Here is a 57,671-nt window from a genome sequence, read left to right on the forward strand (position 1 = left end):
CGCAGCTTATCACGTCTTTCATCGGCTCTTAGTGCCAAGGCATCCACCATATGCTCTTTTCTGCATGACCAACTGACTCGCGGAAACGGAATCGTCCCGCTCATCCTCACCGGCATAGCGTTGCCGGCGTTGGCTATAGGTCAATTATTTTTCTTCGTTTTCTTCGAAGTATTACCTCGGATGTCTTGAATTAGATATTAATATCTTCATCATTTCATTTATTTCTTGTATGCGGTTTTCAAGGTACATGCTGATGTTTTCCGGCATTATGTCAGAAAACATCCAATGGAGAATACGAGATTCGAACTCGTGACCTCCTGCTTGCAAGGCAGGCGCTCTCCCAACTGAGCTAATCCCCCGTTAGGGTTTTTAATAAATTTACTGGGCTTAAGTGACCTTACCTCTATAGGTGAAGGTTTACTTACTGGGCTTAAGTGGGCCTTACCTCTTTTACCGTAAGGCTTACTTACTGGGCTTAAGTGGACTCGAACCACCGACCTCACGCTTATCAGGCGTGCGCTCTAACCGGCTGAGCTATAAGCCCTTCCTTCTGATCCCCGTTCAATACGGGTATGTTCACCTCACCTTCGTTCGGTGAACGTCTTAAAAATCTAACCTCGATCATCCTTCGGATGCTCTCACTAAGATTTTTATAGTCTGGCAGCCACCTGCTCTCCCACACCGTCTCCAATGCAGTACCATCGGCCGCTTAGGGCTTAACCATCGTGTTCGGGATGGGTACGGGTGTTTCCCCTAAGCGCATCGCCACCAGACATTGCCAACGATCCTTTTGACAGAACCATCAACTTACTCTCTCCATCCTTGATAACTAAACAATAGACAACATTCCCTTACTTCTTTTCCTTTAGAAAGGAGGTGATCCAGCCGCACCTTCCGATACGGCTACCTTGTTACGACTTCACCCCAGTTATCGGTCCCACCTTCGACGGCTCCCTCCGATTGGTTGGGTCACCGGCTTCGGGCGTTACTGACTCCCATGGTGTGACGGGCGGTGTGTACAAGACCCGGGAACGTATTCACCGCGACATTCTGATTCGCGATTACTAGCGATTCCAGCTTCATGTAGTCGAGTTGCAGACTACAATCCGAACTGAGACGTTATTTTTGGGATTTGCTCACATTCACATGCTTGCTTCCCTTTGTTTACGCCATTGTAGCACGTGTGTAGCCCTGGTCATAAGGGGCATGATGATTTGACGTCATCCCCACCTTCCTCCAGGTTGTCCCTGGCAGTCTCTCTAGAGTGCCCACCTCAAATGCTGGCTACTAAAGATAAGGGTTGCGCTCGTTGCGGGACTTAACCCAACATCTCACGACACGAGCTGACGACAACCATGCACCACCTGTCTCCAGTGCTCCGAAGAGAAGGGACGGTTAAGTCCCGGTCACCGGGATGTCAAGATCAGGTAAGGTTCTTCGCGTTGCTTCGAATTAAACCACATGCTCCACCGCTTGTGCGGGTCCCCGTCAATTCCTTTGAGTTTCATTCTTGCGAACGTACTCCCCAGGTGGACTACTTATTGCGTTGGCTGCGGCACCGAATGGCTTTGCCACCCGACACCTAGTAGTCATCGTTTACGGCGTGGACTACCAGGGTATCTAATCCTGTTTGCTCCCCACGCTTTCGAGCCTCAACGTCAGTCATCGTCCAGCAGGCCGCCTTCGCCACTGGTGTTCCTCCTAATATCTACGCATTTCACCGCTACACTAGGAATTCCGCCTGCCTCTCCGACACTCCAGCCACACAGTTCCAAATGCAGTCCCGGGGTTGAGCCCCGGGCTTTCACATCTGGCTTGCACAGCCGTCTACGCTCCCTTTACACCCAGTAAATCCGGATAACGCTTGCCCCCTACGTATTACCGCGGCTGCTGGCACGTAGTTAGCCGGGGCTTCTTAGTCAGGTACCGTCATTTTCTTCCCTGCTGATAGAGCTTTACATACCGAAATACTTCATCGCTCACGCGGCGTCGCTGCATCAGGGTTTCCCCCATTGTGCAATATTCCCCACTGCTGCCTCCCGTAGGAGTCTGGGCCGTGTCTCAGTCCCAATGTGGCCGGTCACCCTCTCAGGTCGGCTACTGATCGTCGGCTTGGTGGGCCGTTACCCCGCCAACTACCTAATCAGACGCGGGCCCATCTTACACCACCGGAGTTTTTACCGCTGTACCATGCGGTACTGCGGTCTTATGCGGTATTAGCAGTCATTTCTAACTGTTATCCCCCTGTGTAAGGCAGGTTGCCCACGCGTTACTCACCCGTCCGCCGCTCAGTCACAAAAATCTTCATCCGAAGAATCGAATTAAAGTGCTTCGCTCGACTTGCATGTGTTAGGCACGCCGCCAGCGTTCATCCTGAGCCAGGATCAAACTCTCGTCTAAAAAGCTTAGGTTTGGTTTTATACAAACCTTAGCGTTTAGGCGCTTCGCAATACTTAGCGAGGTTTTTCACAAGCTTAGTATTGCCGAAGCATCCTTTAAGTCCAATCCGGGTCAAGAAAAATGCTCGCTTTTCTTTTCCCGTTTACTTTACTGTTTTAAGGTTGACATCTTTCGATGTCTCGTTCTGAATTTCTGAATTTTTCTCTTATAAGAAATTTTCAGGGATGTTGTCTATTGTTTAATTATCAAGGTTCGCTGCTGTTGTCTTGCTTGCGACAGCTATGATAGATTACCATATCTTTCTCAGTTTGTCAACAACTTTTTTTATTTTTTTAAAATTTCTTTTTCGCTGTCATTTTTCAAATTGCTTTCATCTGACAGCTAAATTAGATTACCATATTTGGCGAATCCTGTCAACAATTTTTTTAAATTTTTTAAAAAAACTGTTCAAAACATTGTTTCGAACAGTTTCACGGAGAAAGAGGGATTTGAACCCTCGCGCCGGTCACCCGACCTACACCCTTAGCAGGGGCGCCTCTTCAGCCTCTTGAGTATTTCTCCAAGCGATAATCATTATACTAAACCTTACTACCGTTGTCAATCATTTTTTTTATTTTAACTATTCTTTCGTATCGTCTTCTGTATCCTCTCCTTAACCAGAGCAGCGATCTCTTTCGTCTTCATATCCTTATAATCATCATAATACAGGGGCGCAAGGAAATGTACCTGCACCTTTACCGGGCTGATCGTATTCGTGTCGAAGGGCTTGAATGCATCTATCAATGCAACCGGAACGATCGGACATTTGGCCTTGGTCGCCGCCTTGAAGCTTCCGCCCTTGAACTCCTGGACCTGATTGCCATTCTTAGAACGAGTCCCTTCGGCAAATATAATATAATTCCTTCCGTTCATAACTTCCTTCGACACGTCTGTGATCACCTTCATAGCCTGCCTTACATCTTCCCTGTCCAATGTGTAGGCTTTCATACAAGCGAATACTTGCTTTAGAAACTGTATATGGGCCACTTCTTTTTTCGCCACCACAGAAAAGGGCCTGGGGCACGCTTCCAGGATTGCAAGTACATCAAACAACCCCTGATGGTTGGGGAAGAACATGAAACCATTCTCGGCGGGGATATTCTCCTGCCCGTGAACATCGATAGTCACGTTACCCCCTTTATTTGCACGGCGCACGATGAACTCCAGCATCTTAAAGTGCTCTTCTTCCGTATATTTCTCTACATGTGACGCATGATAGCATAATTTTATCCACATAAACGGCACGAGAATAATATTACGCAGTACCATATACAATATTCTTTTCATGAGTACGGCTCCTTATCAGTTATAGTATAAATCTCTGCCTGTTTATTTTATCACACACCGCATGTTTTACAAACTATATTTTACAAATTTTTATCTACCGTGAATCTACCCCCGCATCGTTCTTATGCTCTTCGATATACCGATCTGCCGCTGCCTTGGCACGGATTCTGGAATAATTGGCTTTTCTGAAATAAATCCCCTCATTTTCTTCTGAAATATTGAGAAAATAATTGTACATGCTCTGACTCATATATTCACTGTCCGCATATCCCCACTCTTCATCACTCAGGTCAATCTTCGCGATCTCCGGCGCTGCATCGATGGAATTCGTCTCATACATCAGATAATAGAGGTCCGTATCCGAAGTCCCCTTCCAGTGTGCAAGATCATACTTTGCCGCGATCACATCCGGCCTGGAAAATGAGAACAAGATATACATCACACTAACTACTGCAACGATATAATGGAACAGAGGGAACCTGCCCTTATAGATACTTACCACCACTCCTGCCATAATGAGCGCCAGTACGACCAGGAACCACAGTACCAGTATCCTCAGGAATGTAAGATAATATTCGCCGACATACATCATCATCCGGTATGCCGATGAGATAATCATAACAAAAGTACACCCCGATACGATAGTAAGAATCACCTTAAGGATCACATTTTCCCGGAAAAGATACATACACAGCAGCACCATGATGAAATTGATCACACTGACAAATAATAGTTCCCAGAAACCTCCCCTGGCATATTCCGCATAGGTGACATATTCCGGAAGCCCTGCTTTCATGCCAATGAACAGATACAGGATCTGTATGGCGCAATAGATAAGATAGATGAAACTTACAATACTTGTAAATGTAATTCCGATCACTGGATCAAAATATCTCACCCGGCGTCCATAAGCTGCAGCAGGATTCATCCCGTCTGCCGGCATTATAATCCCAGATTCCGCGTACTGCCGGGATGTCTCGATCAGGTTATATCTGCATAGGGCCACAAAGAAAGCATAGGGCAGTGTGAATCCTATAACGAATGTCAGACTGATTCCGAATAATGTTGCAAAATTAATGTAATCCAGTGTCTTACCGAATAATTTAGAGAACATAATATCCGACCTTAACAGAAGAGGCAGCGTTATACACAATATCCCCAGCGCTACCATGAATCCGATCACTATGGCGATCATGGTATTATTCCTCCTGATATTCTTATTCTTGCTGAAAAACCATCCCCCATGCCAATAAGGATATGGAACAGACTGAACCGTCGTTCCCATCAGGATAAGGATTCTCTTCAGATACGCCGGAAAATTCCAATTATAATCATTATAAAACTGATGAAGCATGAATACCATAAACAGAAGGAGAATACCGACGATATTAAAAAAGTGCATAAAAACTGAAGTTGTAAACGCAGAAGACAATCCCAGCAGCCCCATGCCAGCCAGGTAAGGGAGCGAGTGCTTCATAAGCCTATAATTAATCTTCTTCATAAACAATACGGCAAAAACAATAGTCACTCCTACACATATGGGAAATGTGATCCCGGATATATTCTTGTATAAGCAGAACGTAAAAATGATTCCATATATCAGGCTTAAGCCGCCAAAATACTTGTAATTCTCACGAAGCTTCATGATTAAAATATTTTCTTTCATAGACTGCACCTCCATAAAATCCATTCGTCTATTCTATTAACTAATCTTCCGGCAGATACTCTATAATATCTCCGGGCTGGCATCTTAACTCCCTGCAGATTGCCTCCAGTGTTGAAAACCTCACTGCCTTAGCCTTATTATTCTTCAATATAGACAGATTGGCCGGAGTGATATCAATCTTCCCTGCAAGCTCTGTAAGCCCAATCTTGCGCTGTGCCATCATCACGTCTATATTTATCCTGATTCCCACAGCATCACCCCCTTATATTGTCAGATCATTCTCTTCTTTATAATTCACCGCTTTGGCAAATACATGTGCAAGTACCTCACAAAAAAGAGATGCAATGAAGAATACAAGAACAATGATTCCCGTTGCAGGCGTCGGCATAACACATACCTTGATCACGAACATCACTACGATACAAAGACTTAATACCGCCATCGTGTTCAGGCTCCTGACATTCTCATATACAAAGCATGATTCCTGGATAACAGTCCGCATCATCTTACGGAGCTGCCTGATGATCAATATCCCAAATACCCCGGAAGCTCCGAATACCGCAAGCATAAACAGAAAATACTCGTTGATCACGCTTGAATAATATTTCCCAAGAAATTTTAAACTTAACGGAAGCGTTACAAATACCACCATCCCGCCATAGAACATAATATCCAGCACGATCTTCGTGAACCTGATAAGACGTTCGTCCATAAATATTCACACCCTTCATTCTCTGATGTGCCGATTATATCATAAATAATATTGTTTTTCAATGTTTTTTTATTGTTTTTCGATATATTATTATTGATATTCAAAAAAAGGCTGATGCAAAATGCATCAGCCTCTCTTAAGGTTCTAAACTTCTTCAGATTCTTCCTCCGTATCCAGCTCCGTCTCTTCATCGCCCTTTCTCACCTTCGCGATGCTTGCAACGATATCGCCTTCCTTAAGATCAATCAGCTTCACACCAGAAGTAACGCGGCCAAGCACAGAGATTCCGGAACATCTCATACGGATCACGATGCCTTCCGTATTGATGATCATAACCTCGTCGTCGTCATTGACAGCCTTAACACCGACTACATTGCCGGTCTTCTCGGTGATCTTATAACACTTGATCCCCTTGCCGCCTCGGTTCTGGCTAGTGAATTCTCCTATAGAGGTACGTTTCCCCATACCCCTCTCTGATACGATCAGAAGCTCAGCCCCTTGCGAATCCAACTGCATACCGATCACTTCATCCCGATCGGACAGATTCATTCCCCGGACTCCCATAGAAGTTCTGCCCGTCGGACGCACATCCTTTTCATCGAACCGGATGCACTGGCCATACTTGGTGATCAGGAATACGTCCTGGTCATTGTTGGTATATTTTACCTCGATCAGCTCGTCTTCTTCTCTGAGAGTGATCGCCGCAAGACCTGTCTTGCGCACGAATGCATATTCCTTGATCGGAGTCTTCTTGACTAATCCTCTCTTCGTCGCCATCAGCAGATATTCCCCGTCTCTGTAATCATCGATCGGGATCACCGCGCTGATCTTCTCACCGGGCATGAGCTGGAGCAGATTGACAATGGCTGTACCTCTGGATGTCCGGCTCGCCTCCGGTATCTCATACCCCTTCATCCGGTATACGCGTCCAGTGTTAGTGAAAAACATGATATAGTGATGAGTATGTGTCATGAATAATTCTTCTACATAATCTTCTTCCAAAGTCTGCATGCCCTTGATTCCCTTGCCGCCGCGGTTCTGAGACTTGAAGGTATCATTGGACATCCTCTTGATGTACCCTAATTTTGTCATGGTGATCACTACGTCTTCCTTCGGAATCAGGTCTTCCATGGATATGTCAAATTCATCGAACCCGATCGAGGTTCTTCTCTCGTCGCCGTATTTGTCGCGGATCACGAGTATCTCTTCCTTGATCACGCCAAGAAGCAGCTTCCTGTCCGCAAGAATCGCCTTCAACCTGTCGATCTGTTCCATCAGCTCGTTGTATTCTTTCTCAAGCTTCTCTCTCTCCAGACCGGTCAGAGCACGCAGACGCATGTCCACGATCGCCTGAGCCTGGACGTCAGACAGACCGAATCTCTCCATCAACTCCGTCTTAGCTGCCTGCACCGTCTGAGATCCGCGGATGATACGGATCACTTCATCGATATTGTCGAGGGCGATCAGCAATCCCTCTAAGATATGTGCTCTCTCCTGCGCCTTATTCAATTCATACTGCGTCCGGCGCGTAACTACCTCTTCCTGATGCTTCAGATAATGGTTCAGCATCTCCAGCAGATTCATGACCTTCGGCTGGTTATTGACAAGAGCGAGCATGATCACGCCGAAGGTATCCTGGAGCTGTGTATGTTTATACAACTGGTTCAGGATCACGTTTGCGTTCACATCTCTCCTCAGTTCGATGACAACACGCATCCCCTCGCGGCTGGACTGGTCGCTTAATTCTGTGATCCCTTCGATCTTCTTATCCCTTACAAGCTCGGCGATCTTCTCGATCAGCCTTGCCTTGTTCACCATATACGGAAGCTCCGTTACGACGATCCGGCTCTTACCATTGGGCATCGCCTCTATATCCGTAACCGCACGCACACGGATCTTACCGCGTCCGGTACGGTATGCTTCTTCAATCCCTCTCGTACCAAGGATCATACCGCCCGTAGGGAAATCCGGTCCCTTGATGACCTGCAGGATCTCTTCGATCGTAGTAACGCCCTTCTCCTCAATCTGGTCGTCGATGATCCTGACAACGGCATTGATCACCTCTTTCAGATTATGAGGCGGAATATTCGTCGCCATGCCGACAGCGATTCCCGACGTACCGTTCACCAGAAGATTCGGGAATCTTGCCGGCAATACCGTGGGTTCCTTCTCCGTCTCGTCAAAGTTCGGCACGAAATCAACCGTATTCTTATTGATATCCGCCGTCAGTTCCATGGATATCTTACTTAAGCGCGCCTCAGTGTAACGCATTGCGGCCGCTCCGTCCCCGTCTACAGAACCAAAATTCCCGTGCCCGTCTACAAGTGGATACCTGGTAGACCATTCCTGGGCCATATTGACCAGGGCACCATAGATGGAACTGTCTCCGTGGGGATGGTATTTACCCATGGTATCGCCGACGATACGGGCACACTTCCTGTGCGGCTTGTCCGGACCGTTATTCAGTTCTATCATGGAGTAAAGAATCCTACGCTGTACAGGCTTCAGGCCGTCTCTTACATCTGGCAGCGCCCGGGAAGCGATCACACTCATGGCGTAATCAATATAGGAGTTCTCCATCGTCTTCTTCAAATCAACCTCATGGACTTTGTCAAATATATTGTCTTCCATAAAATACTCCCTCTTTCTATACGTCCAGATTCTTTACATATTTCGCATTTTCTTCTATAAATTCACGCCTTGGCTCCACCTTATCCCCCATCAGGGTGGTAAATGTAAGGTCAAGCTCAGACGTAGTCTCCTCATCCATCGTCACACGAAGCAGGATCCTGTGTTCCGGATCCATGGTCGTCTCCCAGAGCTGGTCCGCATCCATCTCTCCCAGACCCTTGTAACGCTGGATCTTATTGCTGCCGTCGCGTCCGACATCCTGCAGAATGAGGTCTAACTCTTCGTCACTGTACGCGTACCATACCTTCTTGTTCTTCTCAAGCTTATAGAGAGGCGGCTGCGCCAGATACACATAGCCTTCCTTGATGAGGTCCGGCATAAACCGATAGAGGAAGGTCAGCAGCAGAGTACTGATATGGGCTCCGTCTACATCGGCATCCGTCATGATAATAATCTTGTGATAACGAAGTTTGGATATATCGAAATCATCATGGATCCCTGTGCCGAACGCTGTGATCATCGCCTTGATCTCCGCATTTCCATAGATCTTATCGAGCCTCGCCTTCTCCACGTTCAATATCTTGCCGCGCAGAGGCAAAATCGCCTGAGTAGAACGGTCTCTCGCAGTCTTCGCAGAACCGCCGGCGGAATCTCCCTCAACGATATAGATCTCGCAATTACTCGGATCCTTATCCGAACAATCCGCTAATTTGCCCGGAAGTGACATTCCGTCAAGCGCTGATTTCCTTCTGGTCAGATCCCTTGCTTTCCTCGCCGCTTCCCTCGCTCTCTGAGCCATCACCGACTTCTCAATCGTCATCTTCGCAACAGCCGGATTCTGCTCCAGATAAATCTCGAGCTGCCTGCTTACCACGCTGTCCACAGCTCCGCGCGCCTCGCTGTTGCCAAGCTTCTGTTTGGTCTGCCCCTCAAACTGAGGATCCTCGATCTTCACACTGATGATAGCGGTAAGCCCTTCCCTGATATCCTCGCCGGACAGATTCGGCTCACTGTCTTTTAACAGCTTATTCTTCCTCGCATAGTCGTTGAACGTCTTCGTCAGCGCATTCCTGAAACCCACCACATGAGTTCCGCCTTCCGGCGTAGTGATATTATTGACAAATCCATAAGTATTGTCACTGTAGGAATCATTGTGCTGCATCGCAACCTCCACGGCTACGTTATTCACAATCCCCTCACAGTAGATGATATCCTCATATAACGCTGTCTTGCTGCGGTTCAGATACTTGACGAATTCCTTGATTCCTCCCTCGTAATGAAAACTTTTCTCAACCGGTCCTTCCTCCGGCCTCTCATCCCGAAGCACGATCTTAAGCCCTTTGGTAAGAAACGCCATCTCACGGAAACGATGCTTCAACACGTCATAATCGAACACAGTATCCTCAAATATGGTATCATCTGGCAGAAATACCACCTTCGTTCCAGTCCTGTCAGCATCACAATCCCCAATGACATGCAGCTTTTCCACTACTTTTCCCCGCTCATAACGCTGCTTATAGATATGTCCTTCCTGAGAAATCTCCACCTCAAGCCAGTTCGACAGAGCATTGACAACCGAAGCGCCTACCCCGTGAAGACCTCCGGATACCTTATATCCCCCGCCTCCGAACTTGCCGCCGGCATGAAGTATGGTAAATACGACCTCCACCGCCGGGAGTCCTGCCTTGTGATTGATCCCCACAGGAATCCCCCGGCCGTTATCCACAACCGTTACAGAATTATCCTTATTGACCGTTACAAATATGGTATCGCAAAAACCAGCCAGGGCTTCATCTACAGAGTTATCCACAATCTCGTACACAAGATGATGAAGTCCGCGTGATGAGGTACTTCCAATATACATCCCCGGACGTTTTCTGACAGCCTCAAGCCCTTCTAATATCTGAATCTCGTCTGCACCATATTCATGCTGTACCTTTTCCGTACTCATTCTTATCCTCCTAGTTTTCATCCGTTACCTGCCCGCCATGGACATGGAATACTTTGTTGATATAGAAACGATGATTTACAAAATCTTCTACACCTGTACAGGTGATAAGTGTCTGTATATCATTTATACTGTCTAATAGATAGTTTTGCCTATGTTTATCGAGTTCAGACAACACATCATCAAGTAATAAAACAGGCGTATCCTTTGCCGCCTGTTTTACTAACTCAATCTCAGACAACTTCAAAGAAAGCGCGGCAGTCCTCTGCTGTCCCTGTGACCCGTAACGCCTGATATCCAGACCTCCCACCATAAAACAGATATCGTCTCTGTGCGGACCGGCCGACGTACTTTTAATGCGTATATCCCTTTCTCTGTTCTTCTGTAATGCCTGCTCCAATGTAAGATTGCCGTTGCTGGGTTCATAGATAACCTGTATCTCTTCTCTGTTTCCGGTTAACTTTTTGTGTATAGAAGAAATAATTTCGTTTACCCTATCAAGAAATTCCTTTCTTCTCTCTATGATCTTATCCCCATACTGGATCAACTGCATATCCCACACTTCCAATGTATCCTTGAGTTCCCCTCCTATCCCCATACTCTTAAGGAGATGGTTCCTCTGATTCACGATCCTGTTGTAATTCGTCAGATTACTCAGATACACTCTATCCAACTGCGACAGTTCCATATCAATGAACCTTCTTCTCTCTGACGGTCCATTCTTGATGATATTAAGATCTTCAGGTGAGAAAAATACAAAATTCACAATTCCAAATAATTCGCTCGCCTTGCGGATCGGCATCTTATTAATCGCAATTCCTTTGGGACTGTTCTTCTTGAGATGCATATCAAGCTGGTAATCTATACCATTCTTTTCCACAATCGCTTCGATATGCGATTCATCCTGTCCAAACCGTATCAACTCTCTGTCTTTGGCGCCTCTGTGGGATTTGGTAGTTCCGGATATATATACCGCCTCCAGAATATTCGTCTTGCCCTGCGCATTATCCCCATAAAATATATTGGCTGCGCCGTCGAAATCTAGTTTTAAAAGATCATAATTCCTGTAATTCTTAAGCTTTAGAGATCTTATCTTCAATTGACTATTTTCACTTCTTCCCCGTTGAAATTGATGATATCTCCCGCGTATAACTTGCGTCCTCGCCTGGTATCCGCTTCTCCGTTCACACAGACCATCCCCTCTGTGATCACTTCCTTCGCTTCCGCCCCGGACTCAACAAGACCGGACGCTTTCAAGGCTTGCCCCAGCTTAATATATTCATCCCTTAATCTAATAACATCCAATCTGATCTACCTCTCTGAACTATTATATCTAAACTACAGCGTTAAAATTAACCGGAAGAATCAGATAGATATAGCTCTCCTCATCATCCTTAATAAAACAAGGCGCCTTCGCATTCATCAGATACAGCACAACTTCTTCGTTGTCGATCACCCGGAGCGCATCGATCAGGAACTTCGGATTGAAGCCTATCAGCAGATCCTTGCCTTCTTTGTTGATATAGATCTCTTCATCCATGGAACCGATCTGTGACTTAATCTTAAGCTCCATCACTTCTTCGCCGATATTGATGATGATCGGCTTCTTGTCCCCCTCTTTTACCAGAAGAGTCGCACGGTCAATGGAATTGAGCAGCTCTTTCTTATTGATCCTGACCTTCGTCTCATAATCGTTGGAAAGCATCTGGTCGACCTTAAAATACTCTCCTTCAATCAGCCTTGACACTACCACTGTATTGTCGAATTCGAATACAATGTGATTACTGGTATAAGAGATATTCACCATACTCTCGGCCTCGCCCGATAATATCTTGCTGACTTCTATGAGAGTCTTGCCCGGTACGATCAGCTTCTTGTCGCCGACCTCGTCCTTAAGTTCCATCTTACGGATAGAGATCCGGTGTCCGTCCAGAGAGATTACTCTCAGGACATTATTCCTGATCTCGAATAATTCTCCCGTCATCAGCTTATTACTCTCAGTATCCGCAATTGAGAATATGGTCTGTCTGATCATTTCTTTCAAAGTAAACTGTGATATTTCTATAGATTCATCCTTCTCAATGATCGGAAGATAGGAGAATTCCTCTCCCGGCTTGCCTGCCAGGTCGAATTTGGCTTTCTCACAAGTGATCGTCGTCTGCAGATTCTCCTTCGTCTCGATGATCACCTCATTGTCCGGAAGCTTCCGGACAATCTCTGAGAATATCCTGGCATCGATCGCGATCATCCCTCTGTCAATGATCTCTCCTTCAACGTCTGTCTGTATGCCCAGTTCCATGTCATTAGCCGTCAATCTGATGATGTCATTCGTAGCATCAACAAGTATACATTCTAAGATTGGCATCGTTGTCTTAGAGGGAACAGCCTTGTATACAGTACTAACTCCCTTCGCAAGATTGGATTTGTTGCAGATTATCTTCATATGTGAAAAACTCCTTTCAGCGGGCAGCGGATAGATAAATATATCAAATAGTTCCGCCTTCTTCTTATTAGGGGCTGTGGAAAAGTGGAAAACCACCTCCACACCAGTAAACATCAGTGTTTTCAGAATTAAAAACTATGTGGATTGGAACAAGATAAGCTGTGGAAGCTGTGGTGAAAACTTTTCTTTGAAAACTTTTTTATTTCTTAAAAAAGGCTATTCTGAAGGTTATACACAAGTTATCTATAAGTTGTCCACAATGTTATTCACATTAAGCAGGATTGATCTTCTTCATAATAATGCTGATAGTATTATGAAGTGTCTCATCCTTGGCTATCTCTTTCTCGATCTTTTCTACTCCATACTTGATGGTGGAGTGGTCCTTACCGCCGAGTATGATGCCGATTGCCTGCAGCGGGGTCTCGGTAAGAGTCCTCATCAGATACATGGCGATCTGCCGCGGAACAGAGATGCTGGCGCTTCTCTTGTTGCCCTTAAGGTCGGCGATCGTAATATTGAAATGATCAGATACAATATCAAGGATCAGTTCGGGGGTTACTTCTCTGTTATTGTAAGAAGATATGATATCCTTCAATGCCTCGGCGGCAAGCGAGATATCAATCGTCTCGGTATTATTATCCAGCTTGTACAGCGCGATTAATTTGTTGAGAGAACCTTCCAGTTCACGGATGTTGGACTTGATGTTCTCTGCGATATATTTTAACACATCGGTAGGAATGTTGTATTTCTCCAGATGGTCCAATTCGATCTTCTTGCGGAGGATCGCCATACGCGTCTCGTAATCCGGCGCGGAGATATCCGCGATCAGTCCCCACTCGAATCTGGTCCGAAGTCTTGCCTCCAGTGTCTCGATGTCTTTGGGAGGCTTATCGCTGGAGATGATGATCTGCTTGCCGGACGTATGAAGATGGTTGAACGTATGGAAGAATTCCTCCTGCGTACTCTCCTTACCAATGATAAACTGGATATCATCGATAAGAAGCACGTCATTGTTACGGTATTTGTCACGGAACTCAGCCATAGCAGATTCGTTCTTGGCAGTCTTGCCGTTCTTCAGCGCTTCGATCAGTTCATTGGTGAATGTCTCGCTCGTAACATAAAGCACTTTCTTCTTAGAGTTCTTATTCAGTATAAAATGTGCGATAGAATGCATCAGATGCGTCTTCCCCAGTCCGACGTCTCCGTACAGGAATAAGGGATTGTACACTTCTCCCGGAGATTCGGCCACGGCAAGGGAGGCGGCATGGGCGAAATTATTATTGCCTCCGACTACGAAGGTGTCGAAGGTGTACTTCGGATTCAGACCTGCCTTCTCGCTGGCAGTCTTGCTCCGCTTCTTATGAGTTGCCTCAATAGACATGTTCCGGATCTCGCTGATCCTGGAATCGTCCTCAGAGATAAATACCACTTCGTAGTCTGTGCCTGTAATCTCGGAAATGCAGACCTTCAGAGGAAGAAGATATTTCTTCTCAATATATTCTACGCTTGCATTCATATTCACCAGTATAAATACTGTATTGTCTATTACCTCATATACTTTTAACGGTTGGATCCAGGTGGTAAATGAGACGTTGGATAATTCATGTTCTACTCTCAGATGCTCTATAATCTCCGTCCATTTTTCATTCACAATATCCATACTACGCAGACTCCTACTCTCTAAAATATATACTTCTCATCTGTCAGAGGGGTAAAAAAAGACAGCATGACCCCATATCCCCAGTTTCGTTCTTATTATTTTACATCAAAATATAAAATTAAGCAATCTCTAAATCAGTGTGGAAAACTCATTTCACAGTGGAAAAATGCATTTTTTCAATAAAAAGTAAGGCTAAATTTTTTATTTCCACAGCTTTTCCACATAAAATAAAGATATTATCCACAATTTGTGGATAAATAAATTCAAAAATGTGTAGGAATTGCTTGACTCAGAGCTATTTTTTCTATATAATCAAGGCTGATGTCTTAGGAAAATTTGTGGGAGTATTCCCTTATATATAAGGAGGTGGATATCGATGAAGATGACGTTCCAGCCAAAGAAGAGACAGAGATCTAAGGTTCATGGATTCAGATCCAGAATGAGCACCAAAGGTGGAAGAAAAGTACTTGCAAGCAGAAGAGCGAAAGGAAGAAAAGTATTATCAGCGTAGGCCGCATATATGTGGCCTTTTCTTCTATAAAAAATAGTTGAACAGGTGAATCAGACAATGAAATATTCCGAGTCATTGAAGAAAAACAGGGATTTTCAGCATATATATAGAAATGGGACATCCTATGCGAATAAATATCTGGTCATGTATGTACTTAAGAACCAGACCTTGAAAAACCGATTAGGAATATCTGTAAGTAAAAAAGTAGGCAACAGTATAGTCAGACACAGATTGACAAGATTGATCAGAGAAGGCTATAGACTGCAAGAAGATAGATTCCGATGTGGATTGGATATAGTAGTGATAGCAAGAACAGGCGCAAAAGACAAGAGTTACCGTGATATTGAAAGCGCAATGCTCCATCTGGGTCATCTTCATGATATTATAGATTAGGGGTAACGTAGTATGAAGAGAATTCTGTTAGGCTGTATCAGATTCTACCAGAAATATCTGTCCTCTCTGAAGGGATATTCGTCATGTATCTATTATCCTACATGTTCTCAGTATGCGGTGGAAGCAATCGAAAAGTATGGGGCTTTGAAAGGCGGTGCTTTGGCGGCATGGAGGATACTGCGTTGTAATCCATTTGCCAAAGGAGGTTATGACCCCGTTCCGTAGCATAAGAGATAATGGAGGAGATGAATATGGTATTTAGTTTACTATCAGCGGCAAACTGGCCGATCGTAGGTCAGCTCTGCTGGTTATTAGGTAAGGTCATGAACTTTATCTATACAATATTAGACAGTGCGCTGCCGAGCGACAACGGCCTGGTGGGCTTATCGATCATCTTGTATACGATATTCGTGTACACGCTGATGATACCGCTCACCATCAAGCAGCAGAGATCGCAGAAGATGACTTCTGTAATGAATCCGGAGCTTCAGGCGATCCAGAAGAAGTACCGCAATAAGAAGGACCAGGCGTCCATGATGAAGCAGCAGGAAGAGATGCAACAGGTGTATGACAAGTACGGTACTTCCATGATGGGAGGATGTCTTCCCCTTCTGGTGCAGATGCCGCTTCTGTTGGCTCTCTATCCTGTTATCTATAACATCCAGGGTTACGTTCCAGCAATCAAGGATGCACCGGCAACTGTCAACCGGTTCCTTACTATCCCGGATCTGACGATCGCTCCGATCACCATGATTAAGAACAGCGGAGATTATGGAATTGCACCTGCCCTTGTTATTATAACGGCAATTCTGCTTCCGGTGTTATCAGGAGCTACACAGTATTTGAGTGTCAAGATCTCGCAGGCTATCTCAGGCCAGGAGCTTGACAAGGATAACCCGATGGCAAGTACAATGAATACAATGAATGTAACGATGCCGTTATTCTCCGTATTCATGGTATTTTCGCTTCCTACCGGTATCGGTCTGTACTGGGTATTAAGTGCGGTTGTAAGGATCATACAGCAGGTGATCATCAACAAGCATTTGGCTAAGATATCTGTGGAGGAGCTGATTGAACGCAATAAGGAGAAGGCGGAGAAGAAGAGACAGAAACGCGGGGAGAAGGCAGAGAGAATCAATGCGATGGCACAGGCTAACACACGCAGCATCAAGGATTCTGCGAACCGCAGCGTATCAGGAATGAGTGAAAAAGATAAAGAGAAGAAAGTAGAACAGGCGAGAACAAGTGCTGAGAATGCTAAGCCAGGAAGTTTAGCGGCAAAGGCAAACATGGTTAAAAAATACAATGAAAGTAATTAGGGGGCGTTAATCATGGAATATATTACTGTATCGGCAAAGACATTGGACGACGCGATCACGGAAGCATTGATTCAGTTAGGAGTGACCAGCGATCAGTTAGATTATCAGGTAATTGAGAAGGGAAGCGCCGGATTCTTAGGAATCGGGATGAAGCAGGCTGTGATCAAAGCGCGGAGAAAAGGGGAGATCAAGGAAGAAGAGCCTGAGATAGAGCTTCCGAAGGTGGATGTTTCTCTGGTGAAGGAGCCATTGAAGAAGGAACCCAGGAAAGATACAGTGAAGCATGAGAAGGAAAATGTTAAGAGAGAGCCAGAGAAGAAGGAGCAGGTGAAAAAGGAATCTGCCAAGAAAGAATCCCCAAAGAAGGAATCCAAGAAGAAGCCGTCTCAGAAGGAGAAGAAAGAGACTGTAAAGGAACAGCCGGAAGCGAATGCTCCGGCCAAGAAGGAAGCGGAGCTTGCGAAGGTAGAGAGTCAGACGATAGAAGCATGTGAGAAATTCATCAGCGATGTACTGAAGGCAATGGGTATGGATGATGTCAAGGTGACATCTTTGATCGATGAAGAAGGCGCCCTCTCTATTGATATGGAAGGCAGTAATATGGGCATCATGATCGGAAAGCGCGGACAGACCCTGGATTCTCTGCAATATCTGACAAACAGAGTAGCCAATAAGATGCAGGACGGATATGTACGAGTGAAGCTTGATACGGAGGATTACCGCAGAAGAAGGAAAGAGACGCTTGAGAATCTTGCTAAGAATATCGCAAGTAAGGTAAAGAGAAGCAGGAGGACCGTGTCGCTTGAGCCGATGAATCCATATGAGAGAAGGATCATTCATTCGGCGCTGCAGGCTGATCCTGCGGTTTCCACACATAGCGAAGGTGAAGAACCTTATAGGAGAGTAGTCGTTACTCTGGTACGTAATAGGTGAGATGACAGGAGATAGGGGTGTATGAGGCCCCTATTTTTCTATATTGATATCTTTTTTTGGCAACATCGGCAAAAGGGAGGCGGAAAATGTGCAGAATTATGAAGCTACGATCGCTGCGGTCTCTACTGCTGTAAGCAATGCAGGTATCGGAATCGTGAGGATGAGCGGACCGGAAGCATTTGCAATTGCAGACAGAGTATATAAGGGGAAGAAGGAAAAGAGGCTTAGCGGTCAGAAGTCTCATACAATTCATTATGGATATATTATGGATGGAGAATTTATGATCGATGAGGTCCTTGTGATGCTTATGCGGGGACCTCATAGCTATACGGGTGAGGATACGGTAGAGATCAACTGTCACGGAGGAGTATATGTTGTAAAGCGGATATTAGAACTATTGATCTCCAGGGGCGCAAGACCTGCGGAACCCGGAGAATTCACGAAGAGAGCTTTTCTGAACGGGAGGATAGATCTGTCACAGGCAGAGGCGGTAGGGGATCTGATAGTCTCGCAGAATCAGTATGCACTTCGGAATTCTGTCAGTCAGTTAAGAGGAAATATCAGGGATAAGATCACCGGGATCAGAGAACAGATTATCTATCATACTGCATTTATAGAGACTGCCCTTGATGATCCTGAGCATATCAGTGTGGACGGATATGGGGATAAGTTAAGGGAAATTGTGGAAAATCTGCGGAAAGAGATTCAGAAGCTTATAGATACCTATGACAGCGGAAGAATTATGAAAGAAGGAATACAGACTGTTATCCTGGGCAGGCCAAATGCCGGTAAATCATCTCTTATGAATGTACTTCTGGGGGAAGACAGGGCAATCGTAACGGATATTGCGGGGACGACCCGTGATATTCTGGAAGAACATATCAATCTTGAAGGGATATCCTTAAATATCGTAGATACTGCGGGAATCAGACAGACTCAGGATGTTGTAGAGCAGATTGGTGTAGAGCGTGCCAGGAGTTATGCGGATCAGGCAGATCTGATCATATATGTCATAGATGCCTCTATGCCGCTGGATGAGAGCGATCATGAGATCTTGCGGCTGATAGAAGGAAAGACTTCTATCATTCTGCTGAACAAATCTGACTTGGATATGGTGGTGACAGAGGCAGATGTTGAAAGAACATATTTTGCAAGCAATCCTTCAATTGAAAATGTAAAAGAAATAAAAAAGTTTACAATCCCTGTTATTTCGATTTCTGTAACGGAGAAAAATGGTATTAATCTGTTGAAAGAAACTTTAAAGTTAATGTTTTTTGAAGGAAATCTTGCATTTAATGATGAGATTTATATTACAAATATACGTCAGAAGACAGCCCTTTGGGATGCTTTTTCATCCTTGGAAAAGGTTATAGATAGTATAGAAGCAGGTATGCCGGAGGATTTTTATTCGATCGATCTGATGGATGCTTATGAGGCGCTTGGAAGAATTACTGGTGAGACGATGGGAGAGGATTTGGTCAATGAGATATTCAGTAAATTCTGTATGGGTAAATGAGGATGGATATGATGTAGCTGTGATTGGAGCGGGGCATGCAGGCTGTGAGGCGGCGCTTGCTTCTGCAAGACTTGGTTTCCGTACGATCGTATTTACGGTCAGTGTGGACAGTATTGCGCTGATGCCCTGTAATCCGAATATAGGAGGAAGCTCTAAGGGACATCTGGTGAGAGAGGTAGATGCCCTTGGAGGAGAGATGGGGAAGGTGATAGACCGTACCTTCATCCAGTCGAAGATGCTGAACAAGTCAAAGGGACCGGCAGTTCACTCGCTTCGGGCGCAGGCGGATAAGGCGCAGTATAGTCGGGCTATGCGCCAGGTATTGGAGCGTCAGGAGAATCTGGAGATCAAACAGATGGAAGTAGTGAAGATCTTGGCAGAAGAGGGGAAGGTTACAGGTGTGCAGACATACTCGGGGGCCGTCTATCCCTGCCGGGCGGTAATCCTGTGTACGGGGACATATCTGAAGGCCCGCTGCATCTATGGTGAAGTGAGCAGCAATACAGGACCGAACGGACTTCAGGCTGCGAATCATCTGACAGACTCTCTGAAAGAATTGGGAATTCGGATGTATCGTTTTAAGACGGGAACTCCGGCGCGGATTGATAAGAATTCGGTTGATTTCAGTAAGATGGAAGAACAGTTTGGAGACGAGAGGGTTGTTCCGTTCTCATTTACAACGAATCCGGAAGATGTACAGATTGACCAGGTATCGTGTTGGTTGACTTATACGAATCAGAAGACACATGATATTATAAGAAAGAATCTGGATCGTTCTCCGTTGTTCTCCGGGATGATAGAGGGAACGGGGCCAAGATATTGTCCGTCGATCGAAGATAAGGTGGTCAAGTTCGCAGACAAGGACAGGCATCAGGTATTCATCGAGCCGGAAGGGATAGAGACGAACGAGATGTATATCGGCGGGATGTCCAGTTCTCTGCCGGAGGATGTACAGTATGCAATGTACAGAACGGTACCCGGACTTGAGAATGTGAAGATCGTAAGAAATGCTTACGCCATAGAGTATGATTGCATTGATGCGAGACAGTTGAAGCCATCTCTGGAATTCCGTAATATTGATGGATTATTCAGCGGCGGTCAGTTCAACGGGAGTTCCGGTTATGAGGAAGCGGCGGCGCAGGGGTTGGTCGCGGGGATCAATGCGGCAAGAAAATTACAGGGGAAGGAGCCGGTTATACTGGATCGGTCGGAGGCTTATATAGGAGTGCTGGTTGATGATCTTGTGACCAAGGAGAGCCATGAGCCTTACAGGATGATGACTTCCAGGGCAGAATACAGATTACTTCTCAGACAGGATAATGCAGATCAGAGATTGACGAAGCTGGGATATGAGATAGGTTTGATTTCCCGGGAGAGATACGAAAGGCTTCTTAAGAAAGAGGAATTAATAAGTGCAGAGATAGAACGTCTTAATCTTACAAATGTAGGAAATACAGATAATGTTCAGGCCCTGTTAAAAAACTGCAAGAGCGCTCCTCTTGCGTCAGGAGCTTCATTCGCCGAGTTGATCCGCCGTCCGGAACTGTCTTACCGTATGCTGGAAGAAATAGATGAAAAGCGTTCAAGATTTCCGGAGGAATTAAGCGATGAAGTAATCGATCAGGTGGAAATATCAATTAAGTATGAGGGGTATATCAGCAGGCAGAAGAAACAGGTAGAGCAGTTTAAGAAGCTGGAGAATAAGAAAATTCCGGAAGATATAGATTATGATAAGGTCAAGAGTCTTCGGATCGAGGCGGTACAGAAGCTGAAGGAATATAGTCCTGTTTCAATCGGACAGGCTTCCCGTATATCGGGAGTATCGCCTGCGGATATATCGGTGCTGCTGGTATATTTGAGCGGAAAGTAGATTTTATTAGAGGAGAAATTGTGGATAATATATTAGATAAGAAATTAAGAGATATTGGTATTGAATTGAATAACAGACAGTTAGAACAGTTTAATAAATATTATGAGTTGTTGATTGAATGGAATAAGATAATGAATCTCACAGGAATCACAGAATATGAAGAGGTGGTTGAGAAGCATTTTGTAGACAGCCTTGTTCTCGTCAAAGTATGTGATGTGAAGGATATCCATACATTGATCGATGTAGGAACAGGAGCAGGTTTTCCAGGAATCCCATTGAAGATTGCATTTCCTCATATCAGAGTTACGTTATTGGATTCTCTCAATAAGAGAATCAAGTTTCTGAATCATGTGATTGATGAGCTTGAATTGAAAGAAGTCTGTACGATTCATGGAAGAGCGGAAGATTATGCCCGTCAGGAAGATTATAGAGAGTCTTATGATCTGTGTGTATCGAGGGCAGTTGCTAATTTGGCGACTTTGTCGGAATACTGTTTGCCATATGTTAGAACAGGAGGTTTATTCATCTCTTACAAGTCTGGGGATATCGATGAGGAGATGGAAGGTTCAGAAAAGGCGATTCAACTCTTGAGCGGAAGAGTTGAAGAAGTAGTAAGGTTTCATCTTCCTGGAACTGATATATACAGATCTTTTGTTAAGATAAATAAAGTGAAAAAATGTAGTATGAAATATCCAAGGAAAGCAGGACTTCCTGGAAAAGAACCGATAAAATAAAAAATGTTTCACGTGAAACAAAAAGAGGCTGTTGAGATAGATTCAAACAGCCTCTTTTTATTCCTGCGAGCAACGAGCCAAGCGGGCATCTTGCATGCACATTTGGCGACTGCAGCGGGGTCTTTGACTAACATTCATCATCCAGGAAAATTTCAATCTGATTCATAAATTCTTGAGGTTTTTCCAACTGCGGAAGCAGTTTTGTTTTTTCTATTGTGTCCACCTCTATAGAAGGAAGAATCTTCTGATAGGTTCCAGCAATTTCAATATTTTCATCCGTCTCTTTTCCTATTATAATATAGATACTATTCGTCAATGATTTCAGACAGTGATTCAGATTCATGGTAGTGTAGTGACCATTTAAACTGGCAAAAAGATAACGGGGAGAACCATTTCCCATATGAGCTGCTTCATAGTAGGTTTGTATTAACTCATCTTCTATATTATTTTTATCATAGAAGTAGCATTCTTCAAATAAATTTTCAATCATTGTTTTACGTGTCAGTATATTATATAAGAAGGTTCCGATTATTGGAGTACTGATCAGATTCGTAGATATCTTATTCCGTTTCGTAGGTATTCTCGATAATTCTTTTATATCAGTAGGATTTATCAATATAATTTTCTTAATAATAGAATCATCATTATTACATGCTGAAATAACAAATGAACCCGATTCACCGGTTGCGATTACATTTGTCTTTTGTCCTATCACACGCTTAATAAAATCGCTGATCAACTGAGCGTATAAATAATTAGTATATGTAAGATTAGGTTTGTCAGAGCGTCCGCATCCAAGTAAGTCTATACGATAAACAGTATTCGTCTTGGACAGTTGTTTTAGAACTCTGTTCCATTCATGGCCAGAACTGAAGGTGTTCAGATCATGAATCAAAAGAAGAGGATAGCCATTCCCAGTCTTTTTATAATATATTTTCCCAAATTTCCAATCATAGTAAGTGCCGGAAGGGTTGTCCAATAAATTATCCAGTGATGCAGAATAGTAAATGAACTTGTTGATAATATGAATAATAAGTGCAGATGTACTTGACAATGTAATTCCAGTTATAATTTTCTTTTTCAGACTCATGCATTTTTTCCTTTCATGAAGAACAATGAACTGTTGCTTATAATCATTATACTATAGAATAAAATCAATGTAAATGTTTCACGTGAAACATTATTCGTCAAAAATATGTGTGTGTTATACTTTTAGCTGTTAGTATAGGGCCTAGTGATCGAAGCAGAATGTAAATAAAACATTCTATTGTTCTATAGTGTTATAAGTTTGATGTCTTGTTATTTGCCGCGGGATGTTTGACTCTTAAAAAATCTTCAACTAAAAAATAAATGTTTCACGTGAAACATTTATATAAAACAGAAAAAATTATATTATATAAAACATTTGCTAGCTTACCGGATTGAAAAGTGATATACTTAACCCATGAGAAAAGAGAGGTGATAAATAGATGGGAAGAATTATAGCAATTGCCAACCAGAAGGGCGGAGTTGGAAAGACAACGACGGCAATTAATCTGTCGGCTTGCCTTGCCGAAAAGGGACAAAAAGTTCTTGCTATCGACATGGATCCACAGGGGAATATGTCTAGTGGACTAGGGTTAGATAAGGATTCTATAGATAAAACAATTTATGATATGATAATTGGAGAAAATGATGTTGAGGAAGTAATTGACCATGGAACTATTGATAATTTGGACATACTCCCTTCTAATGTTGATCTGTCGGCAGTTGAGATTGAACTGATTGACGTGGATAATAAAGAATTTATTGTTAAAGATGCTATTCAGAAAATCAGGGACAACTATGATTATATCATTATAGATTGTCCGCCGTCATTAAGCTTACTTACAATTAATGCAATGACTACAGCCGATTCTGTATTGGTTCCGATTCAATGCGAGTATTATGCGTTGGAAGGATTGAGCCAATTGATACATACGGTTGAATTGGTGAAGGAAAGATTGAATTCGATTCTTGAGATAGAAGGAGTTGTATTCACGATGTATGATGCAAGGACGAATCTATCCTTACAGGTTGTGGAGAATGTTAAGGATAATCTGCAGCAGAATATCTATAAGACAATTATTCCAAGAAATATCCGTCTTGCAGAGGCGCCAAGTTATGGAACTCCGATCAATCAATATGATCCAAAATCAGCAGGAGCGGAGAGTTATATGAGACTTGCGGAGGAAGTAATAGAAAAGAAATCATAAAGGGAGGATATAATGGCGGTAAAAAAGAAAGGATTGGGGAAAGGGCTGGACAGTCTAATTCCTGATAATAGGGGGGCAAAAACAGCAGAACCAGAATTACAATCGGAAAAGACGCCAGAAGAAGAACAGAAATCCGGCGGACAGATGATGAAAATTAATATGGTAGAACCGAACCGAGATCAGCCGCGTAAGAACTTTGAAGAAGATGCTTTGCTGGAACTGGCGGATTCTATCAAGCAGTTTGGAATAATTCAACCGTTGATTGTCGGAAAGAGAAAAGACTATTATGAGATCATCGCCGGTGAGAGGAGATGGCGTGCCGCCAAGATGGCCGGTGTCAAGGAAGTACCGGTAATCATCAAAGAATATTCAGAACAAGAGATTATAGAAATCGGTCTGATCGAGAATATTCAGCGGGAGAATCTGAATCCTATAGAAGAAGCCATGGCATTCAAGAGACTTTTGGAAGAATTCAATCTGAGACAGGACGATGTGGCAGAACGGGTATCGAAGAGCAGAACGGCCGTAACGAACTCTATGAGACTGTTGAAGTTGGACGAGAGAGTTCAGCAGATGATCATAGATAAGATGTTAAGTACTGGTCATGCAAGGACACTTCTGGCAATTGATGACAAGGAACAGCAATATACATTAGCTAATAAGATCTTTGACGAGAATCTGAGTGTGAGGGAGACAGAGAAACTGATCAAGGATCTTAAGAATCCGAAGAAGCCGAAAGAGAAGAAAGTTATAGAGAATAGTTTCTTATATAGAGATTTTGAAGATAGAATGAAGGAAATAATGGGGACGAAAGTCAGTGTTGCTTCTAAAGGAAATGGGAAAGGGAAGATAGAGATAGAATATTATTCTGACAGAGACTTAGAACGAGTGTTCGAGATGATAATGAGTATACGAAGGGAAGACTGATATATGGAAAGTAAGATACTGGTTACATTAGGAATAGACCCGGCATACATACTTTTGTTCCTGTTAATTCTGATCGTTGTTCTTTTTGTTCTATATGTGAATCTTACAGTGAAATACAATAAGCTGCAAAGTAGTTATAATACGTTTATGAAGGGAAGAAATGGGAAAACTCTTGAAGACAGCTTGAAAGAAAAATTCGGTGAAGTAGATTCCATTCTTAAGGTTACAAAGCAGAACCGCGCAGATATTAAAGAATTGATCAAGAGGGAAGATAAGAATTTCCAGAAGACAGGTATTGTAAAATATGATGCATTTAACGAGATGGGCGGCAAACTGAGCTTCGCAGTTGCATTGCTGGACAGCCATAATAACGGATGGATCCTAAATGCAATGCACAGCCGGGAAGGATGTTATACTTATATTAAGGAGATTGTCAAGGGAGAGAGTTATGTTGAGTTAGCCGAAGAAGAAGCAGAGGCATTGGACAAGGCGATCTTCGAAGATGAATAACAGTTGAATATCGAATAGGAGCAAAGGAGGAGCAGAAATGCTAGATATCAAATTTGTAAGAATGAATCCGGATGTAGTAAAGGAAAATATTAAGAAAAAGTATCAGGATGAGAAATTACCTCTGGTGGACGAAGTATTAGAATTAGATCAGCGGAATAGAGATATAAAGCAGGAGGTAGAGGGACTCCGTGCAGAACGCAATAAGATCTCCAAGCAGATCGGCGCATGTATGGCACAGGGCAAGAAGGAAGAAGCAGACGAATTGAAGAAAAAGGTTCAGGAGAATGCTGACAGAGTAGAATCCTTATCTGCGGAAGAGAAGAAGGTAGAAGCAGATATCAAGAAGATCATGATGACGATCCCGAACATCATCGATCCTTCCGTGCCGATCGGAAAAGACGACAGCGAGAATGTGGAAATACAGAAATACGGGGAGCCGGTTGTTCCTGATTACGAAATTCCTTATCACACGGATATTATGGAGAAGTTCAGCGGAATCGATCTTGAGAGCGCCGGGAAGGTGGCAGGAAATGGATTCTATTATCTGATGGGTGATATTGCCAGACTTCATTCGGCGGTATTGTCCTACGCCCGCGACTTCATGATCGGACGCGGATTCACCTATTGTATACCTCCGTTCATGATCCGGAGCAATGTGGTGACAGGTGTTATGAGCTTTGCGGAAATGGACGCCATGATGTATAAGATAGAAGGAGAAGATCTGTACCTGATCGGAACCAGCGAACATTCTATGATTGGAAAATACATCGATACGATGTTGAATGAAGATCAGCTTCCGCAGACATTGACCAGCTATTCTCCTTGCTTCCGTAAGGAAAAAGGATCGCACGGCATAGAGGAGAGAGGCGTGTACAGAATCCACCAGTTCGAGAAGCAGGAGATGATCGTGGTATGTAAGCCGGAAGAGAGTATGAAATGGTATGATAACCTGTGGCAGAATACGGTAGATCTGTTCCGTTCCATGGATATTCCGGTACGCACCCTGGAATGCTGTTCCGGAGATCTTGCTGATCTGAAGGTTAAGTCCTGTGATGTAGAAGCGTGGTCTCCAAGACAGAAGAAGTATTTCGAAGTAGGAAGCTGTTCAAATCTTGGGGATGCCCAAGCAAGAAGACTTGGTATCCGTGTCAGAGGAAAAGATGGAAAATATTTTGCCCACACCTTGAATAATACGGTTGCGGCTCCTCCAAGAATGCTGATTGCGTTCCTCGAGAATAATCTCCAGGAGGATGGATCAGTCAGAGTGCCGGAAGTTCTGCGGCCATACATGGGCGGATTAGAGAAACTTACACCTAAAAAATAGCATTTATAAGGAAAATATAATATGCATCAATATCTGAAAGCCATCGGATTTGGCAATATTAGCAGCAAGAAAGAACTAAGAGAGATTCTGACAGATGTAAGGGATTCATTTACACAGCACGACCTGATCGCACAGGATACGGAGATGGATTTCTGCGAGTACCAGAAAGAGTATGGGGCAGGGATGGGCATCACGATATGCGGCGATATGAGTATCCATGAAGAGTTCGAGAAGAATTATTACTATCCGTATTTCTACGGAACGGGTATTACCAGTCATGCAGATGTGTATGTGGAGCGGCGCATGGACAAAGAAGCCTATGCCGGAATCTGTGAAGATGTCAAGGTGGGGATCAATCTGATCTTCCACCTTCAGAATACAGTAGAATTTATCAAAGAACGACAGAGAGCAAGAAGTACAGTAAAATATAAGTCTGTTACGCTATCCGGATTATGCAATGGGGGGACGATCCTTCTCCCGGTCCTGAAGGATAAGAGACAGAAAGAAAGGCAGAAAGAAGAAGTTCAAAATCGTATGATGCTTGTGAGCGCAGCCAGAATGGGAGATCCGGAAGCGATTGAAAATCTGACAATGGATGATATTGATACATATTCCAAGGTATCACAGAGACTGGTCAGTGAAGATGTATTCAGTATCGTAGAGACATATATCATGCCATACGGCATAGAATGCGACCATTATTCCATTATGGGAGAAATTCTGGAGCTGCAGAGGATTACGAATGAGTATTCAAAAGAAGAGATCTATGTGATGAAGCTGGATGTCAATGAACTGACCTTCGATATCTGTGTGCCTGTGAAGAATATAGTAGGAGATCCTGCTGTGGGAAGAAGATTCAAAGGAAATATGTGGCTTCAGGGCAGGATAAATTTCTGATCATATTGTATGAAAAGGTTCAGTACATGAAAAGAATATGTACTGGACCTTTTATGATATTATGACATCAGGTTACTTTTCACACCCATGCCAGTAATAGGATTTTAGAAAGTGTTGGTAAATGTGGTGAAATTGAAAAAATTTTATCCACAGTAAATGACACGTTTGAGGACAAAATGTTATTAACATTTTGTCCTCAGGTACTTCTTGTGGATAGCATTTCCTATTTTCTGTTTTTCGTCTTAAAATCCTCCTTCTCACATCTCTTTCTGCGTGGTTTGATATCCATTTGTCTTGAAAAGTCAACAATTTATCCCTGGCAAAATGACGAATGCCAGATTTCATTCATTCGCTTTTTTTCCAGGTTTCTGCTATACTTTTTTTATTACAAGTGCGGAGGCGGCAATGAGTAAAGAAACATCACTTATAAAAAAATATGAATTGCAGATCTCTAAATTGGAGAATGCTCTTAAAGAAGCAGAAAATGTAATCCGAATCCGGGAAAAATGTATTCGGACTTCGGAAGAGCTTCTTGAACAGAAAGAAGAATATATTTCCATGCTGACATTACAACTGGAAGAGATAATAGAATTAAGCAGAACGATGGCACAGGTATTAGATTCCCGCCCCTAATTCATCAAAGGAGATTACAGATGAATCCATTTGAATATACAAGTGCATTACAGTACAAAGTGAAATCACTGGCACAGCAGATCGCCGAATTTAAATCCGGCGAGAGATATCGGAAATTAGAAGAAGAATATAAGAGCATTATCCGGAAACTTGAAAAAAATATCCGGGAATTAAAACAAGAATTAGCACAGGCACGTAAGGAGATCCGGTCTGTCCGGAATCAATGGATGGAAGCAAATGATGATCTTTGTTACTATTCACAGTCGGTTTGATGGATCGACAAATAAAGCGGAGCTGCAACACCGCTTTCAATGTTCTGATGTGTTTTTAGGAAGATTAGACCGAGAAGATTTCGGCAACCGTATAAGGATTCCTTCGCATAATCGTTGCAACGCTTCGATTTCATTGATGCCATTACGACGGCAGGTTTCGATGTATGTTCGGTTGAGCGCATGGTTATCGGCCGCTGTCTCTGATTCAAACTGTCCCGATATTTTCATGTGGGATTTTACACCTCGAAGCCCGCGTTCACTGAGATTATTGGTGGTCGGCAGACTGAAATCCTCAACCCACAGGAAATAGTTTCTGCGGTATTGGGCAATTCTGGTAAGCAGAGTCCGCTCAAAGGATGCCCCGTAGTTGTTTGGATCAGACTCATTTTCACTCCATCCGTTTTTAAGGTATTCATCTATTTTATGATGAAACTCGTTTATGCAGGCTTCGCTGAAAGAACCCTCGCCCCGGGCTATGGCATCATTGCGATCCTTGATGGTTGCGCTGATATGCTTTTTCAGATCATCAGACCATTGATGGCAGGTATCATCCGTATTCTTCTGGCAGTCACGCTGAAGATGCTGATTACACTTGATATTCTCAAAGCTGTACTTTTCATTGTAGTTTACGGTGTTATGGTCGTGCATGGTTTTGGTATCCGATGTCAGGAGATTCAGTACATTGTCGTCATCAAGGCTTTCCATGTCTTTGTGTGCATGCGCTGTATAGTAGGCAATAGACTCGTCTCCATAAAATCGGAAACATGCTCTTTGCGCAAGAATGAAGATGACCGTGTCGTCCCAGTAAACGATCTTTCTTGTGATCAGGACAAGCTTCAGATCCTGGCGAAACTGGCGGAGCCCATTTGCGGCACGGGCCTGGAGTTTCGCAATGTATCCCTCACAGGGCATTAATTCACCGCCGGTGATTCCGGCAAGAAACATGGATGCTTTGTTCATAGCGGCATTGACGGTATTTGTGAGTGATAAAGCAAAAGCCTGCAATCCGCTGCCATACTGAACCTTCTCCTTGAGGTTTGGGGGTATCTGTGACCGGAATACAGTGCCGCAGTTGCTGCATTCGTAATAAAAGAATTCGTGTTTGATCTTAACGACTTTAATGCGTACATCGTATTCAAATTTGACTTCGGACTCGCCGGTTGGGGCGCAGTCTGTAAGCCCGCATTTTGGACAGCATTCATCGTCCTGTAATGGGTGCCCAACGGTATCTGTGATCTCAGATTCCTCCGGCGCTTCAAGGGCTGCTTTGGGATGTCCAGGCTGTCCGCCTTTCTTCCTGCCTGAACTGCGGCGGGAGTTCCGGTATATTTAATCATAGATCACAGGGGCCTTCTTAAAGTATTGGAGATGGAAGTGCATACTTTTTCATATGCCCTGATAGTAGCTTTTAGGATTTTCACCTCAGACTGTAAAGAGGCGATTTCTGTTTCTTTCTCGGAAATGATTTTTTGAAAATCTCTGTTCCTTGCAGAAGCAGTATCTACTTCCGTGGTGGTAACATTTTTCGAAGATGCTGTTCTGCCCCTGCGACCGGAAGATGGGATCAATTCCTTTGTTTCGGGATCGAGGGTACCAAGATATTTCCTCTTCGGTCTTGATTGCTTGGTAACAGGGTCATAGTGGGAGTAGATTCGTAAACCCGGGTCTTTCCTGATTTTTTATCGAAGTGTTTAACAATAGTAGGCATAACGGTTTCTCCTTTCAATAGTGGCTGTATATATTATATTACAACCACTACAAAAAAGTCAACATGTAGTGGCTATATTTATTAATAAATAAAACCACCAAAAACAGTGCATTATGCCAATAAAAAAGCCACAATGGGAATTCATTAAACATCAGAAATTAAAATGGCTGTGAATGGTAACTGATCTTTACCACGAATGTCAGAAAGAACTTGACAGGAAAGACCGTCTCATTGCAAAGCTCAAAAAAGAGAATCTGGAAGTTGTTCGCCAGAGAGATGAAGCATTAGATAAATGCCGTGATATGAGACGGGAATTCTACCGGGTAGGGGCGGAACTGGAAAAAGAAAAAGGCCTGAACCAAAAACTGACTGCGCAGGTCAATATGGATTTTGAGAATTCCTCCATCCCCTCTTCCCAGCAGAAACCCGGCAGGAAAAAAATCCCGAACAGCCGGGTAAAAACTGACCGGACACCAGGCGGACAGCCAGGACATGCCGGACACCGCAGGAAGCTCCATGCCGTAACAGAGACACATGAAATCCCTGCGCCTGCAAAATACCTGGATAGCAGCCGACTGAGTATTATAGGGAAGGGTATAATCTATTTCTCCGGTTAAGGGAATATAAAGAAAGTGAATTATTGTTCCTGCATGATAAACGGGTTCCAGCCAATAATTCCCTATGTGAAAGAGTGGCAAGAGTCTATAAACGAAAACAGAAGCAGGCAATTACTCTGCGAAGCCAAGAAAGTTTAAACGATATTTGTGATGGCTTGAGCATAGTCTATTTGTTACGCTCACGGAATGTAGATGTATATCAGAAGATATCAGAAATATATGAAAGGAAACGCCCGCCCAAAATAAAACAGGAAAAGGTTGTTGCTAAAGATTAACACCAAAGCAGCAACCTTTTTCTTTATTATACAGATGGCGTGGGTGTGAAAAGTAACTTTTTTTGTTACTTTTCACACCCACGCCAGTAATAGGCTTTTTAGAAAGTGTTGGTAAATGTGCTGAAATTGAAAAAATTTTTATCCACAGTAAATGATACGTTTGAGGACAAAATGTTAATAATATTTTGTCCTCAGGTATTTCTTGTGGATAACATTTTCTCCTTTCTGTTTTTCGTCTTAAAATCCCTTCTCACATCTTTTTCTGCGTGGTTTGATATCCATTTGTCTTGAAAAATCAACGATTTATCCCTGGCAAAATGACGAATACCAGATTTCCTTCATTCGCTTTTTTTCCAGATTTCTGCTATACTTTTTTTATTACAAGTGCGGAGGCAGCAATGAGTAAAGAAACATCACTTATAAAAAAATATAAATTACAGATCTCTAAATTGGAGAATGCTCTTAAAGAAGCAGAAAATGTAATCCGAATCCAGGAAAAATGCATTCGGACTTCGGAAGAGCTTCTTGAACAGAAAGAAGAATATATTTCCATGCTGACATTACAACTGGAAGAGACAATAGAATTAAGCAGAACGATGGCACAGGTATTAGATTCCGCCCCTAATTCATCAAAGGAGAGTACAGATGAATCCATTTGAATATACAAGTGCATTACAGTACAAAGTGAAATCACTGGCACAGCAGATCGCCGAATTTAAATCCGGCGAGAGATACCGGAAATTAGAAGAAGAATATAAGAGCATTATTCGGAAACTTGAAAAAAATATCCGGGAATTAAAACAAGAATTAGCACAGGCACGTAAGGAGATCCGGTCTGTCCGGAATCAATGGATGGAAGCAAATGATGATCTTTACCACGAATGCCAGAAAGAACTTGACAGGAAGGACCGTCTCATTGCAAAGCTCAAAAAAGAGAATCTGGAAGTTGTTCGCCAGAGAGATGAAGCATTAGATAAATGCCGTGATATAAGACAGGAATTCTACAGGGTAGGGGCTGAACTGGAGGAAGAAAAAGGCCTGAACCAAAAACTGACTGCGCAGGTCAATATGGATTTTGAGAATTCATCCATCCCCTCTTCCCAGCAGAAACCCGGCAGGAAAAAAATCCCGAACAGCCGGGTAAAAACTGACCGGAAACCAGGCGGACAGCCAGGCCATGCCGGACACCGCAGGAAGCTCCATGCCGTAACAGAGACATGAAATCCCTGCGCCTGCAAAATACCTGGATAAAGAGAATTATTATGAGACAGGAAAAATCATTCGGAAACAGAAAGTGGTCATCCAGATGTCTGTAGCGGTCATGGAATATACGACAAAGGAATACCGTGACAAAAGAACCGGAGCCCGTGTACATGCTCCATTTCCAGAAGGATATATTAATGAAGTGAACTATGACGGGACGGTGAAGGCACTTGCCTTTCTCCTGAGCAATGAATGCAACGTATCCCATGGAAAAATAAGAAAGCTAATCTCAGAATTGACAAAAGGCGAGATCGAACTGTCCGACGGCATGATCAATGGTCTTACCAGGGAATTTTCAGCGAAAACAGCGGAAGAGAAAAAAGAGATTATAAAGAAACTAATGCAGTCTCCGGTCATGAATGCAGATTTTACAAACGCATCTGTAAATGGGCACAGTGCGCAGGTCCTTATACTTGCATCCCCGATCGCAGATGTGGCACTTTATATAGGCAGGGAGAAAAAAGGGCATAAAGGAATAGAAGGAACGCCGCTTGAGAATTATGTTGGGATTGTCTTGCATGACCATGACAAGACATTTTACCGTTATGGAACAAAACATCAGGAGTGTACCCAGCATGACTGCCGCTATCTGATCGGAAGCGAGCAGAATGAGCCGCAGCTGGAATGGAACAAGGAGATGCACGGATTGTTCCAGGAGATGCTGCATTACCGAAATGGGTTGGGGGAGAAAGAACTTGATCCGATAATTGTTGAGGGATTCGAGAAAAGGTATGACGAAATCCTGAACAAGGCGGAGAAAGAATATCAGGATGAGCCGCCGACTGAGTATTATAGGGAAGGGTATAATCTATTTCTCCGGTTAAGGGAATATAAAGAAAGTGAATTATTGTTCCTGCATGATAAACGGGTTCCAGCCAATAATTCCCTATGTGAAAGATTGGCAAGAGTCTATAAACGAAAACAGAAGCAGGCAATTACTCTGCGGAGCCAAGAAAGTTTAAACGATATTTGTAATGGCTTAAGCATAGTCTATTTGTTACGCGCACAAAATGTAGATGTATATCAGAAGATAACAGAAATATATGAACGGAAACGCCCGCCCAAACTAAAACAGGAAAAGGTTGTTGCTAAAGCTTAACGCCAAAGCAGCAACCTTTTTCTTTATTATACAGATGGCGTGGGTGTGAAAAGTAACCTTTTTTTAAGCGTCAGAGCTGAGAAAGTAGAGAAGTTGTTGACAATTTATTTTGGTTGAAGTATAATAAACAAGTATTGATACGTTCATCCAAATTGAATAGAGAGGTTATATCAGTTGGATAAACTGTTATAATATACAAAGTGTCTCTGTAGCTCAGGGGATAGAGCATTCGCCTCCTAAGTAGTCGGAGGTCGTCCACCAAAATTGAATAAAGAGGTTATATCAGTTGAATAAACTGTTATAATATACAAAGTGTCTCTGTAGCTCAGGGGATAGAGCATTCGCCTCCTAAGTAGTCGGAGGTCGTCCACCAAAATTGAATAAAGAGGTTATATCAGTTGAATAAACTGTTATAATATACAAAGTGTCTCTGTAGCTCAGGGGATAGAGCATTCGCCTCCTAAGCGAAGGGTCGGACGTTCAAATCGTCTCAGGGACGCTAAGGGTGCTGGAAATCAAAGGTTTCCGGCACTTTCTCTTTTGAAAAATCACATATGCATGATTCAAATTGTAAAAATTCTAAATGCATATTTAGTGAATATCCTGCTAATTGGTGGACGAACTATTATTTTAAGGATTCGAACAGTTGCTAATAGCCTGCTAATAAGAAATATTAGCCAAAAATCTGCTAATAAGGTAATCTTGATAATTTAATTCGCCTTTGTTCCAGCTTGTGCAATTAAATTACTCAGCATAGATGTTAATTCAGGGAGTCCTGAAGCAGTTGTACAATATTTGTCACCTCTGGCGCCAATTTCTTTTCTTCAGGCGGAGTGATTTTCCGCAGATCACAATTAGCATAAAAAGCCTCTTCAAACCTTTGGGCATTGACCTTTCGATCTTCATCAAGAATATGTGCATATACATCTGTAATCATATCAATCTGTGCATGTCCGGTATCGCCCTGTGTTGCCTTAATATCCCCTTTGTTTAATTTCAATTTGTAAGTCGTACTTGAATGTCTGAGAGAATGAAAAACAACATTGGGAAGGTTTAGTTTTTCTTTTAACTTATTAAATTCCTTCTCTATAACTCTGGATTCGCATGGTCTGCCATTGGGTAAAGCAACGACCAGGTTATAGTCGTAATATTCATCGCCAAAGAACGATTTTACCTCTTCCTGTTCTTCTTTCCATTTTCTCAAAATATAGGCAACTGTTTTAGGAAGCCATACCTTACGGACGCTGGATTCAGTTTTAGGGGTTTTTAATATCAAATTGGTGCTGGTTCCATTCATCATAGAAGGAAAGACCTGAATAATATCTTTTTCATCCATAAACTGTCTTGCATCCTTGGATACTCTTGAAAGTTCCTGCATAATAATCACATGTGCATCATCAGCAGCTATATCAGCATCTGAGATGTGAACATTGTCCCACTGAAGGCCAATGATCTCACCCAAACGCAAAGAACATGCAAATGCCAGATTCATGGCTATATATAATTTTGGTTCTTTGCAGCCATCCAGAGCAGTACGGATCATTTCAGCATCCCAAATCTCTCTTTTCTTGTAATTGGTCTTTGGACGATTAGCCATTGGAAACGGATTCCTTGAGATCATCTCCCATTTTACAGCCTGATCAAAAGCACACCTTAAAACTTTGTGGACACTGTTAATAACACCAGATGTTACATATTCAGATCTTGGTTTCATATTTCTTTTCACCACTGATTTTGTCTTTTTAAGGGTCTGATAGTATTCATCAACTACTTTTGGAGTGATACTTTGTATTGGTAAGTCCCCAATGATCGGATTGATATAATTTGCTATCAGTGCACAATTTGACTCGTATGTGGATAATGCCCAGTGAGCACTGCCATAAATTTTGATAAAATCATATAGGAAATCTTTTACGATAATATCCTTTGGCGGAATAAATGTACCGTTTATCTGTTCTGACTCAATTTCTACTTTTCGCTTCTTGGCCTCTGTTGGTGTATTATATGTTTCCCACTTTTGCTTTTTCTCTCCCTTTTCATCCTCATAATAGTAAACAACAGAATATTTTTTCTTACGTTTAATAATCGTAGCCATACGTTTTCTCCTTTTTAATTAGCTCCGCTATTCAGCCAGTCCTCAAAGGATCTCTTATTTATCCGTATGATTCTGCCGATTCGTTTTGAGATAAAGCAGTTCTCTTCACATAATTTATATGCTAATTTCTTGCTTATACCTAAAATGACGGCAATTTCTTGTACAGAGTAGGTCGTTGATCCTTCTGGATGTACAGCAGATGTTTCTTGGTTAGAATTTGCTGTCATATGTACTCCTTTCTTTTGACAGCATGAGTAACGTATAGCCAAAACTCCTCATATTTCTATTATACGTCCCTTTTGCTGCCTTGTAAATTTCAAATTAATAATGTTAGTGATCTTCCAGAAGCCAGTTCCTATGCCCTTCTCGGCCACGTAGCAGGCGTTACTGTGTAATCATTAAACTGCAGGCGCGCATTCATGCACACTACCTACAGCACCCGGTATCAATCTCCTGAAAGATGTATGGAATTGTCAAGGTACGTGAAGGCACAAATAATCCTTGGATTATTTGTCCATCTATATAAGTAATAGTGTTGAAATTTGGGAGATTGGAAAATTTTTGAAAAAAGTTAAAATAAATCAAGAAATGATAAAAAAGGTCAAGAAAAATCCGGGTTGCCAGGAGACAACCCGGTAAAATCCCTTATTTTTCTTTGCTACACAGGCGCTTTAAGAGAGGAATGATCGTCATCATGTCATCTTCGTCTAGTTGTTTTAGAAGGTCACAGGCTTTCTGGTACAACGGAAGATTGTGTAATTCCTCGTCAAAGAACTGGTATGGTGTGATGTTGAAGTATTGGCAGATCTCATAAAATTGACTCATGGATGGCAGGGAACGCCCAGAACTGATATTCTGGATATAGCTTTTGTTCTTCCCCAGGTCCAAGCTCATCTGGTATTCTGATACATTCTTCTTAATCCGTAACTCCGTGATACGGTCTGCTACATACTTTTTATCCATCTTCTACACCTCGTATCCTCATTTTATCCCATTTAGGTATGTAGAATTGCGGATTAAAATAGTTATAAGTATCATATACAGAAATATATGATTGATTATATCCGTATATTATGGATATAATACAAGAGATGAAGTATTTATTATACGCTTTATACGGAATCTGTAAGTAAGAATTGTATTTTGAAGATTAAGCCGGACTTATACCTGACAATTTTCAGATATTATACAGGCAGGAAAACTTTAAGAAGACTATTTCGGATATTTTACAGACAGTTGAAGATAATTTCTGGACAGAAGGGAGTGAATATTAGTGAAGGTAATTGGAACCGTCAAAGAAATTGAATGGCTAAAGGAAGCTATTCAGAATAGCTGTGACCAGTGCCCTTATATGGAGTCCTGCAGTGAGTCTGCAAAGCAGGATAACCGGCTGTACGGAAAGGTTCAGCATACATGTAAGGATTTTCTGGGAGAGGCTATAGAGTTTATTATAGAAAGTGATGCGTGATGCTGTATATTGTATATGCGTAAAAGAATAAACTATATATAGTATAAATAAAATTGACATCACCTATATCTTGTGTTACTATACTGGTATAGTTGATTTTATGCATGTCCCTTGTGGGGAAGCTTTTGGATTCTTAGGAATCCCGAAAGCAGAGGACAGAAGAAAAAGAAATCTGTCCGGCATAAGCTGTTTATGTTTGTAAGGAGTGTCACCATACGCCGTTTCCGGCTTGTAGTGGCACTTTTTGTTTTTTAGGCTGGAGATGTTCATTAACATATCAGCCAGTCAGTGTGGAATGAATGGAGAATATATCTCTGTTTCATTCCTTTTTTATTGCAATCATCCAAAAGAAATTGCCACAGGCTGATTTTACGGATGAGATAGCCAAAACTGGCCAGCGTGCCGTTTATGGATAAAAAATTTATTTAAGAAAGGTGGAAGAAAACATGAATGAGACAAGAATCTATGCAGACGCATTTGAAACGACGTTTGCAAACCCAAAGGAAATGCTGGATTTTCTGGCAGAAAGAGCAAAGGCTGCCACATGGATCAGAAAGCCTACCAGGTCTCTCAGGCTGGTTCCAATCAGTCAGGAGGCAGAGCATATGGAGGCTTCTTCTGCAGCAGACTGGGAGGAGATCCTTAAGGATACGGAAAAGAATACCCAGCTGGCATTAAAGGTCAGAGGGGAAACCTACCCGGTACGGGACTGTGCCATTAAAACTATCCTGGATCGTGCAGGTATCTCTGGCGCCGGATTGCGGAAGCTGGAAAAGTCCAACTATGCCAGGGTGGTGAACTACTGTCTGAAGGTGGCAAAGGGAGATGCGCTGATCAAGATTGCGGATGGCAAGGTATCTGCCGTTCACGGCGGAGACAGTCATGATTACAGCATCCTTGATATGCGTGCAGTCTTTGAGACGACCATGCAGTATCTTGACACAAATTTCAAAGGAAGCAGTTATATGGAAGGTTCCGGTGCGTTTGACCATTCCATCGTATCGGCGATGTGGGAGCTTGGAGGAAACCAGGAGCTTCTGGATACTTACCGGACGGCCCTTGCCGACCATGGTATGACCGACAAGGTGATTGCGCCTGCAGTACGGCTTACTACATCAGATGTGGCGGCCAGCGGTGCGAACCTGTACCCAATGCTGTTATGTGACAGTGGGAACCGGACCATCAGTCTTGGAAGTCCGATCAAGCTGGCCCATACGGGAGGTGCGGATCTGGTACAGTTTATGAACAACCTCCGTATGCTTTGTTCCAGATATCAGGACGCAGTTGCGGATATGACGAAGCTGATGGATATTGAGATCCGGAACCCTTTAAACTGCCTGAAGCTTGTGATGAAGCGTATCGGAATCCGAAAGAAGCTGATCAACGAAGTGGCGGAAATGTTTGAGAGCCAGAACGGGACAGATCCCTGTACCGCCCATGATCTTTACTTTGCAATCAACGAGGCTTGCTTTTTCGCAGCCTGTGAAGGGATGCAGGGGCATGGGATTATCAGCCTGGAGGAACAGGTTACCCGCGCACTGGCGCTGAACTGGAAAGAGTATGATGTCAGCGGTGCGATTAAGTGGTAGCCCCAACTTTATAGCAGATTATTTTAGCAAATAGCTGACAAACAGTTTGTGATTTCTGATAAGCACTGTACAGAACAGGTGAAGAAATACCAATAAATTTGATAATATGAGGAGGATTAAGATGAACGAAACAAGTTTGAACATGAATTATGAACCGGAGGTTATTGTTGATACGGACACTCTCTCACGTGAAGACTGGCTGTCTTACCGGAAGCTTGGAATCGGTGGAAGTGATGTTGCTGCCATTATGGGGATTTCACCCTTTGCAACCATCCGCGACCTTTATAACGATAAGCTCGGAATCGAACCGCTGATCGAAGAGGAAGAAAGCAACTGGGTAGCAAAGGAAGTCGGACACCGGCTGGAGGATCTGGTAGCGGAGATCTTTGCAAAGAAGACAGGGCTTACGGTCTTCCCGGTGCGGAAGATGTTCCGGCATCCGCTGTATCCGTTTATGCTGGCAGATGTGGATTTCTTTATCATTTTCCCGGATGGCTCGTATGGTATTTTAGAGTGCAAGACCTGCAACTATAATGCCAGGACCAAGTGGGAGGACGGAGGGATTCCCGATAACTACATCCTTCAGGTAAGGCATTATCTGTCTGTGATGAACATGGACAAAGCCTATATTGCCTGTCTCTATGGAAATAATGAGAATGAATTTGTCATCCGTCCGATTGAGCGGAATATGATGGAGGAAGAAGAAATCATTGCACAGGAGGAATATTTCTGGAAGGAATATGTGGAAAAGCAGGCAGAGCCGCCATACAACGGCAAACCTGACCTGATCCTTGCAAGCATCCGGAAATACGGCGGGTATGCCGACAAGGAGCTTCCTGAGATTGAGATTGGGGTGCAACATTCAGTTGATCTTGAAAAGTATCTTACCTTATCAGAAGAAAAATCCCAACTGGAAAAACGGAAAAAGGAAATTGAGGCAATGCAGAGGAAGCTTAGTGTGCCGTTTGTAGAACAGCTTGGCGCTTCCTGCAAGGCAGTCTTATCCGACGGGATCAGCCGTTACCGGATTACTTATAATCCAACCAGGCGAACCCAGGTTGGGAAGGACGCAATGGAAAAGCTGAAAATCCAGCATCCGGATATTTTTAAGGAATATACAAAGACCACAGAGAGCCGGACGTTCCGGGTAAAGAAGGAGGCGGCATGATGTTAAGCGGAAAAAAAGCATATATCTGCTCTCCGCTTTCTGCCCCTGATGCGAAGGGAGTCAGCCACAACATGGACATGGCGAGGTTCTATATGGAAAGGATGCAGGTTCTCTACCATTGCAGGACGTTTGCTTCCCACGCGTATCTGCCCCTGATGTTAGATGATTCGATTCCGGAGGAACGGGAAACCGCACTCCGGATCGGTATGGAGCTGATGGACTTATGCGATGCCTTGATTATCTGCGGCAGGCGTGTCAGTTCCGGCATGGCAGGGGAAATCAAGGAAGCATTAGAAAAGGGCATGGAAGTATACTGGTATGACAGTGAGGAAAAGCCTTTTGAACTCAGGGCCATAGAAAGCTGGAGGGAGGAATGGGATGCGCTGCAGGTATGTAAATAAAATCTTCTTAAGCGAGGAAAATGGATTTACGGTCGCTGTCTATTCCACTTCCGATGAGTCCGTACCCCTTTCTGCCAGAAATAAATACCTAGAAAGCAGAAATATTATTGGTTTTACGGCGGTAGGTTACAACCTGCCGCTGACCGATACGATTGAGCTGGAAATGGAAGGCGACTGGGAGAACGGAAGCCACGGGCTACAGCTGAAGGTTGACTCCTTTATGGAGATCGTGCCTCGGACAAAGGCGGGGATCATCGGCTACCTCTCTTCCGGAGCCATTAAAGGCGTAAAGCAGAGAACGGCGGAGGCAATCTACCAGCAGTTCGGGCTGCAGACATTGGATGTGATAGAAAAGTCTCCGGAAAAACTCTTGTCTATCCGGGGGATTTCTGAGCGAAAGTTAAGGGAGATTGTGGAATGTTATGGGCAGAACCAGGTATTCCGGGAGCTGATGACATTTCTGGCTCCTTATAAGGTAACGCCGAAGAAGGTGAACATGATCCTGAAAACTTTCCATGAGGAATCTGTCCGTATTATCCAGAACCGACCGTATATGCTGTGTGCAGTAAAAGGCTTTGGCTTTCTGACGGTGGATGCGATTGGCAGGCAGCTATGCAGGACACTGAATGATCCTATGCGTATTTCAGGGTGTCTCAGCTATATCCTGCATGAAGCCATGAAGGAAGGGCATCTGTACTTGAATCAGGAGACACTAATGGATAAAACATTAGTATTGCTGAATAAGGATTTAACGGTTCCGGCTGTAACAGAACAGGATATCAGCCGTGTGCTCTATCAGCTGGTCATGCAGCAGAGCATTGTGATTGATCATGAGAAGGTATATATCTTCCAGCAGTATGAGGAGGAGCGGCTGACGGCATTGATGATTGCAAAACGGATACAGACAGCAAGACAGCCATTCCCGATTGAAAATGAACTGAATCAGGCACAGCAGGTCTTAGGGATTACACTGTCCGAACGGCAGAAACAGGCGGTAAGGATGGTGTTTGAAAGCCCTTTAAGTATCATTACGGGAGGACCGGGAACGGGCAAGACGACTGTTCTGAAGGTCATTCTTTATATCCATGGCCTGAAATGCAAGACTACGGTACAGCTGATGGCGCCTACCGGACGCGCGGCAAGGAGAATGGCGGAAAGCACCGGCAGGGAAGACGCATCTACGATGCATATGGCATTAGGTCTGCTCGGAGGAAGCGATTACAATCTGGGATTTCAGTATTTGGAAGCAGAGTTCCTAAACGTAGATGAGGTATCCATGGTAGACATGCACCTTGCCTATGAATTTTTCAGCAGAGTAAAAGATCATGCAAGGGTGCTGCTGTTAGGAGATGTGGACCAGCTCCCATCCGTAGGAGCCGGGGACGTATTCCGGCAATTGATTGGCTGCGGCCTGATCCCGGTAACCGTATTAGATATGGTATACCGCCAGGGGGCGTCAAGCAATATCCCGGTCAATGCGAATCTGATTCAGCAGAACCGGACAAACCTGTTTATGGGGGAAGATTTTATATTTGTCCCATGCGATGGAACAGAGCCGACTGCAGAGATGGTAAAGAAGCTGTATCTGGAGGAAGTGCAGAAATATGGGCTGGAGCAGGTGCAGATCCTGACCTCGTACCGTGTGAAGACTGCCGCTGGCGTGGTGGAATTGAACCGTACATTAGAGGACTTGATTAACCCGCCCGCTATCGGAAAGAGTGAGATTACGATAGGAAAAGATGTATTCCGGGTGGGCGATAAGATTCTGCAGAATAAGAATACGGATCTGGTCAGCAACGGAGACATGGGGATTATTCAGGATATTTACGAGGATTCGGATGAAAGCCAGAAGGTGCAGATCCTGTTCTCGGAAAACAGGGTGGTCCGGTACGAACGGGAACAGATGGAGATGGTGGAGCATGCCAATGCAATTACTATCCATAAATCTCAGGGTTCCGAATATCCAGTCGTGATTATCCCGTGTGTAAAAGCATTTTACACCATGCTGAAGCGCAACATCCTCTATACAGCGATTACCAGGGCGAAATGCAAGGTTTATTTGGTTGGAGACTGGAACGCAGTGTGCCAGTGTATCCATACGGATGACAGTGGAAAGCGCAATACCGTCTTAGGGCAGAGAATCCAGGGATATTATGATGCAGAACAAAGGAAGCGAACAGAAGAAATGGAACAGTTGAAGCTGGCAGTTTAAAGAATAATCTGTAAACTGCCATAAGAAAGGGAAAAACGGATGATAGAAAAAATACCAATTAGTGATACGAGAGAAGGTAACTGCTGTCCGGTATGTAACAGTACAAGAATTACAAGGCATGAACAGAGGAATCTGCAGGTATCGGTGAATTTGTCTACGGAAAAGCCTTTTTGCATGAAGAATGGACGGATGAAGCCGTTGTCAAAGCGTGAGAAAGCATTTGCTTTTGATCATGCTGACCTAGCTAACGGAGGCGGCTGTTGGTCCTACGAATGTCGTAAATGCGGCTGGGAAAGTGGCCTTTTTACAGAGTAAAGCGAACAGTTTAAGGAGGAAGAAATGAGATTACTGATTTCTCTTATCTTAGGTATATATCTTATGAGAAAACATGGAATTGCGGAAATGATCTTGGTATCATTAGGTATATTCCTGGTTTTATGTATGATATTCCAGTAAATAATTTAAAAAGTATAAAAAACAAAAGAATATTCCAATCTTAAAGAAATGCAGACTATTACTCTTATGAAAGGGTATCGTCTGCATTTCATTTTCACGAAGAGAATGAAAGGAGCGTAAGCGAATGAAAGAAAAGTTATTTGACCGGTCGGAGGCAGTCGCGGCATTGAACCGTGTAGAGGGATTTAATCCGATGGAGCTGGCAAGAACACTTACTAAGGAGGGACAGGAGGATCAGCTTTATCTGGATGTGAAATACCGGAAGCTATGGTTCCGTCTTGTACATCCATTAGGAAAGATTGTCAGCAGTATCCGAAGCTTTACGGAGAACATGGCAATCGTGGAGGCAAGGATCTATCTGGATAAATGCGATGCAGAGGAGAATTACATTGCCAATGCCTTTTCCCAGAGGTTCCGGACCAATGATCCGAATTTTGGGGATAAGTTCCTGGAGATGGCGGAAACGGCTGCCGTAGGGCGTGCGCTCTCTGATGCTGGGTTTGGGTTACAGTTTGCAGATGTAGGGGAAGAAAATGATCCCATGCAGGTAGATGCGGGAATCCAGATGCCAAGTATGACGGCGCAATCCCAGGTACAGGGGAATGATATCCCGCAGGGAGGCATGCCGTGGAACCCACAGATGCAGCCTGGTATGCAGGGAAACAGTATCCCGCCTGCTAATCAGTATGGACAGAATCCACAGCATGCTATGACAGGGAATCCGCAGATGCAGCCTGCCGTGACGGAAAATCAAGGCATGCAGGCAGCCGCACAGAACCAGGGCAATCAGTCACAGACTATGCCGCAGGGAACAGCTAATCCGCAGTCTTCAGCGTCGGCACAATCCAATCCTATGATGAACCAGTTTTATCAGCAGGCTCAGGAAAAAGGCACAACTATCGGGCAGAATCCGTCAGGAATGCCCCAGATGCAGAATGGTTTTGGAAATCAGAACCAGCAGGTAAGTCAGATGCCGCAGATGCAGGGAAATTCCAAAGCTTCCAGTCAGTACTCTCCCGCCGCTTCTCTGGATGAATCACTTCCGGTAGAAGAACTGGTGCAGCGCATGACGTATGAGCAGGCTACACAGGTAGTGATTAACGGGAACGGAAAATTTGGCGGCAAGACCATGGGACAGGTTGCTGTGGAAAGCCCAAAGAATCTGGAGTGGTTTGCACAGAGTTATTCCGGCAAGAACCATCTGATCCCAGCTTCGGCCAGAGTCCTTTTAAATGCGGCCATGCCAATGGCTGGTTAGAGGAATGAACCCTTTTTAAATTAAAAACAGTTATCAGCGTTATTCCGGGAAGCTTTACTTAACATCTGCATACTCTATACGGATAATCTTATCCATTGAAAGCAGATTTAGAGTTCCCGGAATGCTCTGATAACGAGAGGAGGCGTGTTTATGGATGTATGATATATCTGGATTTGGCTACGACATCCGGGATGTGGTGCGGGTGCTGAATCTTACCATCCGGCGTAAAAATGCGAGGTCGTATGACGTGGACTGTCCATTTTGCAACCACAAGACGGGAAAGCTGAACATCAATATTGAAAAAAATGTTTTCCGCTGTAATTATTGTGATGCGCACGGCGGGATGCTGGATTTGTATTCCAAGCTGTATAACGTCACAAAGACAGAGGCAAACCAGCAGATCCGGGAGGCATTACATCTCGGACAGTACCGGGATGATTACCAAAGGCCGGTAAAACAGGAAAGGGATTTGGAACCGCCAGCACCGGTAAACAGCGAACGGGCTTCGGATGTGGAAATCGACCAGACCTATTCCCAGATGCTTTCCATGCTTACACTATCGCGGAAGCATCAGGAAGACTTGCAGAAACGCGGATTAACGCCGGAGCAGATTGCTGTACAGAGATACCGGAGTGTTCCGTTATTTGGAATCAAAAAACTGGTGGAACGGTTGGAAGACAAAGGCTGTACTATAAAAGGAGTACCTGGGTTCTATCAATGTGAAGATGGAGCTTGGAGTATCCATTTTACAGCCAAAAACTCTGGTATCCTGATTCCGATTCTTTCTATGGAAGGACAAATGCAAGGATTCCAGATACGGCTTGATTTTGCGACAGACTCCAGAAAATACATCTGGCTTTCCAGCGCTAACTATCAGATGGGTGTCTCTTCTGGCAGCCCGGTGCATGTAATCGGGAATTTGGATGCTGAAACAATGTATGTGACAGAAGGGGCACTAAAAGGAACGATTGCCCATTATCTGTCCGGAGATACATTTCTATGTGCGCCAGGCGTCAATCAGTATCGAAGCCTTCATCCTGTATTGGAAGGTCTTTCAAAAAGAAATCTGAAGCTGGTTTATGAGGCCTATGATATGGATAAGAAGATGCGGGTGAATTGCAATGGAAACCACAAAAAATGCGGGGAATGCCTGGAAGCCGGTGTACATGACTACTGCCCTTTTAAAGTGAAAAAGAGGGAGATTATACAGAATGGCTGCAAAAAGCTTTATGAAGGCTGCCGGAGTCTTTCCCTGCCGGTACAGAGGATGATCTGGGACATGGATGAGAAGGGTGAATGGTGTGGTAGGATAAAAGGGATTGATGATTTTTATTATGTCACCAGGAGAAATGCAGTGAAACAATAAAACGGAAGTATTTGAAAATTACATAAGCCAGAGGATATAACACTCTGGCTTTTCTACAGGTACCATAAAAAGCGCGCTTTTAGAAGAAATATTTATTTTAAAGAGGAGGAAATGATACATGAAAAAAAAGAGAGATTATGCATCTTTGATTTTACTGCTTGCTTCTCTTGCAGTTTTTGCATTTGCAGCGTGGAAGCTGTTTGGTATTTATGCAGAATATCATCAGGGAGCGGAAACCTATGAGGAACTGCAGAATTTTGTACAGGAGCCGAAAGAAAAGGACGAGCCATCGTCAGAGGATGGAACTTCAAAGGAATCACCGGAGGATACCGAAAATATTTATCTGCAGGTTGATTTTGCAGGGCTTAAGAAAGTGAACCCGGATGTTATTGCATGGATTCAGATTCCGGCTTTGGATATCAGTTATCCGGTAGTACGTGGGAAGGACAATTACTATTACTTGCACCATATGTTTGACGGTCAGGAAAATAAAAACGGGAGTATCTTTGTGGATTATCATAATCAGCCGGATTTTTCAGACAGCAATACCATTGTCTATGGCCATAATATGAAAAATGGCAGCATGTTCGGCACGCTTGACCATTACAAGGACCAAGATCTATACCAGCAGTATCCGTATTTTTATATCTATGTTCCGGGAGTTGTACTGGAACATCAGATCATATCCTGTTATGCTGGCCGGAACGGAAGCATTGGATATACTTACTCCTTTCCGGAGCCAGAGGATTTCCAGAAGTTTGTAGATACGGTACTCTCCTATTCTGGGTATGATACGGGAGTAACGGTAACGGGTTCAGACCATATCGTGACACTCTCGACCTGCGTGAATACAGACAGGAATTACCGCTATCTTGTACATGGGAAGCTGGTACAGAAAATTCAGAATTAAGAGGAGAACCAAGAGATGATAGATTTGGAATACAGCCGTTATATCACGGAGCTATTAATGGATAATGAATTGAATGAAAAATTGCGTTCCCGGAGATTTGATGCGTTAAGAAAAATGAGGGGAATTACGGCGCAGTATGAAGAAGAAAAGTTTCTGCCGGAACTGGTTGAGACGGTATTCTGTAAAAAGGCTGATTTCATCATGAGGGCAAAGACAAAGGCTGAACTGGAGGAGATTATAAAGCCAAGCAGTCCAAGGCATTCCGGCGGGATTTTTTATCCTGGCAACCCCTATCATGTGGAGGAGGAAGAATTAATTCTGTGGTCAAAGACTTCTTTAAAAGCGCCGTTGATTTCGCAGGGATATAAGCGGTATCAGGAATTATTTGAGAAATATGTTAAGGATGAAGCAAGGAATGAAGCAGCGTAAAAGCATAATTGAAACAAAAATTGAAATGTGATAGTATAAGAGAAAGGAAAGGCGGTATATGATAATGGAGAAGGAGAACCGTAAACATAAGGACAGTCTCTTTGTAGATCTGTTCTATCAGGATGAGACAGCAAAAAAGAATCTGCTAAGTTTATATAATGCATTGCACGATACAGAGTATCAGGATGAGGATGTCATTCGGAAAGTGAAGACCCCAGATGTTCTGTATAAGAATTTTAAAAATGATATTTCCTTTGAAGTAGATGGACAGGTGCTTGTCCTGGGGGAACACCAAAGTACTGTGAACCCGAACATTCCGTTTAGATGCCTGTTATATGTGGGAAGGGCGTATGAACAGCTGATCGATAAGAAAGCTCGTTACAGGACAACGCTGGTCAGAATACCTACGCCAGAATTTTACACTTTTTACAATGGGCAAAAGGATCAGCCATTAGAGCAGGAATTGAAACTGTCAGATGCATTTATAAATCCGGTAGGGAACAATTCCGCAGAATTAAAGGTGAAAGTTATCAATATTAATTCCGATAAGGCACATGAACTCTTGAAGAAATGTGACATATTGAGGGAATACAGCCAGTTTATTGATACGGTGAGAGCGCATTCCGGTGAAGAAAGTGCAATTAAGAAGGCAATCAGAGAATGTATTGACCGTGGAATACTGGCGGATTATCTGAAGCGGAAAGGAAGCGAGGTTGAGAACATGTTGATTGCAGAGTACAGTTACGAAGAAGATATCCAGGTAAAGCAGCAGGAGGCGAAACAGCAGGGAAGACAGGAAGGATTGATTCTGTCAGGAAGAATCTTTCAGACAGTGAAAAGCAATCCGAATCTTACAGATGAGCAAATTGCGGCGGAAGTCGGCTGCGAGCCAGAAGAGGTAGAAAGCACAAGAAAAATGTTTGGAATATAACAATATGTGCAGATTAGCAGGATGAATGAAGCAGTGAAAAATATTAAATGGATAAAAGCATCGGTATTTGACCGGTGCTTTTTTCGTGCGATAGAAAAGTTATGGTGACAGGACATGGCTGGGGATAAAAACTTGACAAAGCGAATTTATGAAAAAGGTTGCATTTTACATATCTCACACGTATAGAGTATGTATCAACGACAAAGGAGTGGATGATATATGATTAAGAAACTAAGAGTTGCGGTGGATCATGGAAACCGAAATATGAAAACCTGCCATTTTATTTTCACAAGCGGTCTGAATGTGCTGGATAAGAAGCCTGCAAGGGGCGAGCAATATCTTCAGTATGAGGGAAAGTATTATACCCTCAGTGAGCAGAGGATTCCTTACCAAAGAGATAAGACGTTAGACTTCCGGTTCTTTATTCTCACACTGTTTGCGATTGCAATGGAGCTAGAAGGCAAAGAACAGATTCAGCCTGAGGACGTGGTGCAGATCCAGCTTCCTATCGGACTGCCGCCGAAGCATTTTGCAGAGCTTTATGAAAAGTATGAGACATTTTTCCGGGCGGAAGGCAAAGTATTGGATCTGAATTTTAACGGAAAGATTTATCATATCTGTATTCAGGAGGTACGGGCTTTTGTACAGGACTTTGCGGCTATGATGACTATAGGACAGGACATTATGCAGGTTCCGAAAGCAGTCGGCATTGATATAGGAGGATTTACAACTGATTATCTCCTTATGCGAAAAGGAAGGCCGGATATGGGATATTGCGATTCTCTGGAAAAGGGTGTGATTACCATGTATAACCAGATTATCTCCAGTGTCAACAGCGAGTATGACATGCTTCTGGAGGATACAGACATTGACAGCATCCTTGCCGGAAATACACAGTATTATGATGACAGCGTGGTACGTATGACAGAAAGTATGGTGCAGGATTTTGTGACAGATCTTCTGAACAGCATCAGGGAACGCGGAATAGATACAAAGACATCTTATACAGTATTTATTGGCGGAGGCGCCGTCCTGCTGAAGCAATTCCTTGAAAAATCAGACCGTTTGGGAAAATATCTGTTTATCGAGGATCTGAAAGCCAATGCCAGAGGATATGACCTGTTATACCGCGCATATGAGAATGGGAAGTGATAGGAATGGCAAAGAAAAATCCGTATGTATTTACCATTGGATTTGATGAAACAGATCCAACCCATGTACGGGCTGCAGAGATCCTGAATGGAACGAAAAAGAAGGCTCAGTTGATAGCTGCCGCTATTTTAAGCTATGTGGATAGTGTTGATTCAGAAGGAATCCCTGATTTTCATGTGGAATCATTTCAGCCTCTATTGGAAAAGCTGATACAGAAGGAGCTGGAAAAAGTCATGAGCAGGCACTTGGTACCTCCTGCTGCTAAGGAAGGGCAGCCTTCCGATTTGGTTTTGGATCTTTCGCCTGAAGAAAAGGAAATGGATAAAAGTATAACCCAGAACATCATGGCGGCCATGGACACTTTCCGAAGGAATTAACCGGGTTCATGAATATAGGATATAGATGTCACAAAAAGTAACAGAGAAAAGCAGTCCTGTCACAAGCGGGGCTGCTTTTGTCATATCCGAACTTTTTTCTATCATCCATCTAAACTCACAGATTACTCACAGACTATTCACAGATTTCATTTTTATACTCAGAAATAATGGTTAAGTCAATATGGGATGCAAAAATGAAGACTATTGGTTCTGGGATGCTGCGGATAAAAGGCCGCGCAATGCCCCTAGTGCCAGGCGCTTTGTTTCATTGGAACACTGATTAAGTTCTGCGATAATCTGTTTCATGGTAGAATCCATGGGCTCGTTTTCACCATTAAAGACTGCATCTATGGACAGATTCAGATAAGATGCTAGTAAGTACAGATTTTCAAACCGGGGATTACCATTGTAATTTTCAATATCCGAGATGGTGCGGAGAGAAACATGCACCATTTCGGCAAGAGCATTCTGGGACAGATTTCTTCTTAATCGTTCTTCTTTTACCGCATCTCCTAATAATTTCTTAGCCATCATTTGTACCACCTCACTTAGTTCTTATATTTTACATGAGATATGCACTATATGAAATGCGTTAAGATACCTGTTTTCGCGTATTATATTGCGTGTTTGGTGTGTGACAGGCAGGAAAACAAGGAATTAAATTTTATATATGGCAGGAAAGGAAAATGTGCAGTAAGTAGTTTGTTAAAAAAATCGCAACCGCATGGTGGAGGCATGAGACTCATGCATATGCAGTATATGATGTGTCAACATTTCATATAGCACATGAGATTCGGTTGTTTTTTAATGCTGTCAGACTGGTAATATGCCGGTTTGGCAGTATTTTTTATGTAGAGAAAGAACCTGCTATCAGCCAGCATTGCCGTTCTCCGCCGCTCCAGAATTTCAAAACGGGTTAATTTTGAATATTCTGGAGGAAAATCATGAACAAAAATAATAAATTTACTGGTTCTGAAGTAAAGAACAAATTTACCGCTTATCTTTTAAGTTCTATTCGTGGAAAACGGAGTTATTACCTGAAGAAAAAAATTCGGACTGCTAATGCTGAAATATCTGTCGATGAGTTTATGCAGACTGAAATGGGGATTCCCTTTGAAGAGTCCTTGGAGCAAAGACAGAAAGAAGAATTGTTATTTCAGGAGGCAGAAGGGGTTTACCCGGAATGGAATGAACTGACAGATCAGAAACTTGTAAGGTCACTATTGAGGCTAAGTGAGGAAGAACGCAAGCTAATTTATCAGCATGTGTTCGAAGGCAGGACATTTACTGAAATGGGACTGATGAATTGTCATCCAACTTATAGGATTAAAGGGATTTATTTTTATGCAATTCGAAAAGTACGTAAAATGATGGAAGGAAGGTAAGAATGAATTTTGAAGAGTTATTATTTCAGGCTAAAATGGGTGATGAAAAGGCAACAGAGCAAGTGCTGAAGATATATCAACCATTGCTAGTAAAAAATGCACTGGTGAATGGTGTATTTGACGAAGATTTGTATCAGGAATTAATTTTGGAAACGCTAAAGTGCATCAGAAATTTTAGAAAACTGGAGTAGATAAGGAGTGAAAGGGGCAGTCTCTATGGCTGTCCCTAATATATGGAGAGGCATAGATATATTTTCTTACTGGCATTTTTAACGATAGCCTGTCGCAAAGATATAAATGCTATATTGTTGAATGAATAAATTATTTTAGGTATTTTGAGGGTATATATTGTGTATATTTATTTTTAGTATTTTTAAGCTGGAAGAAAGCCGGCCCGCAAAGGGCAAGGCGCGAACAGGAGAAAGCCGGGGAGACGAAAGAAAAGTCAGTTGGCCAGAAAAAACGGAATAGATTGTATCGCAAAGACAAGAAGCATTATAGAAAAATTTAAACTTTTGGATTTTCCCACAATGCCACTAACGGAATCCCTCTCATTCCTATATTTTTAAAAGCGATTGCTATTATCTTCTGGAATGTATATAATAAAAGTGCAGACTTTTTATTGAACTCAATATGAGGACAATAGAGAAAACCTTTGACCAGTAGGAAGGAGCATCAATTTATGGGAACAAAATTCTGTGCATAGCAAAGGCTATTGCACGTAAAATAATTTTTGAGTGATAGTAGCCTTTGCAAATCCTAAAAGCAACAATTTAGGAGGTGCAGAATGGACTGTCAGAACTCAACGAATATATTGCCGAAGGAGTTAATTGAACAAATTCAAAAATATGTAGACGGTAAAGTGATTTATATTCCCAAAAAGCAGAAAAACAAAAAACAATGGGGAGAAAATACAGATACCAAGCAAGTATTGGCTTTACGCAATTGTCAGATTTGTTCAGACCGTCAAAATGGAATGACAATAAAACAGTTATCGGAAAAATATTTTTTGACGGAGAAAAGCATACAAAGAATACTTAGACAGGAAAAAATGTAGTTTAGAAATGTGTCACAGAGTATATGTGGCACATTTTTCTTTTAAGAAAGAACGTGAGGCGTTACATTAGGGTTTGTACGATTATAATTAGCTTAATATACAAAAGCAGGAGGTGTTCGAAAATGTCATATTTCAGCTATAAAGATAAACAGTGTTTTTATAAGGAATATGGAGAAGGTGAACCACTTATTTTTTTGCATGGCAATACGGCTTCTTCCAAAATGTTTGAAGTTCTTATGCCGTTATATGCTGAAAAGTTCAGATGTATTCTTATTGATTTTTTAGGCAATGGACAATCAGATAGAATTAGAAAGTTTTCACCGGATATGTGGTATGATGAAGCGCTACAGGCTATTGCTCTAATTGAACATTTGAATTGTGGAAAGGTTAATTTAGTTGGAACGAGCGGAGGTGCATGGGTAGCTATTAATGCTGCTTTAGAACGGCCAGATTTAATTTATGCAGTTATAGCAGATAGTTTTGACGGATGGACACTTAACGATAATTTTTCTGATAATTTACTTTCAGAAAGAACAAGGGCAAAAAACGATGTGCAGGCAAGACAGTTTTACGAATGGTGCCAAGGTAAAGACTGGGAAAAAATTGTTGACCTTGATACTGAAGCACTATTGCAGTGTGCCAGAGAAAAACGTCCTTTGTTCCATAAATCTCTGAAAGATTTAAGAGTACCCATACTATTGGTCGGAAGCAAAGAGGACGAAATGTGTAGATCTGATCTTGAAGATGAATATAAACAAATGTCAACGGTTATTCCTGATGCAAAAGTATATATATTCAATCAAGGAGGGCACCCGGCTATATTAACAAATGCAGAAGAGTTTTCACAGTTAATTCAAAGATTTTTAAGTGCTAATCGTGCATAAATAATTTGAAATATTACCTTTTACGTAATAAGAGAAGCCTTTTGCGTAGCATTTATAAATGTTTCAGTGGATTTACCGATATATAAACAGGATATTCTGTCTCACAACTTTCTTTATGAAATGTGCAGGCTTTTCTGTTTAAGATTATGGGGGAGAGATGCAAAATGATAATAGTCGCTATATGCGAGGATGAAAGATATATTTTGGAGGAACTGCGAAGAAAAGTAGAAAAATATATAAACAGAAAATCATTGGATGCAAGTATAAAAACTTTTATGTCAGGCGAGGAATTATTAAAAGCAAAAAAGAAATTTGATATCATCCTATTAGATTTGATGCTTCCTGGGATAGACGGACTTGAAGTAGCAAGACAGATTTCCTGCAGAAGCCGCATTATTTTTGTAACATCTTACAGGGAATATGCTGTGGAGGCTTTTGACGCCAATGCGGTACACTATTTGGTGAAGCCTGTTACGGAAGAACGTCTTTTTTTGGCACTGGACAGGGCGGTTAACCAAACAGAGCAGATGGATAATCAGTCATTGACACTTATGAAAAGTGGGAAAACACAAGTGATTTTTATCCGTGATATTTTATATTGCGAGGTGTTTAACCATCAGGTCCGAATTCATACCGTGCATGGTACGTATGATTATTTTGGTACTCTTGATATGTTGGAAACCAAGTTGGATGAACGCTTCTTCCGGTGTCACAGAAGTTTTGTAGTGAATATGAGTTGTGTTGCCGGGCAGGAAAAAGGAGTAGCAATTCTGACAAATGGAGAAAAGATATTTATATCAAGGCGGAAGCAGACAGATTTTATACAGAGATTACTGAATTTCTTGAAAAACGAGGTGATATGATGGAATTAGTAAAAAATTTTCCCATTGGATTCTATTTATGGTGGCTGGGCATCAATGGATGCCTTTATTTTGCGGAATTCCACTTTATACAAAATTTTACGGGAATCCATGCTAAAAAGTTTTTGATGTGGTATGTGATGTTCAGTGATCTTCTTACATTTTTTGTGATGTTCTATCAAAGTCCTGGCATTTTGAGGCTGTTGCTGCATGCCGGAATTATAGTTGGCTTTCCTGTTTTCTGCTTAAAAATAAAATGGTCAGATGCGGTTGCTCCGGCGATGATTATTTTAACGCTATTCACTTTCATGGAGGGTTTTCAGACAGTTTTCATGCGTTTCCTTTCAGGACAGGAGACAGATTTCAGCACGGCGATTGTTATACAGATACTGGTGTCAGGCATATTGACTGTGTTATTGGTTGTGACATTAAATTATATTTCTAAAACCTATTTTTTTACAGGACAGCAAAAGATCTCCCATTGTTTGTATGCACTGCTTTTTCCATGTATCTTTATTGTGTGGGCCATCCGCAGCGGCCTGAGTCTGGATATGTGGATGGATTCTGGCACAGGACATTTATTGCCGGGAAATCAGTCAAATCTGTGGGCATTGTTCTGGATTTTGGGCGCATGTGCTGTTTTTTTTATTATATTAAGATTAGCGGGCAGGATTGTGATATTGTCCATGCAGGAAACAGATCAGAAAAGGCTTGAAGACCAGATGAAAGAGCAGTCTATCTATTTAGAAGAAGCCAAGATGAGAAATGAAAAATACCGCAGGTTCCACCATGATATTGATAACCACTTTCTGGTTTTATCAGGTTTAATCCATGAAAAGAAATATGAGGAGGCAGAGATCTATTTTGAGAACCTGCATAAAGCTTCGGATCATCTGCTGATTGGGATTGAAACAGGAAATCCGGTTATAGATATTCTTTTGAATGAGAAAATCAATTATGCGCGTTCAAATGGCATTGAAGTGAAATATGATATCCGGTTTTCATCGGATTGTCCTGTGGAGGACTTAGATTTGTGTGTGATCTTTGCGAATGCAATGGACAATGCGATTACGGCATGTATGAAAGGAGACATAGAGCAGCCAGAGATTTCTGTTATGGTCTGTAAGCGGCACCATTTTCTTATCCTTGAAATTGCAAATCCTGTAAGTGCAGTATATCAGGCAACAGAATATGGAACCGGATTAAAAAATATCAGGCATACTGTTGAAAAGTATGAAGGAACAATGGAGATAGAAGAAAGCAAAAATTATTTTAAATTGACGGCATTGTTGTGTTTAAAACCGTTTACGAAGGAGGAACCGCCGTTCGCGAAAAGCCGCTTGCGTAAATAAAATTTTGTCCGATATATCTTGAAAGATTATAACAAATGGAGGTAGATGATATGATAAACAATGTAAAACCCGGTTATGTGAATCCATTGACTATGGTAGGGAGCAGTAAAAACAAGCAGGCAAAACCTCTTTACTTAGAGGGAATTGAGACAGCGGAAAAGAGAAAAAGATCCTTAGAAGCAGAAAAGCAATCTATTCAGAATTCCCTGTTGCTTATGAAAGGAACTTCTGGCGATGCAGGGAGTTCAGAAGAAAATATTGAGTTGTTAGAAAAGAAACTTGAGGAAATCACAAAAGAGCTTGAGACAAACCGACAAGAAACTGTGGAGACAGTGACAGCCAAAGAAGAACGAGTGGAAGAAAGTGGAGGACTTATCACGCATAATCATTTCGATACGTATGAGAAGTCAGAGCATAAAGAGTCGGCAGGATGCTATAAAGTAGTGAATGACGATAATAAAGGTTATAAAATAGAATACGATGTGGATTGATTGAAAATAGATGAAAGGTGTAATGGAATTATGAATATATCAGACGTATGTAATAACAAAATCGAAATTTGAAAACAGAACTGTCAATAGGAAAGGACGAATGTTAAATGAAGATATATGGGAATTATAATCATATCTTTTCAGAGTTAAACAAAAAATGTAATGGTCGTTTGCAGAAACCTGGAAATAATAAAAGTTCAAATATCAAGGGAAAATTACAGGAGATAACGTTGTTTGCTAATCAGGTTTCAAAAGATAAGGTTCATATTTCGCAAGAGGGTCTTGAGTATATGAAGGAAAATTTACATAAGGAAGAAAACATACAAAATTATATGCCTATGCCGCAAGAAGAGCAGGAAATATATAATTATATTCAGTCTCATCTTAATGTCAATACATTGACGACATGCGACTGTACAGAGATTATATCTAAAGATTTGTGGGAGATGTATAAGGATTTACAATCAAAAGAAGAAGATTTTTTGAATATAAACAGTCATATCGGAAATTTGATGGAAGCATATACTTATATGTATAATAAGATTGTAGATGGATATAGTGACGGTACTAGGGAAGTATGGATAAAAGATAATAACACAGGTGATGACTTTAACGGGATCGAATTTATAAGTAATGGAAGAATGGAAAGTTATAGAAAACTTACCATGGAAGAAGAGCTTGCTACATTAGATCAGGCTTTTGAAAAGTATGCGCAAGATATTGAAGATCATGTAAATTATGCAATTATGATTGACAGAGTATCTCCAAGCGTATTAAAAACTATGGAAGAATTGAAGAAGATCGCCGAGGAACGGCATAATCGGAATATAATGCAGGAATTGGAGACAAAAGAAAATATAACACAGGGACGTGAACTGAAAGAACTTAAAGAGAAGTATGAACGTCCTAAGAATGTGCCGATATATAGGATGCTTATGGATGCAAGATTAAAGTGGATTGAACAAGGAAAAGTATATAGATAAATTTCTATGTAAGACATTGTAATAGCGTTTTTTCTATTCGGGGAGGTCGTGTAATGCAAATTAATACCAGTTCATTGTTTGTGAATTTAAACGGCAGACCGCCGGTACTTCAGAATGGATTTCTCAAACTGATTGATAAAAAAATGCATTCCTTTTATGGAGGCAATGAGGAGATTACGAAGGCTAATACACTTTTATATAAATATCGGAAGGCTAATCCGATAAAAATCTTTGAGAAGGATCAGAAATCTAAACCAGTAGAGAATGTTTCGGACATACCGCATGAGTTTTTGGTCAGTCTAAACAAAGAAGAATACTCGTGGGATGAATTCCGGTTTCAGAAAGCATTTGATATTGGAGGGAGCGGGAATTTAGATGAGATTTTAAGCAGGCTTGCGGCGTCTTATGTAACTGCGTCTGAGCACATGAATGCTCATTTTAGCGGTACGGAGTTTGAAGCTCACAGGGTTCAATTGGATGCGGCGGTTTCTAAGGTCATGGAGCAACGGGCAAATGTTTTTGTAGAGAATGTAGGGGGATTTCTGGAGAGTAATGGATTTGCTGGTGAGAAAAACAAAATATATGACATCATTACATCCGAATATAACAATAAAATTCAGCAGTACAATGAATTTATTAAGAATCACAGAGATTATGCAAATCTAAAAGGAACGGAGTACGAATGGCTGTCGGAGGATATTGCTTATATGGCTCAGGAGTTGAGGAGGGCCTGTGATACAGTACAGGAGCCAGGTAAATCTGAAAGATATAGCCTAGAAGAAATCTCTCTGGCCAATCGTTTGGTGCAGGAGTTGACGTTTGACGGATTATTTGACAGCCTTGGAAATGAAGAAAGCTTTGGATTAGATGCCGGAATGTTATTATTGAAGACACAGTTATTTTCTGGAAATAGTATGGTGTCAAGGCAGTTTGCAGATAAGATGACAAAAGCTGTAAATACCCGGATAGATGATGTGCTTAACAGGATCAATGACCGGATACGGAGACTGTATGACGATCCTTACT

The 57,671-nt window shown here is 42.5% G+C and carries 56 protein-coding genes, 4 tRNA genes, 3 rRNA genes and 1 pseudogene (2 of these 64 running past the window's edge); 42 read left to right on the top strand and 22 right to left on the bottom strand.

Annotation, left to right across the window (positions count from 1 at the left end):
- The 16 genes from VSQ62_RS29610 to dnaA form a co-directional block, all read right to left on the bottom strand.
- A 23S ribosomal RNA gene (locus VSQ62_RS29610) occupies positions 1 to 70 on the bottom strand (it extends 2,818 nt beyond the left edge of the window).
- A gap of 216 nt (positions 71 to 286) precedes the next feature.
- Positions 287 to 359: transfer RNA gene (locus VSQ62_RS29615), tRNA-Ala, on the bottom strand.
- 111 nt (positions 360 to 470) lie between these two features.
- Positions 471 to 544: transfer RNA gene (locus VSQ62_RS29620), tRNA-Ile, on the bottom strand.
- A gap of 111 nt (positions 545 to 655) precedes the next feature.
- A 5S ribosomal RNA gene (gene rrf, locus VSQ62_RS29625) occupies positions 656 to 773 on the bottom strand.
- Between the two features lie 96 nt (positions 774 to 869).
- Positions 870 to 2,400: ribosomal RNA gene (locus VSQ62_RS29630) — 16S ribosomal RNA — on the bottom strand.
- The 16S, 23S and 5S rRNA genes sit together here with 3 tRNA genes alongside, the layout of an rRNA operon.
- A gap of 473 nt (positions 2,401 to 2,873) precedes the next feature.
- Positions 2,874 to 2,961 (bottom strand) — tRNA-Ser (locus tag VSQ62_RS29635).
- Between the two features lie 54 nt (positions 2,962 to 3,015).
- Positions 3,016 to 3,726 (bottom strand): lysophospholipid acyltransferase family protein, encoded by a 711-nt coding sequence (locus VSQ62_RS29640; protein ID WP_334638442.1) that lies wholly within the window; start codon positions 3,724 to 3,726, stop codon positions 3,016 to 3,018.
- A gap of 94 nt (positions 3,727 to 3,820) precedes the next feature.
- A complete protein-coding gene (locus VSQ62_RS29645; protein WP_334638443.1) occupies positions 3,821 to 5,392 on the bottom strand; it encodes a DUF4153 domain-containing protein in 1,572 nt (523 codons plus the stop codon).
- A 40-nt stretch (positions 5,393 to 5,432) separates the two neighbouring features.
- On the bottom strand, positions 5,433 to 5,642 hold the full coding sequence (locus VSQ62_RS29650; protein ID WP_334638444.1) for a helix-turn-helix domain-containing protein: 210 nt from the start codon (positions 5,640 to 5,642) through the stop codon (positions 5,433 to 5,435).
- A 12-nt stretch (positions 5,643 to 5,654) separates the two neighbouring features.
- The gene (locus VSQ62_RS29655; protein ID WP_334638445.1) at positions 5,655 to 6,104 is read right to left on the bottom strand and encodes a DUF2975 domain-containing protein; all 450 of its coding nucleotides are present in this window, start codon (positions 6,102 to 6,104) and stop codon (positions 5,655 to 5,657) included.
- 144 nt (positions 6,105 to 6,248) lie between these two features.
- A complete protein-coding gene (gene gyrA / locus VSQ62_RS29660; protein ID WP_334638446.1) occupies positions 6,249 to 8,735 on the bottom strand; it encodes a DNA gyrase subunit A in 2,487 nt (828 codons plus the stop codon).
- Between the two features lie 16 nt (positions 8,736 to 8,751).
- A complete protein-coding gene (gene gyrB / locus VSQ62_RS29665; protein WP_334638447.1) occupies positions 8,752 to 10,686 on the bottom strand; it encodes a DNA topoisomerase (ATP-hydrolyzing) subunit B in 1,935 nt (644 codons plus the stop codon).
- Positions 10,687 to 10,696: 10 nt separating this feature from the next.
- Positions 10,697 to 11,782, bottom strand: coding sequence for a DNA replication/repair protein RecF (recF, locus tag VSQ62_RS29670; RefSeq protein WP_334638448.1), 1,086 nt, complete (start codon positions 11,780 to 11,782; stop codon positions 10,697 to 10,699).
- Positions 11,779 to 11,988, bottom strand: a complete 210-nt coding sequence (locus VSQ62_RS29675; protein ID WP_334638449.1) for an RNA-binding S4 domain-containing protein — start codon at positions 11,986 to 11,988, stop codon at positions 11,779 to 11,781. The genes recF and VSQ62_RS29675 overlap by 4 nt, the downstream gene beginning before the upstream one ends.
- A gap of 28 nt (positions 11,989 to 12,016) precedes the next feature.
- Positions 12,017 to 13,126: a DNA polymerase III subunit beta gene (gene dnaN, locus VSQ62_RS29680; RefSeq protein ID WP_334638450.1), complete on the bottom strand. Its 1,110-nt coding sequence runs from the start codon at positions 13,124 to 13,126 to the stop codon at positions 12,017 to 12,019.
- Positions 13,127 to 13,397: 271 nt separating this feature from the next.
- Positions 13,398 to 14,786 (bottom strand): chromosomal replication initiator protein DnaA, encoded by a 1,389-nt coding sequence (dnaA, locus tag VSQ62_RS29685; RefSeq protein ID WP_334638451.1) that lies wholly within the window; start codon positions 14,784 to 14,786, stop codon positions 13,398 to 13,400.
- 376 nt (positions 14,787 to 15,162) lie between these two features.
- Here dnaA and rpmH point away from each other — a divergent pair, with 376 nt between their 5' ends.
- From rpmH to rsmG, 8 genes are all read left to right on the top strand, one after another.
- Entirely contained in the window at positions 15,163 to 15,297 is a 135-nt protein-coding gene (gene rpmH / locus VSQ62_RS29690; protein ID WP_334638452.1) for a 50S ribosomal protein L34, read from the top strand.
- A 57-nt stretch (positions 15,298 to 15,354) separates the two neighbouring features.
- Positions 15,355 to 15,690: a ribonuclease P protein component gene (gene rnpA / locus VSQ62_RS29695; protein WP_334638453.1), complete on the top strand. Its 336-nt coding sequence runs from the start codon at positions 15,355 to 15,357 to the stop codon at positions 15,688 to 15,690.
- A 12-nt stretch (positions 15,691 to 15,702) separates the two neighbouring features.
- Complete coding sequence (yidD, locus tag VSQ62_RS29700; protein ID WP_334638454.1) at positions 15,703 to 15,915, top strand: membrane protein insertion efficiency factor YidD; 213 nt, start codon at positions 15,703 to 15,705, stop codon at positions 15,913 to 15,915.
- Positions 15,916 to 15,941: 26 nt separating this feature from the next.
- Entirely contained in the window at positions 15,942 to 17,009 is a 1,068-nt protein-coding gene (locus VSQ62_RS29705) for a YidC/Oxa1 family membrane protein insertase (RefSeq protein ID WP_334638455.1), read from the top strand.
- A gap of 12 nt (positions 17,010 to 17,021) precedes the next feature.
- Positions 17,022 to 17,942, top strand: coding sequence for an RNA-binding cell elongation regulator Jag/EloR (gene jag, locus VSQ62_RS29710; RefSeq protein ID WP_334638456.1), 921 nt, complete (start codon positions 17,022 to 17,024; stop codon positions 17,940 to 17,942).
- A 160-nt stretch (positions 17,943 to 18,102) separates the two neighbouring features.
- On the top strand, positions 18,103 to 19,458 hold the full coding sequence (gene mnmE / locus VSQ62_RS29715; protein WP_502957881.1) for a tRNA uridine-5-carboxymethylaminomethyl(34) synthesis GTPase MnmE: 1,356 nt from the start codon (positions 18,103 to 18,105) through the stop codon (positions 19,456 to 19,458).
- A complete protein-coding gene (gene mnmG, locus VSQ62_RS29720; RefSeq protein ID WP_334638458.1) occupies positions 19,424 to 21,328 on the top strand; it encodes a tRNA uridine-5-carboxymethylaminomethyl(34) synthesis enzyme MnmG in 1,905 nt (634 codons plus the stop codon). The genes mnmE and mnmG overlap by 35 nt, the downstream gene beginning before the upstream one ends.
- Before the next feature lie 20 nt (positions 21,329 to 21,348).
- On the top strand, positions 21,349 to 22,062 hold the full coding sequence (gene rsmG, locus VSQ62_RS29725; RefSeq protein ID WP_334638459.1) for a 16S rRNA (guanine(527)-N(7))-methyltransferase RsmG: 714 nt from the start codon (positions 21,349 to 21,351) through the stop codon (positions 22,060 to 22,062).
- Positions 22,063 to 22,189: 127 nt separating this feature from the next.
- On the opposite strand, the gene VSQ62_RS29730 is transcribed toward rsmG, so the two are convergent.
- On the bottom strand, positions 22,190 to 23,152 hold the full coding sequence (locus VSQ62_RS29730; RefSeq protein WP_334638460.1) for an alpha/beta fold hydrolase: 963 nt from the start codon (positions 23,150 to 23,152) through the stop codon (positions 22,190 to 22,192).
- Between the two features lie 379 nt (positions 23,153 to 23,531).
- Here VSQ62_RS29730 and VSQ62_RS29735 point away from each other — a divergent pair, with 379 nt between their 5' ends.
- The 7 genes from VSQ62_RS29735 (at position 23,532) to VSQ62_RS29765 (ending at position 28,859) form a co-directional block, all read left to right on the top strand.
- A complete protein-coding gene (locus VSQ62_RS29735; protein WP_334638461.1) occupies positions 23,532 to 24,296 on the top strand; it encodes a ParA family protein in 765 nt (254 codons plus the stop codon).
- Between the two features lie 12 nt (positions 24,297 to 24,308).
- On the top strand, positions 24,309 to 25,223 hold the full coding sequence (locus VSQ62_RS29740; protein ID WP_334638462.1) for a ParB/RepB/Spo0J family partition protein: 915 nt from the start codon (positions 24,309 to 24,311) through the stop codon (positions 25,221 to 25,223).
- Between the two features lie 3 nt (positions 25,224 to 25,226).
- Positions 25,227 to 25,733, top strand: coding sequence for a DUF4446 family protein (locus VSQ62_RS29745; RefSeq protein ID WP_334638463.1), 507 nt, complete (start codon positions 25,227 to 25,229; stop codon positions 25,731 to 25,733).
- 37 nt (positions 25,734 to 25,770) lie between these two features.
- Positions 25,771 to 27,057, top strand: a complete 1,287-nt coding sequence (gene serS / locus VSQ62_RS29750; RefSeq protein WP_334638464.1) for a serine--tRNA ligase — start codon at positions 25,771 to 25,773, stop codon at positions 27,055 to 27,057.
- A gap of 21 nt (positions 27,058 to 27,078) precedes the next feature.
- Positions 27,079 to 27,954, top strand: coding sequence for a DUF3881 family protein (locus VSQ62_RS29755; protein WP_334638465.1), 876 nt, complete (start codon positions 27,079 to 27,081; stop codon positions 27,952 to 27,954).
- A gap of 405 nt (positions 27,955 to 28,359) precedes the next feature.
- Positions 28,360 to 28,587 (top strand): hypothetical protein, encoded by a 228-nt coding sequence (locus VSQ62_RS29760; protein WP_334638466.1) that lies wholly within the window; start codon positions 28,360 to 28,362, stop codon positions 28,585 to 28,587.
- Positions 28,588 to 28,607: 20 nt separating this feature from the next.
- Positions 28,608 to 28,859 (top strand): hypothetical protein, encoded by a 252-nt coding sequence (locus tag VSQ62_RS29765; protein WP_334638467.1) that lies wholly within the window; start codon positions 28,608 to 28,610, stop codon positions 28,857 to 28,859.
- Between the two features lie 36 nt (positions 28,860 to 28,895).
- Here VSQ62_RS29765 and VSQ62_RS29770 read toward each other — a convergent pair whose 3' ends face one another.
- The gene (locus VSQ62_RS29770; protein ID WP_334638543.1) at positions 28,896 to 30,188 is read right to left on the bottom strand and encodes an IS66 family transposase; all 1,293 of its coding nucleotides are present in this window, start codon (positions 30,186 to 30,188) and stop codon (positions 28,896 to 28,898) included.
- Between the two features lie 552 nt (positions 30,189 to 30,740).
- Between VSQ62_RS29770 and VSQ62_RS29775 the strand changes: the two genes are divergently transcribed.
- The 5 genes from VSQ62_RS29775 to VSQ62_RS29795 all read left to right on the top strand — a co-directional run bounded on the left by VSQ62_RS29775 (position 30,741) and on the right by VSQ62_RS29795 (position 34,320).
- Positions 30,741 to 31,184, top strand: coding sequence for a DUF6444 domain-containing protein (locus tag VSQ62_RS29775; RefSeq protein ID WP_334638468.1), 444 nt, complete (start codon positions 30,741 to 30,743; stop codon positions 31,182 to 31,184).
- Between the two features lie 673 nt (positions 31,185 to 31,857).
- On the top strand, positions 31,858 to 32,118 hold the full coding sequence (locus VSQ62_RS29780; RefSeq protein ID WP_334638469.1) for a hypothetical protein: 261 nt from the start codon (positions 31,858 to 31,860) through the stop codon (positions 32,116 to 32,118).
- A complete protein-coding gene (locus VSQ62_RS29785; RefSeq protein WP_334638470.1) occupies positions 32,105 to 32,680 on the top strand; it encodes a DUF6444 domain-containing protein in 576 nt (191 codons plus the stop codon). Before VSQ62_RS29780 ends, VSQ62_RS29785 begins: the two co-directional genes overlap by 14 nt.
- An 85-nt stretch (positions 32,681 to 32,765) precedes the next feature.
- The gene (locus tag VSQ62_RS29790; RefSeq protein WP_334638471.1) at positions 32,766 to 33,821 is read left to right on the top strand and encodes an IS66 family transposase; all 1,056 of its coding nucleotides are present in this window, start codon (positions 32,766 to 32,768) and stop codon (positions 33,819 to 33,821) included.
- A gap of 426 nt (positions 33,822 to 34,247) precedes the next feature.
- A tRNA-Arg gene (locus VSQ62_RS29795) sits at positions 34,248 to 34,320 on the top strand.
- A gap of 211 nt (positions 34,321 to 34,531) precedes the next feature.
- Here the strand turns inward: VSQ62_RS29795 and VSQ62_RS29800 are convergent.
- The 3 genes and pseudogenes from VSQ62_RS29800 to VSQ62_RS29810 form a co-directional block, all read right to left on the bottom strand.
- Positions 34,532 to 35,916: pseudogene (locus VSQ62_RS29800) on the bottom strand (site-specific integrase).
- A gap of 14 nt (positions 35,917 to 35,930) precedes the next feature.
- Positions 35,931 to 36,143, bottom strand: a complete 213-nt coding sequence (locus VSQ62_RS29805) for a helix-turn-helix domain-containing protein (RefSeq protein WP_334638472.1) — start codon at positions 36,141 to 36,143, stop codon at positions 35,931 to 35,933.
- Between the two features lie 418 nt (positions 36,144 to 36,561).
- Positions 36,562 to 36,879, bottom strand: a complete 318-nt coding sequence (locus VSQ62_RS29810; RefSeq protein WP_334638473.1) for a helix-turn-helix domain-containing protein — start codon at positions 36,877 to 36,879, stop codon at positions 36,562 to 36,564.
- A 310-nt stretch (positions 36,880 to 37,189) separates the two neighbouring features.
- On the opposite strand from VSQ62_RS29810, the gene VSQ62_RS29815 reads away from it, so the two are divergent.
- The 13 genes from VSQ62_RS29815 to VSQ62_RS29875 all read left to right on the top strand — a co-directional run bounded on the left by VSQ62_RS29815 (position 37,190) and on the right by VSQ62_RS29875 (position 49,633).
- A complete protein-coding gene (locus VSQ62_RS29815) occupies positions 37,190 to 37,384 on the top strand; it encodes a 2-ketoisovalerate ferredoxin oxidoreductase (protein WP_334638474.1) in 195 nt (64 codons plus the stop codon).
- Positions 37,385 to 37,830: 446 nt separating this feature from the next.
- Positions 37,831 to 38,973 carry a transposase gene (locus VSQ62_RS29820; RefSeq protein ID WP_334638475.1) on the top strand — a complete coding sequence of 381 codons (1,143 nt, stop codon included), beginning with the start codon at positions 37,831 to 37,833 and terminating at the stop codon, positions 38,971 to 38,973.
- Positions 38,974 to 39,094: 121 nt separating this feature from the next.
- Entirely contained in the window at positions 39,095 to 40,141 is a 1,047-nt protein-coding gene (locus VSQ62_RS29825) for a YqaJ viral recombinase family nuclease (protein WP_334638476.1), read from the top strand.
- Positions 40,138 to 40,542, top strand: coding sequence for a DUF7768 domain-containing protein (locus VSQ62_RS29830; RefSeq protein WP_334638477.1), 405 nt, complete (start codon positions 40,138 to 40,140; stop codon positions 40,540 to 40,542). The genes VSQ62_RS29825 and VSQ62_RS29830 overlap by 4 nt, the downstream gene beginning before the upstream one ends.
- Complete coding sequence (gene recD2 / locus VSQ62_RS29835) at positions 40,520 to 42,754, top strand: SF1B family DNA helicase RecD2 (RefSeq protein ID WP_334638478.1); 2,235 nt, start codon at positions 40,520 to 40,522, stop codon at positions 42,752 to 42,754. The genes VSQ62_RS29830 and recD2 overlap by 23 nt, the downstream gene beginning before the upstream one ends.
- A 39-nt stretch (positions 42,755 to 42,793) precedes the next feature.
- On the top strand, positions 42,794 to 43,069 hold the full coding sequence (locus VSQ62_RS29840) for a hypothetical protein (protein ID WP_334638479.1): 276 nt from the start codon (positions 42,794 to 42,796) through the stop codon (positions 43,067 to 43,069).
- 265 nt (positions 43,070 to 43,334) lie between these two features.
- On the top strand, positions 43,335 to 44,468 hold the full coding sequence (locus VSQ62_RS29845) for a polyadenylate binding domain-containing protein (protein ID WP_334638480.1): 1,134 nt from the start codon (positions 43,335 to 43,337) through the stop codon (positions 44,466 to 44,468).
- Between the two features lie 154 nt (positions 44,469 to 44,622).
- Positions 44,623 to 45,834 carry a CHC2 zinc finger domain-containing protein gene (locus VSQ62_RS29850; RefSeq protein WP_334638481.1) on the top strand — a complete coding sequence of 404 codons (1,212 nt, stop codon included), beginning with the start codon at positions 44,623 to 44,625 and terminating at the stop codon, positions 45,832 to 45,834.
- Between the two features lie 118 nt (positions 45,835 to 45,952).
- Complete coding sequence (gene srtB, locus VSQ62_RS29855; protein ID WP_334638482.1) at positions 45,953 to 46,744, top strand: class B sortase; 792 nt, start codon at positions 45,953 to 45,955, stop codon at positions 46,742 to 46,744.
- 15 nt (positions 46,745 to 46,759) lie between these two features.
- The gene (locus VSQ62_RS29860) at positions 46,760 to 47,173 is read left to right on the top strand and encodes a hypothetical protein (RefSeq protein WP_334638483.1); all 414 of its coding nucleotides are present in this window, start codon (positions 46,760 to 46,762) and stop codon (positions 47,171 to 47,173) included.
- Between the two features lie 58 nt (positions 47,174 to 47,231).
- Positions 47,232 to 48,104, top strand: coding sequence for an Rpn family recombination-promoting nuclease/putative transposase (locus VSQ62_RS29865; RefSeq protein ID WP_334638484.1), 873 nt, complete (start codon positions 47,232 to 47,234; stop codon positions 48,102 to 48,104).
- Between the two features lie 219 nt (positions 48,105 to 48,323).
- Positions 48,324 to 49,256, top strand: coding sequence for a ParM/StbA family protein (locus tag VSQ62_RS29870; RefSeq protein WP_334638485.1), 933 nt, complete (start codon positions 48,324 to 48,326; stop codon positions 49,254 to 49,256).
- Positions 49,257 to 49,261: 5 nt separating this feature from the next.
- Complete coding sequence (locus tag VSQ62_RS29875) at positions 49,262 to 49,633, top strand: hypothetical protein (protein ID WP_334638486.1); 372 nt, start codon at positions 49,262 to 49,264, stop codon at positions 49,631 to 49,633.
- 201 nt (positions 49,634 to 49,834) lie between these two features.
- On the opposite strand, the gene VSQ62_RS29880 is transcribed toward VSQ62_RS29875, so the two are convergent.
- Complete coding sequence (locus VSQ62_RS29880) at positions 49,835 to 50,167, bottom strand: helix-turn-helix transcriptional regulator (protein ID WP_334638487.1); 333 nt, start codon at positions 50,165 to 50,167, stop codon at positions 49,835 to 49,837.
- Between the two features lie 410 nt (positions 50,168 to 50,577).
- Here VSQ62_RS29880 and VSQ62_RS29885 point away from each other — a divergent pair, with 410 nt between their 5' ends.
- The 9 genes from VSQ62_RS29885 to VSQ62_RS29925 form a co-directional block, all read left to right on the top strand.
- Complete coding sequence (locus VSQ62_RS29885) at positions 50,578 to 51,018, top strand: sigma-70 RNA polymerase sigma factor region 4 domain-containing protein (protein WP_334638488.1); 441 nt, start codon at positions 50,578 to 50,580, stop codon at positions 51,016 to 51,018.
- 2 nt (positions 51,019 to 51,020) lie between these two features.
- Positions 51,021 to 51,209: a helix-turn-helix domain-containing protein gene (locus tag VSQ62_RS29890; protein WP_334638489.1), complete on the top strand. Its 189-nt coding sequence runs from the start codon at positions 51,021 to 51,023 to the stop codon at positions 51,207 to 51,209.
- Positions 51,210 to 51,805: 596 nt separating this feature from the next.
- Positions 51,806 to 52,075: a CD3324 family protein gene (locus tag VSQ62_RS29895; protein ID WP_334638490.1), complete on the top strand. Its 270-nt coding sequence runs from the start codon at positions 51,806 to 51,808 to the stop codon at positions 52,073 to 52,075.
- A gap of 122 nt (positions 52,076 to 52,197) precedes the next feature.
- On the top strand, positions 52,198 to 52,959 hold the full coding sequence (locus VSQ62_RS29900) for an alpha/beta fold hydrolase (protein WP_334638491.1): 762 nt from the start codon (positions 52,198 to 52,200) through the stop codon (positions 52,957 to 52,959).
- Positions 52,960 to 53,123: 164 nt separating this feature from the next.
- Positions 53,124 to 53,822 (top strand): LytR/AlgR family response regulator transcription factor, encoded by a 699-nt coding sequence (locus VSQ62_RS29905; RefSeq protein ID WP_334638492.1) that lies wholly within the window; start codon positions 53,124 to 53,126, stop codon positions 53,820 to 53,822.
- A 278-nt stretch (positions 53,823 to 54,100) separates the two neighbouring features.
- Positions 54,101 to 55,171: a sensor histidine kinase gene (locus tag VSQ62_RS29910; protein ID WP_334638493.1), complete on the top strand. Its 1,071-nt coding sequence runs from the start codon at positions 54,101 to 54,103 to the stop codon at positions 55,169 to 55,171.
- Positions 55,172 to 55,221: 50 nt separating this feature from the next.
- Entirely contained in the window at positions 55,222 to 55,662 is a 441-nt protein-coding gene (locus VSQ62_RS29915; protein ID WP_334638494.1) for a hypothetical protein, read from the top strand.
- Positions 55,663 to 55,769: 107 nt separating this feature from the next.
- Entirely contained in the window at positions 55,770 to 56,645 is an 876-nt protein-coding gene (locus VSQ62_RS29920) for a hypothetical protein (protein WP_334638495.1), read from the top strand.
- Between the two features lie 53 nt (positions 56,646 to 56,698).
- Positions 56,699 to 57,671, top strand: the 5' portion of a protein-coding gene (locus VSQ62_RS29925) for a hypothetical protein (RefSeq protein ID WP_334638496.1). It continues 365 nt past the right edge of the window; only the first 973 of its 1,338 coding nucleotides appear in the window; it begins with the start codon at positions 56,699 to 56,701; the stop codon falls past the right edge of the window.

It is taken from the genome of Sporofaciens sp. JLR.KK001 (assembly GCF_036941055.1).
GTDB lineage: Bacteria > Bacillota > Clostridia > Lachnospirales > Lachnospiraceae > Sporofaciens.

Coding starts and splice junctions, on each gene's coding strand:
- VSQ62_RS29890 (WP_334638489.1), top strand. CDS start 51,021: ATGAATTTTGAAGAGTTATTATTTCAGGCTAAAATGGGTGATGAAAAG.
- VSQ62_RS29910 (WP_334638493.1), top strand. CDS start 54,101: ATGATTATTTTAACGCTATTCACTTTCATGGAGGGTTTTCAGACAGTT.
- VSQ62_RS29860 (WP_334638483.1), top strand. CDS start 46,760: ATGATAGATTTGGAATACAGCCGTTATATCACGGAGCTATTAATGGAT.
- VSQ62_RS29875 (WP_334638486.1), top strand. CDS start 49,262: ATGGCAAAGAAAAATCCGTATGTATTTACCATTGGATTTGATGAAACA.
- VSQ62_RS29740 (WP_334638462.1), top strand. CDS start 24,309: ATGGCGGTAAAAAAGAAAGGATTGGGGAAAGGGCTGGACAGTCTAATT.
- VSQ62_RS29735 (WP_334638461.1), top strand. CDS start 23,532: ATGGGAAGAATTATAGCAATTGCCAACCAGAAGGGCGGAGTTGGAAAG.
- VSQ62_RS29705 (WP_334638455.1), top strand. CDS start 15,942: ATGGTATTTAGTTTACTATCAGCGGCAAACTGGCCGATCGTAGGTCAG.
- VSQ62_RS29915 (WP_334638494.1), top strand. CDS start 55,222: ATGATAAACAATGTAAAACCCGGTTATGTGAATCCATTGACTATGGTA.
- VSQ62_RS29805 (WP_334638472.1), bottom strand. CDS start 36,143: ATGACAGCAAATTCTAACCAAGAAACATCTGCTGTACATCCAGAAGGA.
- VSQ62_RS29880 (WP_334638487.1), bottom strand. CDS start 50,167: ATGATGGCTAAGAAATTATTAGGAGATGCGGTAAAAGAAGAACGATTA.
- VSQ62_RS29765 (WP_334638467.1), top strand. CDS start 28,608: ATGAATCCATTTGAATATACAAGTGCATTACAGTACAAAGTGAAATCA.
- VSQ62_RS29895 (WP_334638490.1), top strand. CDS start 51,806: ATGGACTGTCAGAACTCAACGAATATATTGCCGAAGGAGTTAATTGAA.
- VSQ62_RS29785 (WP_334638470.1), top strand. CDS start 32,105: ATGAATCCATTTGAATATACAAGTGCATTACAGTACAAAGTGAAATCA.
- VSQ62_RS29900 (WP_334638491.1), top strand. CDS start 52,198: ATGTCATATTTCAGCTATAAAGATAAACAGTGTTTTTATAAGGAATAT.
- srtB (WP_334638482.1), top strand. CDS start 45,953: ATGAAAAAAAAGAGAGATTATGCATCTTTGATTTTACTGCTTGCTTCT.
- recD2 (WP_334638478.1), top strand. CDS start 40,520: ATGCGCTGCAGGTATGTAAATAAAATCTTCTTAAGCGAGGAAAATGGA.
- dnaN (WP_334638450.1), bottom strand. CDS start 13,126: ATGAAGATAATCTGCAACAAATCCAATCTTGCGAAGGGAGTTAGTACT.
- mnmG (WP_334638458.1), top strand. CDS start 19,424: ATGAGATATTCAGTAAATTCTGTATGGGTAAATGAGGATGGATATGAT.
- jag (WP_334638456.1), top strand. CDS start 17,022: ATGGAATATATTACTGTATCGGCAAAGACATTGGACGACGCGATCACG.
- VSQ62_RS29825 (WP_334638476.1), top strand. CDS start 39,095: ATGAACGAAACAAGTTTGAACATGAATTATGAACCGGAGGTTATTGTT.
- rnpA (WP_334638453.1), top strand. CDS start 15,355: ATGAAATATTCCGAGTCATTGAAGAAAAACAGGGATTTTCAGCATATA.
- VSQ62_RS29905 (WP_334638492.1), top strand. CDS start 53,124: ATGATAATAGTCGCTATATGCGAGGATGAAAGATATATTTTGGAGGAA.
- gyrA (WP_334638446.1), bottom strand. CDS start 8,735: ATGGAAGACAATATATTTGACAAAGTCCATGAGGTTGATTTGAAGAAG.
- VSQ62_RS29655 (WP_334638445.1), bottom strand. CDS start 6,104: ATGGACGAACGTCTTATCAGGTTCACGAAGATCGTGCTGGATATTATG.
- VSQ62_RS29850 (WP_334638481.1), top strand. CDS start 44,623: ATGTATGATATATCTGGATTTGGCTACGACATCCGGGATGTGGTGCGG.
- VSQ62_RS29870 (WP_334638485.1), top strand. CDS start 48,324: ATGATTAAGAAACTAAGAGTTGCGGTGGATCATGGAAACCGAAATATG.
- VSQ62_RS29920 (WP_334638495.1), top strand. CDS start 55,770: ATGAAGATATATGGGAATTATAATCATATCTTTTCAGAGTTAAACAAA.
- VSQ62_RS29810 (WP_334638473.1), bottom strand. CDS start 36,879: ATGGATAAAAAGTATGTAGCAGACCGTATCACGGAGTTACGGATTAAG.
- serS (WP_334638464.1), top strand. CDS start 25,771: ATGCTAGATATCAAATTTGTAAGAATGAATCCGGATGTAGTAAAGGAA.
- VSQ62_RS29865 (WP_334638484.1), top strand. CDS start 47,232: ATGATAATGGAGAAGGAGAACCGTAAACATAAGGACAGTCTCTTTGTA.
- dnaA (WP_334638451.1), bottom strand. CDS start 14,786: ATGGATATTGTGAATGAAAAATGGACGGAGATTATAGAGCATCTGAGA.
- mnmE (WP_502957881.1), top strand. CDS start 18,103: ATGAGCGGACCGGAAGCATTTGCAATTGCAGACAGAGTATATAAGGGG.
- VSQ62_RS29640 (WP_334638442.1), bottom strand. CDS start 3,726: ATGAAAAGAATATTGTATATGGTACTGCGTAATATTATTCTCGTGCCG.
- VSQ62_RS29885 (WP_334638488.1), top strand. CDS start 50,578: ATGAACAAAAATAATAAATTTACTGGTTCTGAAGTAAAGAACAAATTT.
- VSQ62_RS29755 (WP_334638465.1), top strand. CDS start 27,079: ATGCATCAATATCTGAAAGCCATCGGATTTGGCAATATTAGCAGCAAG.
- VSQ62_RS29840 (WP_334638479.1), top strand. CDS start 42,794: ATGATAGAAAAAATACCAATTAGTGATACGAGAGAAGGTAACTGCTGT.
- VSQ62_RS29745 (WP_334638463.1), top strand. CDS start 25,227: ATGGAAAGTAAGATACTGGTTACATTAGGAATAGACCCGGCATACATA.
- VSQ62_RS29730 (WP_334638460.1), bottom strand. CDS start 23,152: ATGAGTCTGAAAAAGAAAATTATAACTGGAATTACATTGTCAAGTACA.
- VSQ62_RS29830 (WP_334638477.1), top strand. CDS start 40,138: ATGATGTTAAGCGGAAAAAAAGCATATATCTGCTCTCCGCTTTCTGCC.
- yidD (WP_334638454.1), top strand. CDS start 15,703: ATGAAGAGAATTCTGTTAGGCTGTATCAGATTCTACCAGAAATATCTG.
- VSQ62_RS29845 (WP_334638480.1), top strand. CDS start 43,335: ATGAAAGAAAAGTTATTTGACCGGTCGGAGGCAGTCGCGGCATTGAAC.
- VSQ62_RS29775 (WP_334638468.1), top strand. CDS start 30,741: ATGGTAACTGATCTTTACCACGAATGTCAGAAAGAACTTGACAGGAAA.
- rpmH (WP_334638452.1), top strand. CDS start 15,163: ATGAAGATGACGTTCCAGCCAAAGAAGAGACAGAGATCTAAGGTTCAT.
- VSQ62_RS29820 (WP_334638475.1), top strand. CDS start 37,831: ATGAATGAGACAAGAATCTATGCAGACGCATTTGAAACGACGTTTGCA.
- VSQ62_RS29760 (WP_334638466.1), top strand. CDS start 28,360: ATGAGTAAAGAAACATCACTTATAAAAAAATATGAATTGCAGATCTCT.
- gyrB (WP_334638447.1), bottom strand. CDS start 10,686: ATGAGTACGGAAAAGGTACAGCATGAATATGGTGCAGACGAGATTCAG.
- VSQ62_RS29780 (WP_334638469.1), top strand. CDS start 31,858: ATGAGTAAAGAAACATCACTTATAAAAAAATATAAATTACAGATCTCT.
- VSQ62_RS29790 (WP_334638471.1), top strand. CDS start 32,766: ATGTCTGTAGCGGTCATGGAATATACGACAAAGGAATACCGTGACAAA.
- VSQ62_RS29645 (WP_334638443.1), bottom strand. CDS start 5,392: ATGAAAGAAAATATTTTAATCATGAAGCTTCGTGAGAATTACAAGTAT.